This is a genomic window from Paenibacillus sp. FSL L8-0708, from assembly GCF_038009325.1.
Lineage (GTDB): Bacteria > Bacillota > Bacilli > Paenibacillales > Paenibacillaceae > Paenibacillus_AQ > Paenibacillus_AQ odorifer.
Genome location: NZ_JBBPBC010000001.1, coordinates 3,682,216 through 3,739,886 on the forward strand (window position 1 = coordinate 3,682,216; position 57,671 = coordinate 3,739,886).

General features: G+C 41.0%; 49 protein-coding genes and 1 pseudogene (2 of these 50 only partly in view). 37 read left to right on the top strand and 13 right to left on the bottom strand.

Annotated features, from left to right (window positions below; all coding sequences use genetic code 11):
- On the top strand, positions 1-560 hold the final stretch of the coding sequence (locus NYE58_RS17650) for a protoporphyrinogen oxidase (RefSeq protein ID WP_076276460.1). 835 nt of this gene lie to the left of the window's left edge; 560 of the gene's 1,395 nt are visible here — the last part of the coding sequence; its start codon lies beyond the left edge, outside the window; its stop codon occupies positions 558-560.
- A 187-nt stretch (positions 561-747) separates the two neighbouring features.
- Positions 748-1,014 carry a CD3324 family protein gene (locus NYE58_RS17655; RefSeq protein ID WP_038570858.1) on the top strand — a complete coding sequence of 89 codons (267 nt, stop codon included), beginning with the start codon at positions 748-750 and terminating at the stop codon, positions 1,012-1,014.
- 65 nt (positions 1,015-1,079) lie between these two features.
- Here the strand turns inward: NYE58_RS17655 and NYE58_RS17660 are convergent, their stop codons facing one another.
- Both NYE58_RS17660 and NYE58_RS17665 read right to left on the bottom strand, forming a co-directional pair.
- A complete protein-coding gene (locus tag NYE58_RS17660) occupies positions 1,080-1,226 on the bottom strand; it encodes a hypothetical protein (protein ID WP_172628817.1) in 147 nt (48 codons plus the stop codon).
- A gap of 47 nt (positions 1,227-1,273) precedes the next feature.
- Positions 1,274-2,077, bottom strand: coding sequence for a DUF2935 domain-containing protein (locus NYE58_RS17665; protein ID WP_341002499.1), 804 nt, complete (start codon positions 2,075-2,077; stop codon positions 1,274-1,276).
- A 325-nt stretch (positions 2,078-2,402) separates the two neighbouring features.
- Here NYE58_RS17665 and NYE58_RS17670 point away from each other — a divergent pair, with 325 nt between their 5' ends.
- On the top strand, positions 2,403-2,954 hold the full coding sequence (locus NYE58_RS17670; protein WP_076280377.1) for a GNAT family N-acetyltransferase: 552 nt from the start codon (positions 2,403-2,405) through the stop codon (positions 2,952-2,954).
- A gap of 190 nt (positions 2,955-3,144) precedes the next feature.
- Here the strand turns inward: NYE58_RS17670 and NYE58_RS17675 are convergent, their stop codons facing one another.
- Positions 3,145-3,786, bottom strand: a complete 642-nt coding sequence (locus tag NYE58_RS17675) for a cell wall hydrolase (protein ID WP_445671763.1) — start codon at positions 3,784-3,786, stop codon at positions 3,145-3,147.
- 175 nt (positions 3,787-3,961) lie between these two features.
- On the opposite strand from NYE58_RS17675, the gene NYE58_RS17680 reads away from it, so the two are divergent.
- Positions 3,962-4,513: a YdhK family protein gene (locus NYE58_RS17680; RefSeq protein ID WP_341002500.1), complete on the top strand. Its 552-nt coding sequence runs from the start codon at positions 3,962-3,964 to the stop codon at positions 4,511-4,513.
- Between the two features lie 91 nt (positions 4,514-4,604).
- On the opposite strand, the gene NYE58_RS17685 is transcribed toward NYE58_RS17680, so the two are convergent.
- Both NYE58_RS17685 and NYE58_RS17690 read right to left on the bottom strand, forming a co-directional pair.
- Positions 4,605-6,239 carry an MDR family MFS transporter gene (locus NYE58_RS17685; RefSeq protein WP_076276465.1) on the bottom strand — a complete coding sequence of 545 codons (1,635 nt, stop codon included), beginning with the start codon at positions 6,237-6,239 and terminating at the stop codon, positions 4,605-4,607.
- A 29-nt stretch (positions 6,240-6,268) separates the two neighbouring features.
- Positions 6,269-6,697 (bottom strand): MarR family winged helix-turn-helix transcriptional regulator, encoded by a 429-nt coding sequence (locus NYE58_RS17690; RefSeq protein WP_036678010.1) that lies wholly within the window; start codon positions 6,695-6,697, stop codon positions 6,269-6,271.
- A gap of 268 nt (positions 6,698-6,965) precedes the next feature.
- Here NYE58_RS17690 and NYE58_RS17695 point away from each other — a divergent pair, with 268 nt between their 5' ends.
- From NYE58_RS17695 to NYE58_RS17725, 7 genes and pseudogenes are all read left to right on the top strand, one after another.
- Positions 6,966-8,027, top strand: a complete 1,062-nt coding sequence (locus tag NYE58_RS17695; RefSeq protein ID WP_076190418.1) for an AAA family ATPase — start codon at positions 6,966-6,968, stop codon at positions 8,025-8,027.
- A 2-nt stretch (positions 8,028-8,029) separates the two neighbouring features.
- Entirely contained in the window at positions 8,030-9,829 is a 1,800-nt protein-coding gene (locus tag NYE58_RS17700) for a vWA domain-containing protein (protein WP_076276467.1), read from the top strand.
- A 36-nt stretch (positions 9,830-9,865) separates the two neighbouring features.
- Positions 9,866-10,328: pseudogene (locus tag NYE58_RS17705) on the top strand (NUDIX hydrolase).
- Positions 10,329-10,400: 72 nt separating this feature from the next.
- A complete protein-coding gene (locus NYE58_RS17710) occupies positions 10,401-11,471 on the top strand; it encodes a stalk domain-containing protein (RefSeq protein ID WP_076276468.1) in 1,071 nt (356 codons plus the stop codon).
- 171 nt (positions 11,472-11,642) lie between these two features.
- The gene (locus NYE58_RS17715) at positions 11,643-13,508 is read left to right on the top strand and encodes an acyltransferase family protein (protein ID WP_341002501.1); all 1,866 of its coding nucleotides are present in this window, start codon (positions 11,643-11,645) and stop codon (positions 13,506-13,508) included.
- A gap of 90 nt (positions 13,509-13,598) precedes the next feature.
- Positions 13,599-14,105 (top strand): RNA polymerase sigma factor, encoded by a 507-nt coding sequence (locus NYE58_RS17720; protein WP_076125785.1) that lies wholly within the window; start codon positions 13,599-13,601, stop codon positions 14,103-14,105.
- Between the two features lies 1 nt (position 14,106).
- The gene (locus NYE58_RS17725; RefSeq protein ID WP_341002502.1) at positions 14,107-14,994 is read left to right on the top strand and encodes an RsiV family protein; all 888 of its coding nucleotides are present in this window, start codon (positions 14,107-14,109) and stop codon (positions 14,992-14,994) included.
- Between the two features lie 848 nt (positions 14,995-15,842).
- On the opposite strand, the gene NYE58_RS17730 is transcribed toward NYE58_RS17725, so the two are convergent.
- Positions 15,843-16,427, bottom strand: coding sequence for an AAA family ATPase (locus tag NYE58_RS17730; protein ID WP_076190412.1), 585 nt, complete (start codon positions 16,425-16,427; stop codon positions 15,843-15,845).
- Between the two features lie 231 nt (positions 16,428-16,658).
- Here NYE58_RS17730 and NYE58_RS17735 point away from each other — a divergent pair, with 231 nt between their 5' ends.
- Complete coding sequence (locus NYE58_RS17735; protein ID WP_341002503.1) at positions 16,659-18,215, top strand: ABC-F family ATP-binding cassette domain-containing protein; 1,557 nt, start codon at positions 16,659-16,661, stop codon at positions 18,213-18,215.
- Between the two features lie 275 nt (positions 18,216-18,490).
- On the opposite strand, the gene NYE58_RS17740 is transcribed toward NYE58_RS17735, so the two are convergent.
- The gene (locus tag NYE58_RS17740) at positions 18,491-19,357 is read right to left on the bottom strand and encodes a helix-turn-helix domain-containing protein (protein ID WP_076217535.1); all 867 of its coding nucleotides are present in this window, start codon (positions 19,355-19,357) and stop codon (positions 18,491-18,493) included.
- A gap of 231 nt (positions 19,358-19,588) precedes the next feature.
- Entirely contained in the window at positions 19,589-21,256 is a 1,668-nt protein-coding gene (locus tag NYE58_RS17745) for a ribonuclease J (RefSeq protein ID WP_256715769.1), read from the bottom strand.
- A gap of 123 nt (positions 21,257-21,379) precedes the next feature.
- Here NYE58_RS17745 and NYE58_RS17750 point away from each other — a divergent pair, with 123 nt between their 5' ends.
- The 6 genes from NYE58_RS17750 (at position 21,380) to NYE58_RS17775 (ending at position 27,625) form a co-directional block, all read left to right on the top strand.
- Positions 21,380-21,856 carry a GNAT family N-acetyltransferase gene (locus NYE58_RS17750; protein WP_076184542.1) on the top strand — a complete coding sequence of 159 codons (477 nt, stop codon included), beginning with the start codon at positions 21,380-21,382 and terminating at the stop codon, positions 21,854-21,856.
- 117 nt (positions 21,857-21,973) lie between these two features.
- Complete coding sequence (locus NYE58_RS17755; protein ID WP_081387451.1) at positions 21,974-22,507, top strand: TetR/AcrR family transcriptional regulator; 534 nt, start codon at positions 21,974-21,976, stop codon at positions 22,505-22,507.
- Between the two features lie 13 nt (positions 22,508-22,520).
- Positions 22,521-22,847 (top strand): DMT family transporter, encoded by a 327-nt coding sequence (locus NYE58_RS17760; RefSeq protein WP_339248664.1) that lies wholly within the window; start codon positions 22,521-22,523, stop codon positions 22,845-22,847.
- Between the two features lie 17 nt (positions 22,848-22,864).
- The gene (locus tag NYE58_RS17765; protein ID WP_339248665.1) at positions 22,865-23,224 is read left to right on the top strand and encodes a DMT family transporter; all 360 of its coding nucleotides are present in this window, start codon (positions 22,865-22,867) and stop codon (positions 23,222-23,224) included.
- A gap of 290 nt (positions 23,225-23,514) precedes the next feature.
- The gene (locus NYE58_RS17770) at positions 23,515-26,991 is read left to right on the top strand and encodes a discoidin domain-containing protein (protein ID WP_341002506.1); all 3,477 of its coding nucleotides are present in this window, start codon (positions 23,515-23,517) and stop codon (positions 26,989-26,991) included.
- 292 nt (positions 26,992-27,283) lie between these two features.
- Positions 27,284-27,625 (top strand): DUF1801 domain-containing protein, encoded by a 342-nt coding sequence (locus NYE58_RS17775; RefSeq protein WP_076125767.1) that lies wholly within the window; start codon positions 27,284-27,286, stop codon positions 27,623-27,625.
- 80 nt (positions 27,626-27,705) lie between these two features.
- On the opposite strand, the gene NYE58_RS17780 is transcribed toward NYE58_RS17775, so the two are convergent.
- Positions 27,706-28,128: a MarR family winged helix-turn-helix transcriptional regulator gene (locus NYE58_RS17780; protein WP_179087001.1), complete on the bottom strand. Its 423-nt coding sequence runs from the start codon at positions 28,126-28,128 to the stop codon at positions 27,706-27,708.
- Between the two features lie 275 nt (positions 28,129-28,403).
- On the opposite strand from NYE58_RS17780, the gene NYE58_RS17785 reads away from it, so the two are divergent.
- Complete coding sequence (locus tag NYE58_RS17785) at positions 28,404-29,909, top strand: MDR family MFS transporter (protein ID WP_341002507.1); 1,506 nt, start codon at positions 28,404-28,406, stop codon at positions 29,907-29,909.
- A 96-nt stretch (positions 29,910-30,005) separates the two neighbouring features.
- Here the strand turns inward: NYE58_RS17785 and NYE58_RS17790 are convergent, their stop codons facing one another.
- Positions 30,006-31,091, bottom strand: a complete 1,086-nt coding sequence (locus NYE58_RS17790) for a helix-turn-helix transcriptional regulator (RefSeq protein ID WP_076276476.1) — start codon at positions 31,089-31,091, stop codon at positions 30,006-30,008.
- 128 nt (positions 31,092-31,219) lie between these two features.
- Between NYE58_RS17790 and NYE58_RS17795 the strand changes: the two genes are divergently transcribed.
- The 10 genes from NYE58_RS17795 (at position 31,220) to NYE58_RS17840 (ending at position 42,461) form a co-directional block, all read left to right on the top strand.
- Positions 31,220-32,299: a saccharopine dehydrogenase family protein gene (locus tag NYE58_RS17795; RefSeq protein ID WP_076276477.1), complete on the top strand. Its 1,080-nt coding sequence runs from the start codon at positions 31,220-31,222 to the stop codon at positions 32,297-32,299.
- A 35-nt stretch (positions 32,300-32,334) separates the two neighbouring features.
- Positions 32,335-32,901 carry an adenylyl-sulfate kinase gene (cysC, locus tag NYE58_RS17800; protein ID WP_076276478.1) on the top strand — a complete coding sequence of 189 codons (567 nt, stop codon included), beginning with the start codon at positions 32,335-32,337 and terminating at the stop codon, positions 32,899-32,901.
- A 166-nt stretch (positions 32,902-33,067) separates the two neighbouring features.
- Positions 33,068-33,838, top strand: coding sequence for a flavodoxin family protein (locus NYE58_RS17805; protein ID WP_341002509.1), 771 nt, complete (start codon positions 33,068-33,070; stop codon positions 33,836-33,838).
- Positions 33,839-33,914: 76 nt separating this feature from the next.
- Positions 33,915-36,299, top strand: a complete 2,385-nt coding sequence (locus tag NYE58_RS17810) for a polyprenyl synthetase family protein (protein ID WP_341002510.1) — start codon at positions 33,915-33,917, stop codon at positions 36,297-36,299.
- A gap of 166 nt (positions 36,300-36,465) precedes the next feature.
- Complete coding sequence (locus NYE58_RS17815) at positions 36,466-36,963, top strand: RNA polymerase sigma factor (RefSeq protein WP_076125874.1); 498 nt, start codon at positions 36,466-36,468, stop codon at positions 36,961-36,963.
- Between the two features lie 17 nt (positions 36,964-36,980).
- Positions 36,981-38,462: a DUF4179 domain-containing protein gene (locus NYE58_RS17820; RefSeq protein WP_341002511.1), complete on the top strand. Its 1,482-nt coding sequence runs from the start codon at positions 36,981-36,983 to the stop codon at positions 38,460-38,462.
- Between the two features lie 58 nt (positions 38,463-38,520).
- Positions 38,521-39,147, top strand: coding sequence for an HAD family hydrolase (locus NYE58_RS17825; protein ID WP_076303786.1), 627 nt, complete (start codon positions 38,521-38,523; stop codon positions 39,145-39,147).
- 223 nt (positions 39,148-39,370) lie between these two features.
- Positions 39,371-40,738, top strand: coding sequence for a Na+/H+ antiporter NhaC (gene nhaC, locus NYE58_RS17830; RefSeq protein WP_076276483.1), 1,368 nt, complete (start codon positions 39,371-39,373; stop codon positions 40,736-40,738).
- Between the two features lie 94 nt (positions 40,739-40,832).
- Positions 40,833-42,053 carry a GNAT family N-acetyltransferase gene (locus tag NYE58_RS17835; RefSeq protein ID WP_036677937.1) on the top strand — a complete coding sequence of 407 codons (1,221 nt, stop codon included), beginning with the start codon at positions 40,833-40,835 and terminating at the stop codon, positions 42,051-42,053.
- A gap of 84 nt (positions 42,054-42,137) precedes the next feature.
- On the top strand, positions 42,138-42,461 hold the full coding sequence (locus NYE58_RS17840; protein WP_341002512.1) for a hypothetical protein: 324 nt from the start codon (positions 42,138-42,140) through the stop codon (positions 42,459-42,461).
- Positions 42,462-42,505: 44 nt separating this feature from the next.
- On the opposite strand, the gene NYE58_RS17845 is transcribed toward NYE58_RS17840, so the two are convergent.
- Both NYE58_RS17845 and NYE58_RS17850 read right to left on the bottom strand, forming a co-directional pair.
- Positions 42,506-43,381 (bottom strand): deoxyribonuclease IV, encoded by an 876-nt coding sequence (locus NYE58_RS17845; protein WP_076303784.1) that lies wholly within the window; start codon positions 43,379-43,381, stop codon positions 42,506-42,508.
- Positions 43,382-43,581: 200 nt separating this feature from the next.
- Positions 43,582-44,613, bottom strand: coding sequence for a M23 family metallopeptidase (locus NYE58_RS17850; RefSeq protein ID WP_341002513.1), 1,032 nt, complete (start codon positions 44,611-44,613; stop codon positions 43,582-43,584).
- Positions 44,614-44,804: 191 nt separating this feature from the next.
- On the opposite strand from NYE58_RS17850, the gene NYE58_RS17855 reads away from it, so the two are divergent.
- The 8 genes from NYE58_RS17855 (at position 44,805) to NYE58_RS17890 (ending at position 55,995) form a co-directional block, all read left to right on the top strand.
- Positions 44,805-45,560 carry a response regulator transcription factor gene (locus NYE58_RS17855; RefSeq protein WP_341002515.1) on the top strand — a complete coding sequence of 252 codons (756 nt, stop codon included), beginning with the start codon at positions 44,805-44,807 and terminating at the stop codon, positions 45,558-45,560.
- The gene (locus NYE58_RS17860; protein ID WP_341002516.1) at positions 45,557-47,308 is read left to right on the top strand and encodes a sensor histidine kinase; all 1,752 of its coding nucleotides are present in this window, start codon (positions 45,557-45,559) and stop codon (positions 47,306-47,308) included. The genes NYE58_RS17855 and NYE58_RS17860 overlap by 4 nt, the downstream gene beginning before the upstream one ends.
- Positions 47,309-47,503: 195 nt before the next feature.
- A complete protein-coding gene (locus NYE58_RS17865) occupies positions 47,504-48,370 on the top strand; it encodes an SDR family oxidoreductase (RefSeq protein ID WP_076276488.1) in 867 nt (288 codons plus the stop codon).
- Positions 48,371-48,583: 213 nt separating this feature from the next.
- Positions 48,584-49,129 (top strand): CueP family metal-binding protein, encoded by a 546-nt coding sequence (locus tag NYE58_RS17870; RefSeq protein ID WP_076125722.1) that lies wholly within the window; start codon positions 48,584-48,586, stop codon positions 49,127-49,129.
- 413 nt (positions 49,130-49,542) lie between these two features.
- Positions 49,543-50,055: a DinB family protein gene (locus NYE58_RS17875; RefSeq protein ID WP_076125721.1), complete on the top strand. Its 513-nt coding sequence runs from the start codon at positions 49,543-49,545 to the stop codon at positions 50,053-50,055.
- A gap of 278 nt (positions 50,056-50,333) precedes the next feature.
- Positions 50,334-51,242, top strand: a complete 909-nt coding sequence (locus tag NYE58_RS17880; protein WP_076276489.1) for an NAD(P)/FAD-dependent oxidoreductase — start codon at positions 50,334-50,336, stop codon at positions 51,240-51,242.
- A gap of 301 nt (positions 51,243-51,543) precedes the next feature.
- Positions 51,544-53,025 (top strand): Lsa family ABC-F type ribosomal protection protein, encoded by a 1,482-nt coding sequence (locus NYE58_RS17885; protein ID WP_076276490.1) that lies wholly within the window; start codon positions 51,544-51,546, stop codon positions 53,023-53,025.
- Between the two features lie 180 nt (positions 53,026-53,205).
- Entirely contained in the window at positions 53,206-55,995 is a 2,790-nt protein-coding gene (locus NYE58_RS17890) for a glycoside hydrolase family 3 C-terminal domain-containing protein (protein WP_341002517.1), read from the top strand.
- A gap of 229 nt (positions 55,996-56,224) precedes the next feature.
- Here the strand turns inward: NYE58_RS17890 and NYE58_RS17895 are convergent, their stop codons facing one another.
- Positions 56,225-57,671: the 3' portion of an ABC transporter permease gene (locus tag NYE58_RS17895; protein WP_341002519.1), read on the bottom strand. The gene runs 1,142 nt beyond the window's last position; the window shows 1,447 of its 2,589 coding nt (coding positions 1,143-2,589); its start codon lies off the right edge, out of view; the stop codon is at positions 56,225-56,227.

Sequence of the window (57,671 nt, forward strand, 5' to 3'; positions counted from 1 at the left end):
CTACTGCACAAGCGCTACTTCAAGACGAAGAACTAAATGAAGATTTCAATCAGTTATATAATAGTTCTATGATTAGTGTATATTTAGGATTTGATATCCCCGACAGTCAGCTGCCTGCGAATGGCACAGGGTTCATCACTGCCAACAGCGATGATGTTCTATGTAATGCGTGTACGTGGACAAGTCGCAAGTGGGAGCATACGTCAGGACAACAGCGTCTGCTTGTCAGACTCTTTTATAAAAGCTCAAACCCTCATTATGATTCGTTGATCAAGCTATCTGAAGAGGAACTATTGAAGGTGGCTTTGAAAGATATACAGACCAGTCTCGGGATAACAGGACAGCCAGCTACCTACGATGTGACCAAATGGCATGATGTAATGCCAAACTACCATAAACTTCATCATCAAATTGTAGTATCCTTAGAGAAGAAGATGACAGACAGGTATCCTAATGTTATCCTTGCTGGATGCTCCTATTATGGTGTAGGCATTCCAGATTGTATTGCGAATGGAGAAAAAACAGCAGAGCGTATTTTGGAACAAGTAATTTCACATTAAAAAGGAGGGTGTACAATCGTGAGAAGATTAGCGATCAGCTCTATGCAAAGTCTAGACTTATAAACAACGGCGGTTGTTTGTATAGAGCGAAAAATTGATTTTACCGCTAGTGCAGTGTGCATGGGTTGTTTAAAGAATAGACTTTGCTACCTTCAAACTCATAAAAAGTTTAAGGAGCAGAGCGATTATGAAATATGTAAATGCAGATACGATTTTCCCAAAAGAATTATTAGAGGAAATTCAGAAATATATCAACGGGGGTATGGTTTATATCCCTAAGCCTGAAGAATCACATGTAAAATGGGGCGAAAAGTCAGGGAGCAGAAAATACTTAAGATCTAGAAACATCGAAATCTGTCTAAGGTTTGCTGTGGGTGCAACGGTTGACCAGCTTTCAGATGAATATTGCCTATCTAGGGATAGTATTAAGAAAATTGTTTATTCAAAAAAATAGCATCCAAAAAAACCACGTTAGAGGAAACTCTGACGTGGTTTTTGGAATTTAATAATAATTTAATCTTAAATACCATACTTTTTCCGATATTTATTGATCCCATCTACGAACTGTCCTTCATACTTCACGCCTTCATCCATCTTTTTATTTGCGGCATTAATAGCTGTACTAGAAACCTTTGTTTTGTATAGTGCTTCTTTCATCATTGTCATTGCTTCTAATTGCAACTTAATCGCTTTTAAATAGATTTCATGTAATGCTATACGATTTGTTTATTCATATTCAAAGAGGCTTCAAATGCATCAATTATATACAGGAATCGTTCTGCTTCTCGGAATACATGATCTGCAAGCAATGGATGGATGATGCTCTTTATTCGGCATTCCTCAATAAGATCACGTGCCGTTTTCTTAAAGTCACGGAGAGATTTAACTGAGACTTTATTCTCGTCAAGTTGCTGACTGAGCAGGGGTTTGGTTTGGGATTGAGGACGCATGGAGCTAAGATCAATAGCTTGATACAGCAAAACATCAAAGTCATGGCTGAAATTTCTTGCTTGTTCAACAAGTTGACGTTCAGAGGGGTCCAATAAATGACCAATGAATTTAGCATGGTCTGCCATTATACGTAGGAAGAATACATTTTCATTAATAATTGCGTCTGGTAAAGGATCTAACCTACCCTGATTCAGTTCTTCCAGTCGATTTCGAAAATAGTTGGCTTCCCTACTGACATGATCCACTAATAAGGGGAAGTTCGTTCCGCCTGGAAGCTTACATTGTAGAATTAGACCTAGTATTTTTCTTTTAAACGCCCAGATATGTGAAGCTGCACTATGAACTTCCTCATTAAACTTCCGTATTACAGCTGGATCAGAATCCACAGTAAATCCGAGTGATCTATTCTCTATGGCTTCGAATGTGACATAGAATTGGTTTGCTTCATTAATTAGTTGCGTGTCTTCACAACGAAACCCTAATTTAAGAAAAAAAGAGTGTTCTTTCATGATTCGTGACCAGAATCTTATTTCATCTAGAGATCTCGAAACAAAAGGATCCGGCATATCTGAGCGCACCTCCCATTTTTATACAATTATAATATGCGTGAGGTTTGTACTGTATCCGCGAAAGTTAAGACGAGTATATAGAAGTACAGTAGGTACGGTTAACTTAATTATCAAATATAAATGGTGACATTATATAAAAATTAATTCTAATCGAATATGGCATATAACTAGAGCGAGGTCGTAATTATACTAAAAAAGAAGTGACATTAGACAAGAACTTGTGGAGGTATGATGGAGATTAAGCTTGTTCCAGTAACCATAATATTTGAGTGATCTCCATAAATATATTCAGGAATTCGACAGAAGGTAGGGAGGGAACGACATGAATATCACAATCACCTTAACTGACAGTGCCTCGAAGTTTATTATTAACAACCTTTACCCACTATACTTACACGATCTATCAGAAATATGGGGGACGATTCCTAATCGATACGGGGTATTCGAGGAGGACGAGACACAGACACTACAGGAACAGAATAAAGTCTTCGACATTTGGTGGGAGAAAGCTGGCATTTTGTATCCTTATTTAATAAAAGAAAATGATATTCCAGTAGGGTTTGCATTAGTTGCTACACCACCATACACACCGTCTGTTTGTGAATTCTATTTGAATGAATTTTTTATTCTACGGCCCTACCGTGGTAAGGGGATCGCTGAATATGCGGCTAAAGAAGTCTTTAAGCTTCATTTGGGTAACTGGGAGCTGCAAACGAATCCCACGGATACAAATAGGAGAGCACAGCATTTTTGGAGGAAAACTTTAAAAGAATACACTGGGGATAGTTATTTAGAGGAATGCGGGAAGTCATATGATGATGAATTAAAGATGATTTTTACATTCAATAACCAATCAGAATTATCGAATCCATAAAAGGGGATTTCGAAGTTATGTTTAAGAATTCATTCCTAAAAGCAAAAGCTTATTAGTACAATTCACTGCAATATTTGGTGGCTTTAGTGCTTGGAATGGATTCTAACACAACCGAATAGGTTTAATAATAAAAGCCGATCTAACTATCGTAGTTAGATCGGCTTTTGTTGATCTTAGCTATTTGATGCGTTTAACTTGCAAATATATGTTTACCAATTTTTAAGTTTTGCAGACGTGACCAAATCCATGCACTAGTTGCTGTATCGGGATTGAAATAATAGATTGAATGGTTTGTGGGGTCCCAACCTCGAACAGCATCAAGAGCAGCTAAATAAGCTGTCTGATTTGGTGTAAGCCAATACTGGCCGTCAGATACGGCTGTGAAAGCTCCTTTTTGGAATACAACTTCATTAATATTGTCAGGAAATTGACTAGATTGTATACGATTCATGACTACTGCACCCACTGCAACTTGTCCAACATAAGGCTCACCGCGAGACTCACTGTAGATAACTTTAGCCAAAATATCCATTTCATTAATATTAAGTGTGTGTTTTTTTAAAATATTCCAAGTTTTTGTCCCCGAAATTCCATCAGCGCTTATGCCATAGGCCTTTTGAAATTTAGCAACCGCTGCTTTCGTTTGTGATCCGTATACCCCATCTAAGGGCTCAGTATAGAAATCAAGGGTTTTTAATCTATATTGTAGATCCCATACATCTCCTGAAGAACTTCCTATGGTTAATAGCGGAGCTGCATTAGCAGAACCGATCATAGTAGCCATGCTCACCAGACCCAAAAGAAGCAACAAAGTGAATATTTTGGTCTTCATTATAGTAGCCTCCTTTCAGAAAACATTATAAATATAGTTTAATCATTGAGACAACATTCATTTAATGGAAAATAAATTACTGTTTTACAAACTGTAAATCCTTAGTTCCGTTTGTGATTTTCTGAAATGGGTAAAATAATACTTATAGGCAGATAAAATTTCGGAGGTCTTTTATATGAAAAAGCAATTATTTCTACTAGTCGTCGCAGCTGCTTTCAGCTTAAGTGCTTGTAGTAATGACAATAGCTATGGCAATCAGATGTCTTCTAACGATACACAAATGGAACATAACTCACATTCAAGTTCAGGTGAAGTTCCAAAAGATCTGAGGGTAGCGGAGAATCCTACTTACAAAGTAGGAAGTGAAGCTGTGATCCAAACTGACCATATGGAAGGGATGAAGGGAGCCATTGCGACAATTGTGGGAGCTTATGAGACGACAGCATATAATGTTTCCTATAGACCTACTACAGGAGGTCAACCGGTCACAAATCATAAGTGGATTATTCATGAAGAAATAAAAGAAGCAGAGGATATATCCTATCAACCAGGCTCAGAGGTTATTATGGAAGCTGATCATATGAAAGATATGAAGGGTGCAACGGCTCAGATTAACTCAGCAGAAAAAACCACTGTCTATATGATTAATTACAAACCTACTACGGGTGGAGATGAAGTGAAAAATCATAAGTGGGTAACAGAAGATGAGCTTTCACCTGTAAAATAATAGATCAACACAAAAACTGCAACTTACTCAGTTACGCATGAGTACGTTGCAGTTTTTGTTGTTTTATAGTCAGCTTCAAAATAATTTGCGGTTAGGCTTTATCCACTGCAAGTTTTGAAGATTTCATGTTTGACAGGTCCTGTTCAGCTTCTTCAGGAACTGGCATTTGGTTAGAAGTACGAAGTGGAAGCTCCTTCAGGAAGAAGACAAGCACGAAAGCTACAACAAGCACAATGGTCCCGGTTAAGAACACGGATGACAATGTCTGTCCTAAAGCATCACGGATACCCTCAATCATTTGTAAGAAGACAGGCTGTACATCGGCTGGCAGACTAGCTTGAGTCTGTTCAAGCAATGGTTTGTTCATTAATGCCTGTGGATTAGCGAAGGAGAGCATTTGCTCAGCAAGTTTTGGATCTATCTGTGTGAAATCCGGTGCTGATGACGATTGCAGAGCTTCCTTCAAGTTTTTAGTAAGACTATTGGACATAACGGTACCCATGACTGCGATACCGATCGTACCGCCTAAATTACGGAATAATTGTGAGGAGGCCGTTACTACACCCAGTTCGGTGTGTGAAACCGCATTTTGAGTAGCTAGTGAGAATACTGGCATCCCCAATCCCAACCCAAGACCAAACACAATCATACTTAGGACAGCCATCGGTACATTATTCATAAATACCATAATTGTCATACCGGCAATCATAATGGGTATTCCAATTAATGCGTAACGTTTATACTTCCCTTTTTTCGCCATCTTTTGACCGGTAAGGGCACTGGCTACAACCATAACGATCGACATTGGCATAGTAACATACCCTGCATATGTCGCGGAGATCCCCAGAACACCTTGTACGAAGAAGGAAAGATAGATCATAGCTCCCATCATACCGAAGTTCATAATAAAACCAATAATATTAGATATGGTAACTACACTATTCTTAAATAGATGAAGCGGGAGAATTGGATTTTTAGCTTTGGATTCGACAAAAATAAAGAGAAGTGCCGAAACGACTGTTCCCGCCAACAGGCCGAGAATTTGCGAAGAACCCCAATCATATTCTGTACCTGCCCAGGTGAAGGCAAGCAGTAGAGGAACGATGGTAGTTGTCATTAACAAGGAACCTAAATAGTCGATGCTGGTTGACTCTCCGCGTTTGCCTTTAGGAAATAAGGTAAGAATCATCACGAAGGCCACTACACCAAGCGGTAGGAAGATCCAGAACAGCCAATGCCAATCCATATTGTCGATCAAAAAGCCTCCAAGCGTTGGTCCAAGCACACTGGAGAAACCGAATACGGCCATCATCAACCCCATCCATTTACCACGTTCACGCGGAGGGAATAAGTCACCTACGGCAGTAAATGCGGTGGATTGAATAATACCTGCACCTACCCCTTGAATCCCACGATAAATGATAAATTGATAAACATCGGAAGATGTTCCTGTCAGAAAAGCCCCAACCATAAATAATAGAATTCCTGCTAATAGAAAGGGTTTACGTCCGAACATATCAGATAACTTACCGACAAGAACGGTTGCTATTGTTGATGTTAATAAATAAATGTTAATAGTCCAAGTATAGTAATCCATGCCATCAAGAATTGCGATTATACGCGGCATAGCAGTACTTGTAATTGTCTGATTAATCGCTGCGAACAGCATTGCAGCCATAATAGCTATCATAATACTAAGTTTTCGTTTGCTGGATAAATGTTCCATTCGATTGTTTCCCCGCCACTTTTTAAATTTTATCTTTTGTCTAAATCAGAAATTATAACTGCGAAAATTCTTCTTAAATGCTCAATATCTTCATCGGGCAGTATCTTAAAGTAAGATTCCATAAGTTCTTGATGGCGTTCCTGCACCTCTTTAATCGTTGCTTCTCCTTTCTGCGTAATGGTGATGTGTACCACTCTTCGATCATCCTTGGCGCGTTCCTTATTTACGTAATCTTCAGCGATTAATTGGTCTGTTACGCCTGTAATTGCTGCTGAGGTAATACCAAGAGCTGCAGCAATCTGTGATACGTTTTGTGGACCGTTCTTAGATAAAGTCCTGAGGGTTTTGAACTGTGTAATATTTAGGGGGTAGTCTTGTTTGTTCCAATCTTGAGAGATTCCTTTTAAAAAGGATTTGAACATAGTAGAAATCTGAAGAAAATCTTCATTATTAGCCAAATCACGCCTCCTAAAGTTATGAAATAGGGCGGAATAAGTAATTCCGTTAAATTTTAGATAACAACTAAATGATTAACTACTTAATTATTAAAGCGTGAAACAATATATCATCCTTTTTTATATCTCGTCAAGAAAAGGTTTGTTTTTTCGAATGAAATAGAGTGGGTTGATAATATTGTTGTTGAAGTTCGTTCCTGAGCTAATGAATTATTTGTTATACTGTGTATAGTTATCGTTATTATCATTACATTAAAAAAGGAGCATTTATTTGAATCTAGCAACTCCTGTAACACCTATTCAACTTATGCAAGTACTTCTAAACGTTTCTGTGATTCGCCCTGTTTTTATCTGGGGGGCGCCTGGTATTGGGAAATCTTCGCTAGTAGAAGCTTTTGCTGATCAGGTGGGTCTTCCTTGTGTGTCTCTATTAGGTTCTCAATTAGCACCTGAAGACATCATTGGAGTCCCGCAAATCGTTAACGGTAAGAGCCAATTCTGTCCTCCAAAAATGATTGCTCGGGATGAACCTTATTGTTTGTTCCTGGACGAGCTTAATGCCTGTTCTCAAGAAGTGCAAAAAGCTTTTTATAGTCTCATCCACGAACGCCGCATAGGCGATTATCACCTACCTGAGGGCTCTATAGTAATAGGAGCTGGTAACCGTGCACAAGATAGTGCAATTGTTAAACCTATGTCCTCCGCGCTTATCAATCGGATGTTCCATATACAGTTAAATGTATCGTTTCAAAATTGGATCTCTTGGGCATATGAGCATAACATTCATCCTATGGTTATTGAATATCTGGAATTGCGTCCCGATCATTTGTGGAGTGCACCTCCAAAGACTGAAGAGCCTTTCTCCACGCCACGCTCTTGGCATATGCTTAGTGATGCACTACATGAGTTTGGCGATGATATAAATGCGGATACCGTGGGGATTTTAGCGAATGGTTCACTGACACCTGCTCACGCCACACAATTCAGGGCTTTTTATAAAAATCTAACTGGAAAATATGAACTTAATCAAATTATAGATGGTAAATCCTCATTTCCAACGGCTCCAGAAGATCGGGATCTCCTGTATTTCCTGGCGCAATCCTTGCGTGCCCAGATTATCAAAGAACTCCCTCCGATTAAAGATAACGTACGAGATGGACATCGCCAATTTGCACACACTGTTAAAAAGCTGATTAAAGACTTGTCCGTCATTAGCTTCGAAATTGCACAGCTAGTAGTTGCTAAGCAGGAACAAAGTGATAATATTCCAGATTGGTTAATGGTTGAAATTGTACGTGATTTACCACGTCTTGCAATAAAAGAGCGGGGGTAAATATGGCTAAAAAAACAACTCCAGATAATCCCGCTTTGAAAAATTTTAATGAAGCATGTTCGTTAATCGCGGATCATCCTATTTTTGCGCCGTTATCTGTTCGAGCTTCGATTATTCATAATGAAAATAGTCCCTATCCTGAAGACGGCTGGGCAATTGTCACTAATAACGGTTATATTTACACTCATCCTAAAAGGCGTGGCGAGGTTGCTGAATGGATATACGTTTTGGCACATTGTTTTCTTCATTTAGGTCTTGGACATTTAAAGATTAAAGAGAATCAAGTGGCGTGGAACGTTGCATGTGATGTGTACATAGCAAAGTTTTTAAATGACTTGAAGCTTGGAAAAGTACCCGCAGATATGGAGTCGCGAATTGATCTTACAATTAAAGATGAACAACAGCTTTACGAGCAGTTTATGATAAAAGGAATTCCGGACACCTCCAGATATTTTGGGACCGCGGGTGTTTCAAAACTGGATATGAATGTTAGAGAAACCACCAAAAGATACTGGGGAAAAGCACCGGATTGGGAAGCCTATTTTGCTTATGGGTTATCTAATGCTGTGACGAATGCAGTAAGTGTTGCTGGAGGCCATGCTAATACTATTAGTGACCCTACACTTTCATTAACCGCTCCACAACGTGCAAAACGATGGTTTATGGATAGATATCCTTTATTAGGTGCGCTTGCCGCCGGCTTTGAGATTATAGAAGATCCAGCGATATGTCGGCGATTTGATATTTCCATAGCTGCCATTGACGTTATTGAGCGCAAAATATTTATGAACCCTGCAGCCGGACTAAACGATGAGGAGTGTATTTTCGTGATGGCGCATGAGCTTCTGCACGCGGGGCTTCAGCATCACGAGCGATGTCTTGGCCGGGATCATTATCTTTGGAATGTGGCTTGTGACTACGTAATAAATCTATGGCTAGTAGAAATGAGTGTAGGGGAGTATCCGCGAATTGGACTCTTATTAGATCCTGAGCTTAAAGGTTTATCTGCTGAAACGATTTATGATCGTATGGTCGGAGATATCCGCACTTATAAGAAACTGGCAACCTTGAGAGGGAATGGACTTGGTGACATTTTAGATAACGGTTCATCAAGTTTTTGGGATGCGAGAGAAGGACAGACACTAGATGATTTCTGTAAAAATGCTATGCAACAAGGACTGATGTATCATGAAGAGCAAAGCCGCGGTCTTTTGCCATCAGGCCTAGTTGAAGAGATTAGAGCGCTAGGCCAGCCACCTATTAAATGGGATGTAGAGCTTGCTCGGTGGTTTGATCATTATTTTTCACCGCTTGAGAAGACCAGATCTTATTCACGAATTAGCAGACGTCAATCTTCTACACCTGATATCCCTCGACCACAGTGGGTTCATAGCGGTGCTGCAGATGATGGCCGTACTTTTGGAGTTATTTTAGATACCTCAGGCTCAATGGATAAAAAGCTTCTGGCCAAAGCATTAGGAGCCATTTCAAGTTATGCGCAGGCTCGTGATGTTCCTTTTGCACGGATTATCTTTTGTGATGCTTGTCCTTATGATGCAGGTTACATGCCCCCGGAGGCTATCTCGGATCGGGTACAAGTGAAGGGAAGAGGGGGAACGATCTTACAACCAGCTATTGATTTGATTCAACAAGCTGAGGATTTTCCGAAAAAAGGACCACTTCTAATTATTACAGATGGTTATTGTGACAAGCTGACCCTTAAAAGAGACCATGCTTATATTTTGCCCAAGGGAAATGACTTACCTTTCTCACCCAAAGGACCTGTATTCAGAATAAATTAAGGCTTAGAATAAATTTAGAGCGAGGTAACAATGGATATGAATCCCCCCAAACATATTCTTTCAGCAGCTACAGTTGTATTCAATGATCAAGAAGAAATCTTATTAATAAAAGGTCCACGTAGAGGCTGGGAGTTGCCAGGCGGACAGGTTGAAGAGGAGGAGTCCCTTATAGAAGCAGCAATCAGGGAAGCCAAAGAAGAATCGGGCATTGATATAGAGATAAATAAGTTCTGCGGAGTTTTTCAAAATGTTGATCGATCTATTTGTACTAACCTATTTCTAGGGAAAGCCATCGGCGGCGAACCTGCTACTAGTTCCGAGAGCTTAGAAGTTGGTTTTTTTTTCGATAGAACAAGCATTGGAAATGGTCACATGGAAAAACCTCAGACTGCGGCTGGAGTATTGTCTAAATGATGAGGTGCAGCCTTTTTACGTAGAGTTACGGGGTACAGAAGTTGAAGAAATTATATTTAAATTAGAAAACCAGCAAACTTTTTAGAGGTCCTCCTGCGTCCTAGCTAATGAGTGTCATCGGAAGGCACTTATAAATAGAGATGGAGGATGACGAGATATGAACAAAAGAACAAAAAATCTATTTAAAATGAGTGCAGTTGGATGTGTAGCCATTATGGGAGTGAGTGCAGCTTCTTTACCGGTTCATGCTATGGTTTCCACACAAGTAACAGCTAATGTTTCTGCGGCTTTACCGTCGAAGGCACCAGCCCTTGCTGGCATAAAAGTGCAAGAAAAAGTACTTAACACAACAAGTAAATACCTGATTGCAGATTTAAAAGTACCACAGCTAACAGGAATGCTGGATACTCATTATCAAGATGAACTGAACGATATTATCCTCTCTCATGCTGAAAAGGATCTGGCACAGTGGGAGGAAGACGCCGCAGAAATGGGCAAAAAAGCACAGGCTGATCAAATGGAATATCATCCTTATAATCTTTACATTACTTATGATCTGAAATCAGATGGAACAGGTTCTCCAGCAGGCGTTATCTCCTTGACTGTTACTACTGAAGGTTCTGAAGGTGGAACAAGCATGCCGCGGATCGATACTTATAATGTGAAAAATATAGCTGAGGCAGAACCTGTTGCACTAACGGATCTACTGGGCGCTAACTACAAAGAGAAGCTCGATGCAGACATTCTGGCAGCGATTAAAAAGGATTCAGATAAATATTTCTTAGAAGAGTACACAGGAACTTCAACTGAGCAGTCGTTCTATATCGATAAAGGTAACTTAGTAATCGTATTCCCTAAATACAGCATTGCGCCAGGTTATGTAGGTTCACCAGAGTTTCGGTTCAGCTTAAATCATAGTTCAACTGATACAACTAAGCTTGATTTGAAAAAAGTAGCTACTTTCACGAATAAGAAAGGCGTGCTCATGGTATCGCTTCGTGATGTGGCCAGTCAACTAAACTATGAATTGAAATGGAATCAGTCTACCAAAACCGCTGAGTTGATGAAAGGAGCACAGTGGACAAGTGTTACGCTTAACAAAGATTCATACTTCTTCGCAAAAATGACTCCTAAAGCTTTAGGTGCCGCACCTGTTCTGCAAGATAACAAAACCTATGTACCTGTTCAATTCGTATCAGAAATTCTTCAGGTTGAAGTTCAGAAATAACCATTTAGAAGTTTGTGAAAGTAGTTTGATTTATTAAAAACATCCCGCAGGGTAATTCTTGCGCGGGTGTTTTTTTACTTTTGATAACAGATTAGCCAGTTTAAAGAACTTTTTGAACTGCTCCTGCGTCCTGCCTATGAACAACAAATTAAGGGTAAGGACTGAAACAGAATGAATGACAACAAGCGTTATATGCCTGGTATTGATGGACTAAGAGCTTTTTCCGTACTCGCTGTCATAGCCTATCATTTGAATTTGAAATGGGCTGGGGGTGGACTGCTGGGAGTGGGAATCTTTTTTGTGATCTCGGGTTATCTCATCACAGACCAAATCATTAACCAATGGGAGCGTCATCGAAGATTGGACCTTCTGGACTTTTGGATACGTAGAGCACGGAGGTTGCTGCCGGCGACGATAGTCATGCTGATCGTTGTCACCATATGGCTCTTAATCATAGATCCCACGAGATTAAATGGGCTGACAGGAGATTTCATGTCATCACTATTTTACGTTAATAACTGGTGGTTAATATTTCATGATGTTTCGTACTTCGAAAGTTTTGGACCTCCTTCTCCGATCGGACATTTATGGTCACTTTCTATTGAAGAACAGTTTTATATTCTATGGCCGCTGCTGCTCGTATTAGGACTAACGATCATACCTCGTCGAGGTAAACTTATTGCCTGGATTCTGGCTTGTGCTGCTGTCTCAGCTTTAGCCATGGCTATGTTCTATGTACCGGGCACAGATCCAAGCAGGGTCTATTATGGAACAGATACTCGCATATTTGCACTTCTAATTGGAGCGGCGCTTGCTGTTGCATGGCCTAGTCAGAAACTTAAAAATACAGTCACAAAAAGATCTCGTTATATGTTTGATATCATTGGTGCTCTGGGACTGCTGGTATTAATGGTGCTAGTTTACCGGGTTAACGAGTTTGATGAATCACTATATCGGGGTGGATTTTTGATCATCTCTATCATTACTGCAGTAGTGATTGCCGTGCTTGCTCATCCTGCCAGCTCTCTTGGACGGAAAATGGGCTGTAAACCCTTGCGATGGATAGGTGTACGTTCATATAGCTTATACCTTTGGCATTATCCCGTAATAATTCTTACCAGCCCTAATGGGAATCCAGATGAGAGCGGCGTGCTTCGAATTATCCTTCAGTTAGCAGGAAGTTTTCTACTGGCAGCCTTATCATACAAATATGTGGAGGAGCCGCTCCGGCGGGGATCATTAAGAGATATTTGGAACCATAGGAGTGCAAAACAACGCCGCAGCTACCGCCCAGTCTTTCTTATGACCATGATCTTTTTGATTCTTATTCCGATTGCCTGCAATGGATATTTATCCAACGCTGAATCTGACACACTTCCAATCGAAGTTGCAGATAAGCAGAATGTACAGCAAGAGAGAACAGCGCAAGATCCAATAGATCACAATTCATTGGTACCACCTGTAGAAAAAAATACGACTGATGTTGAGAAGCAAAAACCTGACACTGAAGAGCAACAAGTTGAACCAGAAGGAAACATAGCGGTAACCGGGAAAAATCAAACCGGAAAGAATATTACGGCCATTGGCGATTCTGTCATTTTGGATGCAGCACCATTTTTGGTAGAAAGTCTCCCTGGTATTGTCATCGATGGAAAGGTCGGCAGACAGATGATGCAGGCACAGGAGGTAATTGATCAGCTTAGAGCACAAGGACGGTTAGGGGAGCGGATGATCATAGAGCTGGGAACGAATGGAGCTTTTAACTCCAAGCAATTACGTAAACTACTAAACTCGTTAAGCGATGCGGAGCAGATTATTTTGGTCAATACACGTGTGCCGAGAAAGTGGGAGCAGACTGTGAATTCCACCCTTTCAAAAGTTTCCAGTGAATTCAGGAATACGACCATAGTAGACTGGTACTCAGCTAGTGAAGGAAAAGACGACTACTTCTACAAAGATGGTATTCATTTGAAACGTGAGGGTGCCAAGTATTATGCATCAATTCTAATTAAAGCTTTGGAAAAAGAAAATAAATAATTTATTTGGAATCTCCAAACTTTTTTATACTCACCAAACGTCTTACTCCTGTTACAACACCAGATCACAAACAGAGAAGGATAATCGACCATGTTGAATAGGAAAACCGAGAAAATATTGACGCGATGTATCAAAGAAAACAAAGAAAATGTATACCGGCTTGCTTACAGTTATGTGAAAAACAAAGAGGATGCCCTCGACATTGTGCAGGATTCTATTTATAAAGCGATGACACGAATGGATTTGCTAAAGGATCACGATGCCGTGAAAAGCTGGTTTTACAGGATTGTCGTGAATACTTCCTTAGACTTTTTGCGCAGAAACAAGAAGGTTCAGACGATGGAGCCAGAGATAATAGAAACCTATAGTCCGGCTGTTGAGGATAGCTATACAGATATGGATTTGAAAAGAACACTGGAAGAGTTGCCGGCGAAATACCGAAGTGTGATCGTGCTTAGATATTTTGAGGATATGAAGATTAATGAAGTGGCTGAAGTTCTTAACGAGAACACCAATACAATAAAGACAAGGCTGTATCAGGCCCTTCAGTTATTGCGGGTGAAGCTGAATGATGAAGCCTTAAAGGAGATAAAGTAAGATGGACGAAAGAATACAAGAATTACATAAAGAGTATACCGATATTCCCATTCCGGATGAACTTGATTTGATTGTAAACCGTTCTATAAAGCAGTCACTTAAAGCCAATAGAAAAAAACACACGACAACTAAGTGGGTGGCTAGTGTTGGTGCGGCCGCAGTTATTTTTCTAGTAGCCATAAACACCAGTACAACCGTAGCTAGTGCATTATCTTCCATTCCAGGCGTAGATCGGATAATAAAAGTGCTGACTATTAAAGAATACGTTGTAGAAGAAGAGAACTACGATGCAAATATCAAGGTTCCAGCCGTTACGGATATGGAAAATAAAGAACTGGAGCTTGGATTGAACAGCAAATATTTAAGTGAGAATAAAGCACTATACGAAAAGTTCCAAGCGGAGATCGAAGCGTTGAAGGAACAAGGTGGGGGCCATTTGGGGCTGGATGTAGGTTATGAAGTGAAAACGGATAATGAGCGCATTTTCTCCATTGGCAGATATGTTGAGGAAACCGCTGGTTCATCTTCAATGGAAGTTACTTTTGATACGATAGACAAAGAGAACCAGATCCTTATTACATTGCCAATGCTATTTAAAGATGATCAATACATTGAACGCATCAGCGAAAATATTAAAGAACAGATGATTGCTCAAATGAAAGCAGACTCTGAGAAAGTTTACTGGATCCCTGAGTATGGCGATGATGTACCAACGGATCAGTTTACCTCCATTACGAAGAATCAGAGCTTTTATATCAACACCGAAGGTAAGCTTGTGATTGTGTTTAACAAATACGATGTCGCACCGGGTTATATGGGCTCCGTTGAATTTGTGATACCAACCGCGGTGCTTGCTGATGATTTGGTCAGTCAGAAGTATATTCAATAAAAGAATTGTGGGAATAACGTCATCTGCGGTCCGAAACTCTGCACAAAAGGTGATAAAAGCGGAAATAACGTCATCTGAGTCCGAAAGTTTAGCCAAGGCTTTTTGTCCAAACCTCAAACATCGTTTGCTCTCATTATTTGACGCGAACGCTGCTGCTATCGGACTCAGCTGACCCTAAGCGCAGCATTATCGCACTTTTGCAATCCTAACGGACCGCATCGTCGCTATTGGCACGAAAACCATCCCCCAAGCGCACTTTTCTAACGAATAGCTGCACTGGGGTCCGAAACTCTGCACAAAAGGGGATATAAGCGGAAATAAGGTCATCTGGGTCCGAAACCCTAACCAAAACTCTTCGTCAAAGCCTCAAACATCGTTTGATGTCATTATTTTACGGGGGACGCAGCAGCTAACGGACTCAGCTGACCCTAAACGCAGCATTATCGCACTTTTGCAATCCTAACGGACCGCATCGTCGCTATTGGCACGAAAAACACTCCCCAAGCAAACTTTTCTAACAAATAGCTGCACTGGGGTCCGAAACTCTGCACAAAAGGGGATAAATGTGGAAATAAGGTCATCTGAGACCGAAAGTTTAGGCAAGGCTCTTTGTCCAAACCTCAAACATCGTTTGCTCTCATTATTTGACGCGAACGCTGCTGCTATCGGACTCAGCTGACCCTAAACGCAGCATTATCGCACTTTTGCAATTCTATCGGACCGCATCGTCTCTATTGGCACGGAAAACACGCCCCAAGCGCACTTTTCTAACGAATAGCTGCACTGGAGTCCGAAACTCTGCACAAAAGGTGATAAATGTGGAAATAAGGTCATCTGGGTCCGAAAGTTTAGCCGTATATAAATTGTTCTACCGCCGCAACAGTAGCATTGATATCCGGGTTAGAATTGTCGATCAACGCAATATTTTCAGCCGGGAGCGGCCATTCTACCGTACGGTTGCCAAGAGAAGTGCGGAATTCATTCCAATGCTGGAACTTCCATTCATCTAGTGGTGATTGTCTGTCTTGAATTCGTTCAAGGTACAATTCCTCGTTGGCTAACCCTACCAAGACAACCTTGACCTCAACATCATGAAGGGAACGCCCGATCCGAGCTAACTCATGGCTGATCCAGTCAGGATTGGCCGCCTCTTTGGTAAAGGGACCAACTACAAAAGCATCGACGTCCAAGCCTATATTATCCAGCGCAGCATCCATAGTGATTCGATAACCTAAATCGCGGCATAACCTTTTGTACTCAGCTGAGTCTCTATCTGCCGGATCCAGTCCGTGTAAAGTCATTATCGCGTCAGCAGCAGGCCGTAGTAGAATATCCATATCGAAAAAAGGTATTTTGCGCCGCGAAGCAATCGCTTTAGCTAACGTTGTTTTGCCTGCTCCAGCTGGACCAAGAAAAAATACAAGTTTATTCATTTCTAATTCTCCTTAGTTCTCAAGTCAACTCCAATATGTATCTATGCATACTATCATATAAAAGATGACGAGCAATCGCCAGCGTAATCCCATTCTCGGCAAATGACGGTCCACAAAACTAGAATTGCTCGCGGATTAGCCCATAAAATGATAATTTTTTGCTTCTCCATTGAGTTTTTAGCTAATCCTGCTTATAATATAGCGAGAAAAATAAGAAAAAGGTGTCCATAAATGAGCATATTAAATGTTGAAGGATTAAGTCATGGCTTTGGAGATCGTGCGATCTTTAAGGATGTTTCATTCCGTCTCCTAAAAGGCGAGCATATCGGATTATTCGGCGCTAACGGCGAAGGAAAATCCACTTTTATGAATATTGTTACAGGCAAACTGCAACCTGATGAAGGTAAAGTCGAATGGTCCAAGCGGGTGCGTGTTGGCTACCTCGATCAGCATGCAGTGTTAACCAAAGGAATGACGATTCAAGATGTACTCAGAAGTGCTTTCCAGTACCTGTTCGATCTTGAGCAAGAGATGAACGATATGTATGGCAGAATGGGTGACGTTTCACCTGAAGAGCTGGAAAAGCTGCTTGAAGAAGTAGGTACCATCCAAGATACACTTACAAATCAAGACTTTTACATGATCGATGCGAAAGTACAAGAAACCGCGCGTGGACTAGGGATTACTGACATTGGATTGGATCGCGATGTAGCCGATCTTAGTGGTGGTCAACGTACCAAAATCTTGCTTGCTAAGCTATTGCTTGAAAAACCAGATATTTTGCTCCTCGATGAGCCTACTAACTATTTGGATGAGCAGCATATTGAATGGCTGAGACGTTACCTTCAAGAGTATGATAATGCTTTTATTCTGATCTCACATGATATGCCATTCTTGAATAGTGTTATCAACCTGATCTACCATATGGAAAATCAAAAGCTGACCCGATATGTGGGTGATTATGAGCAGTTCCAACAAGTCTACGAAATGAGAAAACAGCAGCTTGAATCTGCCTATAATCGCCAAAAGCAAGAAATAGCAGAGCTGAAGGATTTCGTAGCTCGTAACAAAGCCAGCGTGGCTACCCGTAACATGGCGATGTCCAGACAGAAGAAACTCGACAAGATGGAGATCATCGAGATTGCCAAGGAGAAACCGAAACCCCAGTTTAACTTTAAAGAAGGTAAAACTGCCGGCAAGATGATTTTCGAAGCAAAAGAATTGGTTATCGGCTACGACTCTCCATTGTCCAGACCGCTTAATTTGTTGATGGAGCGTGGACAGAAGATCGCGTTGGTTGGGGCAAACGGAATTGGTAAAACAACTTTACTGCGCAGCATTTTAGGTGAAATCTCTGCTTTGTCCGGTTCGGTAGAACGTGGATACCATCAGGAGATTGGCTATTTTGAGCAAGAGATGAAGGAAGGCAATTACAAGACTTGTATTGAGGAAATCTGGGATACATTCCCGTCTCTGTCACAATTCGAAGTACGTGCTGCTCTAGCTAAATGCGGATTAACCACGAAGCATATTGAGAGTAAGATTGCTGTACTAAGTGGTGGGGAAAAAGCTAAAGTTCGTCTATGTAAGCTGATTAATAGCGAAACTAATATTCTTGTATTAGATGAGCCGACGAACCACTTGGATATCGATGCCAAAGATGAACTGAAACGCGCTCTAAAAGCATACAAAGGAAGCATTATTATGATTTCTCACGAACCCGATTTTTATCAGGACATCGTAACCGATATCTGGAATTGCGAAGATTGGACAACGAAAGTATTCTAAGTATACGAGTTCAATTAACGAATCTTAAACAGGATACCTTACTTCGATACTCCGAAGGGTATCCTGTTTTTTATTCCGAGGCACTATCTGCATTAATTGTGGCGATTAAAATTGGCGTCTGAGTAGAAATCAAGATCATCATGTGGAGTGATTCCACTTTCAATGCAGATTTCCAGATAACAAATCCGTCAAAAATTGATGGCCGCCTTAATGATTTTCATAATTAACACAAAGAATAGATCACTCCTCAAAACTTTCCGTCCGATAAGAAGACTTTAGGCTTCAAACTTCAGATTCTGTGGTTCCGTCGGAAATTCTTCTGTCCGTGCACGGGAATCAGTGACGGGAACGTCCAGGCCTACTTCTTCAAATGTGCAGTCATCTAGCCAAATCTTTCCTGATCCCGATAGGAGAATACCAATGTTGATACAATCCGCCTCTGCCGGGATATCCAGCACACAAGCGTAAAAATTCCAGGAAGCAGTTCCTTTAATGCTTCTGTACTGCATGTTGTCAAAACCCAGCATATTCTGGAGCTTGTCATCAATACGCATCCATAAGCCGCACCAGTCGCTGACTTCTTCGGTCCGGATAAAGCCGGCAAACCGCATCCGCTTCCCGAGATAATTTTTTGCATCAAACTGCTGCATTAGAGTACCAAATTCGTTCTCTTCAGGTGGTTCAGTTTCTGCGCATTCCAGTGATACAGAGTTCCTTCCCTTATGGTAAATCTGCATATCTAATGATGCCTTATATTTGCTGGGGGATGTTCCGGTGATGAACCAACCTTTAATTTCGGACATGGTTAATTCCTCTCTTTCCTGAATCAATAGTTTTATCTGCGACCTGTATTGGGCTGGGGGGAGAGCATAAAGTCCTTTAAAAGCTCTTGTAAAAGCCTCTTGACTATCAAAACCATAAAGCAGTGCAATATCTAGAATGCGTTCTTCGGAATAGAGCAGCAGTTGGGCAGCAGAACTCAACCTACGGGAACGAATGTATTCAGCTAAACTTTTGCCGACATATTTCTGAAAGAGCCGGTGGAAATGATATTTGGAGAATCCAGCCTCTTTCGCAATTCTGTCCAGATTCAATTCTTCTTCCAAATGGTTCTCAATAAATTCAATACTATTGTGAATCATCTTGTAATACAGCCTGATCACCTCCCTGGTATTAATATACCTCACCTATTTAAAGGGATTTTGATAATTCTTGCTTAGTTGTACTTCAATATGTAGAGATTTGCATCTGAACCTAATACTATCAGCAGAAGATATAAAAGGAGAGTATAAAACTATAAAACACAAAAAAGGCGAATTCTTACTCATAATGGAGTAAGAATTCGCCAATATCTATTCGATTGCATTCCTACATTAAACCTCAATGATGATTGGAAGAATCATTGGCCGCCGTTTCGTTTTTTCGTATAGGAACTTACTTAATGATTCTTTGATGGTCTGCTTGATGATATTCCATTGGCCGAGATCCGTTTCGTTCATTTTTTTAAGGGTCGATGTTACATGCTGGTTGATCTCGTCCATTAAATTATCGGAGTTACGGACATAAACGAATCCCCTGGAAATAGTGTCTGGCTCGTTTAATAGACGTCCATCGGTTTGGCTCAGTGTAATCACTGTAATCAGAATGCCGTCTGCTGACAGCTGGCGACGATCGCGAAGCACAACATTTCCAATATCTCCGATCCCAAGGCCATCTACTAGAATTTGCCCAGCAGTCACTCGACCGGATTGGCGGACAACACCAGACGATGACTCAACGATGTCTCCATTTTTTAGAATAAAGATATTTTCCGGTTTGACGCCTACCGCCTCCGCTAACAAGCTGTGATGATGCAGCATACGGTATTCACCATGAATCGGAATAAAGTATTCAGGTTTCATTAGAGTCAGCATTAGCTTAAGCTCCTCTTGGCTGCCATGCCCGGAGACGTGAAGCTCACTGCGTGAACCATAGATGACTTTAGCACCCAGCATATATAAATTATCGACAATCCTTGAAACATTCCGTTCATTTCCCGGGATGGGATTGGCTGCGAGCAGCACCGTGTCCCCAGCCTGGATCTCCATCAATCGATGGCTTGAGTTCGCTAAGCGGGATAGTGCGGCCATGGGCTCTCCTTGACTGCCTGTACATAAAACAGTTACCTGTGCCGGAGGGAGCTTAGCAGCTTCTGCAGGTTCGATCAGCATATCGTCCGGAATGTTCAAATAACCGAGTTCTTGGGCCACTCTGACTACATTTACCATACTTCTGCCGAGTAAGGTCAATTTACGTTCAGTTAAATGAGAAGCATCAATGATCTGCTGTAGACGATGTACATTTGAGGCGAAGGTAGAAATAAAAATTCTACGGTCTGCTTTTAAAAAGGCTTCTTCTATGTGAGCGCCAACAAGCTTTTCAGAAGGGGTGAAGCCAGGACGCTCAGCATTAGTGCTTTCTGACAGCAAGATCTTTACACCGTTTTTCCCAATATCGGCCATTTTATGTATATCTGGATACTGCTTGTTGACAGGCGTCATGTCAAATTTGAAGTCTCCCGTATGAACTACGATACCTTCAGGTGTATCGAATACTACGCCAAGGCAATCTGGAATACTATGATTTGTATTAAAAAATGTTGTAGTAATGGCTCCCAGGGTTAACGTAGATTCTGAATTAATACAATGGAGTTTCGTTTGTCGTAAAATTCCATGTTCCCTAAGTTTATTTTCGATTAATCCTAAGGTTAAACGGGAAGCATATATTGGGATATTCAACTGTTTAAGCAGGTAAGGAATCCCGCCGATATGATCCTCATGTCCGTGAGTCACCACCAACGCTTGTACCTTATCAATATTATTTAATAAATACGAAACATCAGGAATAATTAGGTCAATCCCTAAGAGACTTTCATCTGGGAATTTAGAGCCGCAATCAATGACAACAATATCATCTGCGTATTGCAGGATATACATATTTTTACCAATTTCATGAACCCCACCTAATGCTGCAATCGAGAGTTGCTTAGCTGCCATTTTCATTGAAGCCCCTCCTAAATAAATTTCTCTATATTATGTTTGAATCCCATTATAATTATCCATTCTGAAGCTTGATACAATATAATAACTGAAGAAAGCTAATCGAAAGATAGGAGAACGTTACTCATGAATATCAGACTATTACAAATGAAAGATAATAGCTCCATTGAAAAGGTCATTAGGGACTGCCTAATTGAGTTTGGCGGGAATCGCTCGGGTCTAGCCTGGGAGGATGACAGCCTGCATCATTTATCAGATGATTATAATCATAGTGAGAATCGGGCTTATTGGGTTGTCGAAGAGGGAGGGGAAGTATTAGGGGGGTGTGGCATTGCTCCTTTCGGGAATGATGACAAGATATGTGAGTTACAAAAAATGTATTTATCTCAGTCGATTAGAGGTAACGGGATAGCCAAAGAACTTTTAAATACAGCGTTGGACTTTGCTAAGCTTCATTACAACCAATGTTATTTGGAGACACTTCAAAACATGCACGCAGCTAACCGTTTCTATATGAAAAATGGATTTGAGCTTTTGGATGAACCGCTTGCGGGGTCGGAGCATTTCGCTTGTGATGCTTGGTATATTAAAAATTTAATGTGAATTGCTTTAAAAATGTTGGAGGCCTGGATTACCAGGCTTTTTTTGATCTAAGGTAATGATTTTTTATTTGACAATAAAACCGTCCAGACGGTATAGTAAATAACAGAGGTGATTTTCGTGAACAGTAATTCAAAACGAAGTAGTATTTTATTAGCAGCTTCTATAGTAGTTAAAAATAATGGGGTGGAGAAGCTTACGCTTGAAGCCGTTGCCAAAGAAGCCGGGGTCAGTAAAGGTGGACTGCTGCACCATTTTCCGAATAAGGAAGCTTTAATAAAAAGTATGGTGGAAGAATTAACAAGTGATTTTTTCAGTAATGTTCAAGAAAGAGTATCGAACGCATCTAGAGAAACGGGGAAGTGGGGACGAGCGTTTGTTCAGGCGATAGACGACGATCTTAAGGAAGAGCAAGAGATTAGCACCGCGCTTTCGGCTGCTCTTTTTACGAATCCGGATATCCTTAAGAAATTTCAAGATCAATACTCAGTATGGCAAAACAATATAGAGAACGATGGAATAGATCCTGTACGTTCCACAATTGTCAGGCTGGCAGCGGACGGTTTATGGTATTCAGAAATGTTCGGGTTAGGAGCTTTAGATAAGGATTTACGAGATAAAGTAATTCAAGAATTAATAAACATGACGGAGTAAGGAGGGGCTATTGTTGAATTCATATCTGTTACTGGCAACAGCGATTATCTGCGAGGTATTTGGTAGCTCCATGCTTAAGGTTTCTAACGGGTTTAAAAAGATTTTACCTTCAATAGGAGTCGTACTCGGCATGGGTTCAGCCTTTTATTGTCTTTCTTTAGCGCTTTCAACGATTCCACTAGGGACGGCTTATGGTATTTGGTCGGGGGTAGGTACGGCTTTAACTGCGTTAATTGGAGTCATCATTTATAAAGAAAACTTCAATCTGAAAAAACTACTCGGCCTGATTCTTATCATTGGTGGAGTAGTCATTATGAAACTTTCTGGTGGATCTCATTAGAGCTTGGAGGAAATGTTATGAACAAGAATAAGGGTTTTTGGGTACTGGGAGTAGCTATTATAAGCGAAGTAATAGGTACAACTATGCTGAAAATGTCAGAAGGGTTCACACAAATATTGCCTACTATAGGTATTATTATTGGTTTTATTATCGCATTTTATAGTTTGTCCATAAGTCTCAAAGTTTTACCTTTAAGCCTAGCTTATGCGATTTGGGCAGGTGTAGGTACAGTTCTAACCGCAATCGTTGGTATCGTAATATGGGGGGATCCATTTAGTATGCTTACACTTGCAGGCATAGTATTAATAGTTGGAGGTGTGGTTTTATTAAACTCTCCAGATTCAGCTAATGAAAAAGAACTTAAAACGACAAGTTAATCTTCATAAAAAACTAGGGCCTGAGAAATCAGGCCTTTATTTGATGGACGTGATGTTAATAGATTCCATATTTAGGGTAGTTGCGCGATATTGGTATCACATATCTTTTCCGTAGAATTACATCTTATAGCTTGATCCGCTCTTTCTCTATAATGAGAGTGTCTCACATTGAAAGGAGGATCGGTTGTTATTTAATGTGCTCTGAGATGAATTTGATTGTAAACGCTATCATTTGAGCACTCCGATAAGGCGACACGTTAGTGAGTATCTACATTAAGAGGAGGATTATAATGCGCAACAAGTATGTCGTTTGGTCGCTTGTAGTAACCCTGTTGATTTCAAGTTTATACCTGGCAGCGGGTCCGTTCACATTTGTTAGTGCCTCTGGTGGTGCGAATTTGACGCTGGGCAAAACTGTGACGGCTAGTGGTCAATCACAAACGTATAGTCCAAACAATGTGAAAGACAGCAATCAAGAGACGTATTGGGAAAGCAGCAATAATGCATTTCCGCAATGGATCCAAGTAGATCTCGGTACAGAGACAAGTATTGACCAAATCGTATTGAAGCTGCCAACGGGCTGGGAGACGCGTACGCAAACACTCGCCGTTCAAGGCAGCACAAATGGATCTACATTCACTGACATTGTTGGTTCAGCTGATTATGTGTTCAATCCTTCAGCAGGAGGGAACACCGTTAAGATTGATTTTTCAGCAACCAGCACTCGTTATGTACGCCTGAATGTAACAGGCAATACGGGTTGGCCGGCAGCGCAAGTTTCTGAATTCGAAATTTATGGAGCTAGTACACCAACACCGACGCCAACAGCCACACCAACGCCAACAGTTACACCAACGCCAACAGCCACACCGACGCCTACAGTCACACCGACGCCAACAGCCACACCAACGCCAACAGTCACACCAACGCCAACGGCCACACCTGTTGCGGGCAGTAATATCGCGGTTGGCAAATCGATTACCGCATCCTCTAATACGCAATCATTTGTGGCAGCAAATGCTAATGACAACAGCACCAACACATACTGGGAAGGTGGCAGTAATCCTAGTTCATTGATACTTGACCTGGGGTCAAACTACAACGTTTCCTCCATCGTTCTAAAGTTAAATCCAGCCGCTGCATGGGGAGCACGTACCCAAACGATTCAAGTGCTCGGTCACAATCAGAACACAACGACATTTGGGAATCTGGTGTCAGCACAATCGTATTCGTTTAATCCAGCTTCAGGAAATACAGTAACCATTCCTGTTACCGCAACTGTCAAACATCTACAGCTTAATATTACTGCCAACTCGGGTGCTCCAGCTGGACAGATCGCCGAATTTGAAGTATACGGTACTCCAGCTCCGAATCCGGATTTGGTGATTACTGGCATGTCCTGGTCACCAACGAATCCGGTTGAGTCTAATGCGATTACGCTGAACGCAATCGTAAAGAATATCGGCAATGCCAGCTCTCCAGCTACTACTGTTAATTTCTATTTAAATAATGAGCTTGTAGGCTCAGCTCCGGTAGGTGTACTAGCAACTGGAGCATCGACAACAGCATCGATGACACTTACCGCAGGAGTTAAGCCTGCCGCAACGTATTCAGTTAGTGCCAAAGTTGATGAAGACAACCTAGTTATCGAACAAAATGAAGCGAATAACAGCTACACGAACCCAGCGTCACTTATTATCGCTCCAGTGTCCAGCTCTGACTTAGTGGGAACTGTTACATGGACACCAAGTAATCCTGTTGCTAATAACAATGTAGCGTTTAATGTAAATCTTAAGAATCAAGGAACCATTGCCTCTGCAAGTGGTTCACATGGTATAAGCGTTGTTCTTAAAAACTCTGCGGGGTCCACTATTCAAACCTATAATGGATCTTATAACGGTGCCTTAGCAGCGGGGGCAATAGTTAATGTTGCGATTCCAGGGACTTGGACAGCGATTAATGGTAACTACACAGTTACCACTACTGTTGAAGTGGATGCTAATGAGATAGCTGCCAAGCAAGCGAATAATGTAAGTGTTTCTAATCTCGTTGTCTATGCTGCGCGTGGTGCAAGCATGCCGTATAGCCGATATGATACCGAGGATGCTACACTCGGGGGTGGCGCGACATTGAAATCGGCGCCAACCTTTGATCAAGCATTAATCGCCTCTGAGGCTTCTGGTCAGCGTTATATAGCTCTTCCTTCGAATGGTTCGAACTTAGAGTGGACGGTCAGACAGGGTCAAGGCGGCGCAGGTGTAACTATGAGATTTACAATGCCTGACTCTGCAGATGGGATGGGATTGAATGGTTCACTGGATGTGTATGTGAATGGAGCGAAAGTAAAAACAGTTTCCTTAACCTCATACTACAGCTGGCAGTATTTCTCAGGTGATATGCCTGGCGATACACCTAGTGCTGGACGTCCACTATTCCGTTTTGATGAAGTTCACTGGAAGATGGATACACCCCTCCAACCTGGGGACAAGATTCGAATCCAGAAGAACAATGGAGATAGCTTGGAATATGGTGTGGATTTCCTTGAAATTGAATCTGTTCCAACAGCAATTGCCCGCCCAGCTAACTCCGTATCTGTAACAGATTACGGTGCTGTGGCAAACGATGGACAAGATGATCTGGCAGCTTTTAAAGCTACTGTAAATGCAGCCGTGGCAAGCGGTAAGTCTATTTATATTCCAGCAGGAACCTTTAATCTTAGCAGTATGTGGGAGATTGGTTCTGCTAGTAATATGATCAATAACCTCACTATTACTGGTGCTGGTCTCTGGCACACCAATATTCAGTTCACCAATCCTAATGCTGCGGGCGGTGGTATTTCACTCCGTATTTCAGGTAAGCTAGATTTCAGTAATGTATATATGAATTCTAATTTGCGCTCACGTTATGGACAAAATGCAATTTACAAAGGTTTTATGGATAACTTTGGAACCAACTCTATTATCCATGATGTCTGGGTAGAGCATTTTGAATGCGGAATGTGGGTAGGCGACTACGCTCATACACCTGCGATTTATGCTACCGGGCTGGTAGTTGAAAACAGTCGGATTCGGAACAATCTTGCAGACGGCATCAACTTCTCGCAAGGAACTAGCAATTCAATTGTACGCAATAGCAGTGTGCGAAATAATGGTGACGATGGTCTTGCAGTATGGACCAGTAACACAAATGGTGCACCTGCTGGTGTGAATAATACCTTCTCGTATAACACCATTGAGAATAACTGGCGTGCGGCAGCGATTGCTTTCTTTGGAGGAAGTGGTCATAAGGCTGATCATAACTATATCATTGATACAGTTGGTGGTTCCGGCATACGTATGAATACCGTTTTTCCAGGTTATCATTTCCAGAATAATACGGGTGTAGTTTTCTCAGACACAACCATTATTAACAGTGGTACGAGTAAAGATCTTTATGGGGGTGAACGTGGCGCAATTGATCTTGAAGCATCAAATGATGCTATCAAGAACGTTACATTTAATAACATAGACATCATTAATACCCAGCGTGATGCGATTCAATTTGGATATGGTGGTGGATTCGAGAACATCGTGTTCAACAACATCAATATTAACGGTACAGGACTTGATGGAATAACAACTTCACGGTTCTCAGGTCCACATAAAGGTGCAGCTATTTACACCTATACAGGCAATGGTGCTGCAACCTTTAATAACCTGACAACCTCCAACATTGCTTATCCGAATCTGAATTATATTCAGAGCGGTTTTAATCTAACGATTCATTAATTTTATGTACGAGGTTAAGGGAGAAGCTCTTAGGAGCTTTTCCCTCTTTTGCTTGTAACGAGCTGGATATCTCTAATTTTCCAGAAGGATAATGACTACATGAACAAGAAATTAATATAAGGGGAATTTAAACTATTAAATTTTTGAAATTCTTTTGCGGATGTGTTGATTTCATCATCTTATGTTCGTCATAGCAGATGCGTCGGATCTCAAAGGACCTCCTGATTTTGTTAAACAACTTACTGCGCTTATTCAGGCAAACCATTTAATTACTTAAAGGGAGAGATGAAAAATGAATCAGGAAGTAATCGATTTTATTGAAGCGCTAAAAGAATCATGGCAGGTGGAGTTGTCCACCTCACTACGTGAGGTTGTTCATCAGGCTATACCGGATGTGCAGGAACGTATTCAGTATAAGAAACCTCATTTTTTGAAAAATGGAAAATACGCTGCGGCCATCTCGACATCAAAAGACGCAGTCAGCTTTGTAATCTTTAATACAACCGAGCTAACGCTTCCAGAGGGAGTATTTGAGGGACCACCTGAAAGGAAAACCCTGAAGCTTCGAAAAGGAGACACATTTGATTCTGCACAATTGGTCTCTTTAGTTGCTCAAGCTTCAGCTTCTCTTTGATCCATACTTATATTAAAAGGACGATATCTCAAAGTCATTTGACTTCATGGGATATCGTCCTTTTTGATGATTATACAGTCTTAGTTACTCGTTGTAGTGCTGAGATAGTGAATCTGCTCTTCCAGGATGGTACTTGCTTTGCCTAAAAATGTTGTTATAAGCTCAAGCTCCTGCTCAGTTAAGGAAGACGCCAGTTTAACCATCTTAGTGTGCAAAGGAAGGTAGGCATTTCCAACCTCGTTATTCTCATATAAAGGAACAATGATCACCTTACGACGGTCATTGGGATCATGTTCTCTGCGAACAAAGCCGTTTTTTTCAAGTCGATCAATTAATGTGGTAATGCTGCCTGTAGTAAGTCCAGTTAATTTGGATAGCTCGCCGGCGGTGATAGGACCTTTTTCATGAAGGATATCTATAGATAGAAAATCGTTATTGTATAACCCTAGAGAAGTTGCTACTTTTTGCTGATACAAAACCGTTCGGCTGCCTAGGCCCCGCATGCGTAAAGTTAAGTCTTCCTGCTGAATTGTAACTTGATTGTGTCGATCTCTTGACAAAAGAGGACCCTCCTTTTAAAATGTTTATATCTTGATAGTCAAGATAATTAATAAACAAGATGCTTGATGAACACCTAATTAATTGTCTTGATTTTATCGAATTATTCACTAATTTGCAAAGGTATAAAATCACGTGGTTTGGAATGAAGCCTGTGCACAATCCTTTAACAATTAGAGTAGAACTAAACATTTGGGAAAAGTGGAGGAGAAAAAGGAGCATGGAAAAGAAAAATAAAGTTGGGGTTATTATAGTAGCTCTATTGTTGGCTACACTTATGGCATCAATGGATAATACTATACTTGCAACCGCAATGGGAACCATTGTAGGTGACCTTGGCGGCTTTGACAAATTGATGTGGGTTACGTCCGCTTATATGATAGCTGAGATGGCGGGTATGCCGATTTTCGGTAAATTATCGGATATGTATGGACGTAAGCGATTTTTTATTTTCGGTATTATTGTTTTTATGATTGGTTCAGCTTTATGTGGTACGGCAAATTCTATTGTTCAGCTTAGTATTTATCGGGCAATTCAGGGTATTGGTGGAGGGGCACTCGTTCCTATTGCATTCACGATTATGTTCGATGTAGTGGCCCCAGAAAAACGGGGGAAAATCGGTGGGTTATTCGGTGCTGCCTATGGTATTTCCAGTATTTTTGGTCCTCTTATTGGCGCTTATATAGCGGATTATATTCATTGGTCTTGGGTCTTTTATATCAATTTACCCATTGGTGTTATTGCATTCTTTATGATCGCTTTCTTCTACAAAGAATCTGTTGAGCATTCCAAAGAGAAAATTGATTATCTTGGGGCTTTTACACTTGTAGCTTCAATCCTTTGTCTCATGTTTGCGATTGAGCTCGGGGGTAAGAAATATGCTTGGGACTCGACAATGATTCTGGGATTGTTTATGGCTTTTGTTGTGTTTTTAATTGGTTTTATTGTTATCGAACGTCGTGCAGAAGAGCCAATCATTACCTTTGGCATGTTCAAGAATCGTCTCTATTCTACGAGTAATGTTATGGCGATATTTAGCGGAGCGGCATTTATTACAGCCTCGGTGTACATTCCAATTTATATTCAAGGGGTTCTTGGCGGGTCTGCGACAAATTCGGGGCTTGTTCTACTTCCGATGATGATTGGTTCTGTTATCACTGCTGCTGGCGGAGGATTCTTGCTCTCTAAATTTAATTATCGCACGATCATGATTTCTACGTTAGTACTCCTTGTTGCAGGTATGGCTCTACTTACCACACTAACACCAGACTCCTCCCGGTTTATGGTCACTATTTTTATGTTTCTGGTGGGTCTTGGCATAGGTTCATCATTTTCTGTTCTAAGCAATGCAGCGATTCATGGATTTACAGCAAGACAACGGGGTTCTGCAAGTTCGACACTTAGCTTCACACGGGAGCTGGGAATGACACTTGGCATTACGGTATTTGGTATTATTCAAAGTCACATTTTTTCGAATAAACTAGCTTCCATGTTCAGTAAGGGAGGCGCGGCACCAGAAGGTGTTAATCTAAGTGATCCAAGTACAATTTTGACTCCCGACACACGGGCCAAAATTCCCTCTGAGGTTCTTGATAAAATCACCGAAGGATTATCTTCTTCTCTTGTTCATACCTTTGCTTGGGCAATTATTCCATCAGTTATAGCTCTAATGGCAGCATTTGTGATGAGCAGGGAGAAGTTTGATCCTGCTTCTGAGCTGGAATAATTTACGGCATCGCATTAAGGAAATAAAAGATAAAATAAAAGCCCAAGTCCTTTGTTAATAAAGGCTTGGGCTTTTTTGATAAGAAGCTCGGCGATCCTATTTCTCTGAAATGCTATATCGAGAATGTAAATGCCAGATAAGCTCTCTACGGCTGCTGACACCTGCTTTAGCAAAAATGGATTTTAAATGATCCTGAACCGTGTAAGCAGAAATATGTAATTCAGCAGCCAATTCTTTAGTAGATAATCCGCGAATTACTCCTTCAAGTAAATGCTGTTCCCGTTTCGTCAGATCATACGCTTCTGCAATGATAGGAAGCATATCTGCTGGACGTGCAGGCTCGAATGAAATGGCAATTTGCGTCTGACCGTCGTATGCATGAAGCCGGCTAGCCCGGATCACCAGATAAGGTCCGTCTGACATCCGGATACAGGACTTAGCCATCCCCGAAGATTCAGAGGGACTATTGATTGCTTGTGTGCTCACCGCCCGAATTGGTCGTGGCAGGATATGGTGATCAATTTTTTCTAATGAACGAAGTTTCTCTAACCAGCGGTCTGCTGTAGGATTGGAGGAGAGGAGAACTAGTTGATCAGAAAGGACGGCAATTCCGGAACCGTAATCTTCTTCCAGCCAAGTCTGATTTCTCTCAGGCAACTCAAGACTGAAAGCCCGCATTCTTGCGGCAATCTCAGGAAGCATTAAGGCTATCCGTACACAATCTTCCTGTGAAAATACAGGCTGACCCGACTTTCTGTAAAGTGTCAGATATCCCCAACACGCATCTCCATGAACAAGTACAGCGCGTAATTCATCCTCAAATCCTGCCGGAGACAGTACTTTTTGATAGCGGGCACTCAAATCTGGCTGCCCTTCGGTTGCTTCATATATAGTAGCTACGTGCACTTTACTATGAACCATTTGCTCATAGGGATTAATATCGTCTTCACCGTATTCGATCTGGAACAAGTGATGATGAATGGATTCCACGTTATCTTCTGTCACCGCACCTGTCGAGAGTAGTGTCTGTGGATCAACATGGGTACAGCAGGCAGCATCAAAGGGTACAGCCTCGCGTAAAATCGACAGTAATGAAGTACGGTAGCTATGTGAAGATTCAGAAACAGTACCTAACCTTATGATTTGTTGTTTAATATGATTAAGTTGTCTTATGGTTTTCATAGGTCAGCCCTCTAGTCATGGAGTATAAAAACAGGTATCCCACATTTATGGGATAGTGAATGTAAACCATATCCGTATAATTGAGAATGGTTCTTAATTATTTCTATTATATAGGATGCGGTGATAAAATGCAGAGAAAAGAAGATATTGTAGTCGTCGGTGGATATGGCCATGTAGGGCGTACCATTTGTGAAATCTTAGAGAAAAAATATCCTGGAAAAGTATATGCTGCAGGGCGAAGCCTTGTAAAAGCAAAGCAATTCAGTCAAGCAACTGATGGGAAAATTAAGCCGATGCAGTTGGATATTAATAAACCTTTACCTACTGATAAGTTAGAACGAGTGAAATTAATCATTATGTGCTTAGATCAAACGGATACGGATTTTATAAGAGCTGTGTTTCGAAGCGGTATTCATTATGTGGATGTATCTGCGAACGGTTTGTTTTTGAATGAAATTGAGAAATACAAGAGGGAGGCTGAAGACAATGGGTCAAGTGCTGTCTTAAGTGTAGGACTTGCTCCCGGCATCACTAATCTCCTGGCCCTTGAAGCAGAGCGGCAGATGGATCAGATTGAGGAGATAGAAATTGCGATCATGCTCGGATTAGGTGATTCTCATGGCAAAGCGGCGCTAGAATGGACAGTTGACAGTTTAGCAGCTAAGTTCGAAGTGAAGCAGGATAATCGCCAGGTTGAGGTGGAGAGCTTTACAGACAGAAGGTTGTATCATTTTGGTGATGAGATGGGTAACCGATATGCTTACCGTTTTCCATTCTCAGATCAACAGACACTTAGCAGAACACTAAAATCATCGTCTATCTCTACACGATTTTGTCTTGATTCAGCTGTAGTTACTAAAATACTGGCAATAACGAAAAGAACTGGAGCCGTTCGCTTACTGCAAATAGGCTGGCTGAAGAATTCAATTGTTCGTGCTATGGGGCGGCTGCATTTGGGGGATGATGGGTTCGCTATTAAGGTTGAGGCACATGGAAGAAATTCAGAAGGTAAATTACATCATGCGGATTTTTTATTACAAGGAAAGAATCAATCTATCATTACGGCAAAAGTAACAGCGGCAGTAGCAAAACATCTATATGATTCACCACCCACAGGTGGAGTTTACCATATTGAGCAGATGACTGATATAGCGTATATACAGAAGGAATTAGGATCAGCCATTTCTCTCAAGACTGCGGTAAACTAGTATAATATTAATCATATAGAAAGGGGCGTCTTAGAATGAATAGAAAAGATTTGGAGCTGTTGAACGGTCATAAAGCGGGCGTGTTTTGGTTCACAGGATTATCAGGTTCAGGAAAAAGTACACTAGCACAACAAGCTGAAAAAGAATTGTTTAAGCAAGGCATCCGATGTGCTGTAATCGACGGCGACCAGCTAAGGAAAGGTTTGAATATTGATTTAGGCTTTTCAGAAGAGGATCGTAAAGAAAACATGCGTCGCGCAGCCGAAGTAGCATCTATGTTTTTGGAACTAGGCTTTATAGTGCTTGTCCCGATGATTTCACCTTCTTCAGCTGCTAGAGAAGCGATTAGATATCGTTTTCAGTCTGGCGAGTTTGCAGAGGTTTATGTGCAATGTTCATTAGAAACCTGCGAACAACGTGATCCTAAAGGGCTATATAAGAAAGCTAGAAAAGGTGAAATTCGTGAGTTTACAGGTATTGATGCTATTTATGAAGCCCCTGAACATGCCGAATTGACAGTTAACACAGAGATTTACGATATGGAGAGCAGTGTGAATCTGCTAGTTGATTTTGTTACACATAATTACGCTAAAAAGATATAGAGGGAAGTTAACAGAAGCCTGGTCAAATCGGGCTTCTTTTTTTTGCATTCTCAAATGGAATTATATCGCATAAAAGGGATCAAGGTGCTACAATATGAATGAATAAAATAATATTCATTCACATTGATGGGTCTTATTCAAAATATGCATATATGGAGGGGTTCAAATGAAAAAAGTTACTGCATTTATTGGGAATCAACAAAAGCATGCGACCTTTGAAGCGGTTTGTGAATTTGGCAATAATTTAAAAGCATATGGTGATATTGAATTTGAGTATGTCTTTTTAAAAGATTATCGGCTTGAATATTGCCGGGGCTGCAAGATATGTTTCAATAAAGGTGAGGAATATTGTCCACTAAAGGATGATCGCGATGTATTGATGGAGAAAATGATCCATTCTGACGGAATTATTTTCGCCACGCCTAATTATGCATTTCATGTATCGGCACCGATGAAGAACCTCTTGGACCGGCTTGCTTTTGTATTTCATAGACCTCGATTCTTCGGGAAAACCTTCACGGCTATTGTCAATCAGGGGATCTTTGGAGGCAGCAAAATTGTGAAATACCTTAGTAATATGGGCGAGAATTTCGGATTTCAAGTTACAAAAGGCTGTGTCTTGACTACTTTGGAGCCAAGAACAGAAGTTGCGCAGAAAAAAATGACGAGAGAAATAAAGAAAGCCTCCGAAAGATTCTATAAGGACCTTATGTCGCCCAAGACTCCAGTTCCTTCTTTTCTCAGATTAATGCTGTTTCGAATGTCACGTACAAGTATAAAAACAATGCTTGATGATCATTCCAGGGATTATCGTTATTACAAAGAACAAGGCTGGTTTGAGTCGGGTTATTATTATCCTGTTTCATTGGGGCCTATAAAAAGGACAGCGGGTCTGATCTTTGACTTTATTGGGAAACGTATGGCGAAGAATTCGTAACCATAAAGACACTTCTCCGTATAAGATATGAACATGACCGACAATTAACCAAAAGAGAAGTTGAGGTAATCCACCTATGAATGTGAATGTAAGCGATCATGCCGATTCAGCCTATTCGCTAGCCGAGCAGAGGGCGGCTCAGTATTTTATTTCACTGCAATTGCAGTTCAAAGAACAAACTTATGTACCTACTCTCACTGAAGATATTCAATTATGGAAAAAACATCATATTCATCGCCGCTCATGGTTGTCATTTTTCTCTAGAGGGAAAAGGAAACCTGATTCGCAGGATTATCATAGGTATATAGGCTGGCTGAATCTTAACGGTAAATTGGATGATTATTTAGATCGCAGCGTGTCCTATTTATATATGAGGGATCTGGGCAAAGCCTTGGATTCTACTGATACACAAAACAGGATTCAGCGAATGGTTGCTGACATTAGATCTCAATTGATCCCAGACGATTCAACAACGATAAGAGATCAATCGGAATTTATGAGCTTGGCAGGAGTATATCGCTGGGCGCAGAAAGAAGGCGTCGAGACCGCCACCATCTGGGTGATCGACAAGCTAAAGAACGTATCAACCCATATTCCGCAGGAAATGAATGCCGAACAAGCGCAGCGTAAGTTAATTAAGATCATTATCGGGGTCATTCTGCATGTAATGGAGGAAATGGGGGAGATTACCCCACCTTTGGAACGTTCTAAGAAGCTTAGTGAAGCCATTAGACTTGGTTATTCTTATGGGCTGACTTACCCTTATATTGATGATCTTCTCGATTCCAGTGTCTTAACGGTTCAAGAAAAAGAGCAATTTTCCCTCATGATACGCGACGCTATCCTTACTAGAACTGTGCCAGACCTTGGAGAATGGTCCGGAGAGAACATGGAATTCATTCGATACGTACATTCGGAGCTTAGTGAAGCTTTCGAATATATTAAAAGCTATCAACGTCCAGAAATGCAGAACATATTCTTCGAGCAATCCTTTGTGTTTTTTCAATCTCAGGAGCTGGACCGTGTTAAGGAACTTTCCAATGCTAAATACACCAATGAAGAGCTTTATATCCCCATTATCTTAAAATCCTCTTCTTCCCGTTTAATTGTCCGATCCGTTATTAGTGCACCTACAGATGATGGATTTGATCAACGCACTTTTTATTATGGTCTTTACAATCAACTGGCTGATGATTTTGCAGATATGTTTGACGATATGAAAGAGGGAGCGGTAACGCCGTATACCTATTTTCTGAAATACCGTGATCAACGTTCAGATTTGATAAACCCTTTTGAATTATACTGGACCGTCATCTCTCATCTAATCCATTCCGTATATCACTCCGATGCCAAAACCCGTGAAGTGATTCTAGATCGAGCAATTAACGGTTTGAAGCGTTGTAAAGAACGTGTGGGTACTGAAAAGTATAAAGAGATTATGGAGATCTTTGCTTCGGGTCAACCCGAATTTAATCGTCTCGTGCAGCAAATGGTGTTGAAAGCTGATGATGTGGATTTTTTTGACAAACTACTAAGAGATCAAATGCTTACGAATTTAAAAAACAACAAGCAGGAAAAGGTGGATTTTCACAATACGATTCAAAAGGTTCGTGGTGAAATCAACAATCAATTGCCGATTAATAAACCTGTTGGGACACCAGCTATGAAAGAAATGTTAATTGATGCAGCCAATTATAGTTTAGAGGGTGATGGCAAGCGAATACGACCTATCCTCACTTGGGTTATGGGGGTGAACGAATACGGATTAGACAGCGCGGCAATTGTGCCGCTTTTGAGGTCTTTGGAATATATGCATACTGCATCCTTAATTTTCGATGATCTGCCCTCTCAGGATAATGCCCCCACTCGAAGAGGCCGTTCAACTCTACATGAGGTGTATAATAGCGCAACGGCGGAATTGACAGGACTCTTTCTAATTCAGAAGTCGATTGAGGAACAGGCATCCCTTTCTACATTCGATGCTAAATCCGTAATTGCTTTAATGCAATATTCAGCTCAAAAGGCGGAAGATACCTGCATGGGGCAAGCGATGGATTTGAATTCTAAAGGGAAAGCATTGACGCTAGAGCAATTAAATATGATTTGTTTCTATAAGACGGGCATTGCGTTCGAAGCTTCACTAGTTATGCCAGCGATTCTCGCACAGGTTAAGGAGACAGAAATTGAAGCTTTGAAGAAATTTGCTTATCATGCGGGGATTGCTTTTCAGATTAAAGATGATTTACTCGACTTGGAAGGGGATTTACAATTACTGGGTAAGCCCACAGGGCAGGATGTTGAGAATAACAATGCAACGTTTGTCTCCATTCTGGGTTCAGAAGGTGCTAGAAAAGAGATGTGGGAGCACTATTGTCTTGCCATGGAGGCGCTAAAAGAGATCCCCCGCAATATCAATTTTTTAAAACATCTATTGAATTATATGGTTAATCGTGATCGATAAATATGAGAATGGAGTGTTGGCATCTTTGCCAGCACTTTTTTATGAAAAAAATCAATCGTTTTTACGTTCAACTCCGTCTTACTTATAAGAACATCAGAACGATGACTTTATCCTAATACCGACACTGACAAAAAAAGAGGGGGTGTGGTGAGTGGTGGATAGGACGATGGACGAGGTCAGAATGGTTGATTTTGCCCGAATGGATGAGGAAGTTTTCTTTAAACGCCTGTATGTGGAGCATCGGAAAATGTACACCGTCGCTTATAGTTATCTACGGACAGAAGCGGACGCGTTAGAAGTTGTACAAGAGGCTTCATGTCGAGCCTGGATGAAACGTAAGAAGCTTAAAGATGAACAGTCATTTACACCTTGGTTGATTCGAATTACGATCAATTGCTGTATGGATGAACTACGACGAAAAAAACGAGTGATTCCTACGGAGAAGCTGGCAGAGGTTGCAACTCAGGAAATGAAAAGTAACGACCGGATTGATCTGGAACGTGCTCTGAACCGATTAAAGCCCAAATATCGGCATGTGGTACTTCTTAAATATTACAATGACATGACTACAATCGAAATCGCAAAAGTGCTAAAAAAACCTGAAGGTACAATCAAAACCTGGTTACGCGAGGGACTTAAACAGCTTCGTAATGTGCTGAAGTGATATGGGAGGTGAACGGAGTGACAGATAAAGAAGATCGTATTTTGCAGAAAAATGTTGATGAAATGAATCAGAATACTGAAACTTTACAGGAAATGAAAATTTATAACGCGATGCGAAAGGGAATTATGGAAGGAAAAAAACGTGAGAAACGCCGCGTTTATACCGCAGGTTTGGGAGTGATCGCAGCTGCAGCCGCAGCCCTTTTATTTACATACTCTTCAATCGGGTTACCGGCCAAGGAAGTGGCTGAACCTTCAGTTCAAACCGCCAGCCCTAAAAATACAGATGATTTTGCAGCTTATCGTTCATTTTCAAGGTTAGAACCAGCGCTTGCTAGTGCTCTGGAACAGAATCTCGTGATGCCGGTGGGTCAGAGCGCGGAAAACAAGGGGTACCGAGTGGATGTAACTGGTGCAGTAACAGATGGAAGAAAGGTGTATATTCTATACAGTGTTCAGAACAATACAGACAAAGAAGTTATACATGCGAATTTTGCGCTTCAATATGAAGGCATACAGGAGTCGAATCTACATAAAGGTGCTGCACTAAGTATGCTTGCCAGCGATAACCGAATTCAACCAGGCCAGTCTAAGGATTTTATATACACTGCTAGTCTTTCACCAACGGTTAAATATCCAAAGGAAGTAAACTATAATGTCATTCTCACTGAAACTTCAGATAAGGCGCTACAATCCAGTAGTAATAAGTACCGGACTAATCTGGATGTTGCTTTCGAACTTAATCCTGATATGCTCAAAGCACAGGAAAGAATTCTAAAAACGGATAAAACGCTGACAGTTGACGGGCAAAAGATTAAAGTGAATCTAGTGCAATATACACCGCTTAGTACCTATGTAGATTTGGAGTATGATCCGAACAATGATAAACAAATTTTCCAATTGATTAATCCAGTTCTGATTAGTACAAATGGGGGAGCTACCGAAAAATTATTTTACCCCGACATCATCAACTCTGACAATTCTGAAGTCTATTCGGACAACACCAAGTTTACACTGGTGTTCAGGAACAGCCAGAGCAGTCTAAACCGTCAGCCAGACACCGTTTCATTAAAAACCTTTGGTATCTCGGCAGTGGAAAAGAATAAAATGAAAATTGTTGTCGATCTCAATAAGCAGCAAATCATTGAAGCACCGGGAAGTGGCCTTGAGCTTGTTGTTCCAACGCAAGAGAATTATGCAGATGAAGGAGAGATCTTGTTGCGGCATACAATTACTGATGCCGAATATTTAAAATACTACACTAGACTTGCTGAGACTTTTACTGATGCGGAAGGACATGTGCATAAAAGAGCAATCAAAACAACTTCGGCAGGAAACTTCGGTGGCTACATGACTTCAAAGGAGGGTACAGCCGTGGATGAAATGCGTTATACTTTTGGAAAGGGAGCGAAAGATTATCCTCAACCCCTAACGATTACGCTAGAGAAATATATTAATCCGATTATGGATACGCAAGCCGTAGAGTTATTTTCTAAGTAATAGATTAAGCTTAACGATTAATAATCTTGTATTTGTTGTAATCCTATAGGAGGTAGTTATGCGTAAATATAACACTGTAATCTTTGATGTGGATGGAACCTTAATTGATACAGAAATCGCTGTTCTGAGTTCTCTGCAAAAGATGTTAAAGGTGGATCATAACAGAGAGTATGAATTGTCAGAGCTCTATTTTGTGTTAGGTATTCCCGGTTCAGCTTCATTACCACAACTTGGGATCGAAGATATTCATGAGGGCAATGAGAGATGGAATGTTTTCATGAAAGATTTCTATGATACTATTAACATCTTTGACGGAATTGTAGATGTAATGAGTTCATTACAGTCAAAAGAGATCGTTCAAGGAATTGTGACTTCCAAGACAAGAGATGAGCTAAATGACGATTTCGTTCCATTTGGCTTAACTAAATATTTATCATATACCGTTATCGCAGAAGATACAGCAAAGCATAAGCCACATCCAGACCCCTTGCTAGAATTTATTAGAGTATCAAAAGCAAACCCTGAATCATCTATTTACATAGGGGACACGATCTATGATTATGAATGTGCAAGAGATGCTGGTGTCGATTTTGGATTAGCTTTATGGGGATGCAAGCAGCATGAGCATATTCCCGCGAAATATAAATTTGAAACTCCGCAGGATATTTTAAAGCTGCAATTGTAAAGTGAATAGGGTGAATATATAGCAGAGCGGCATTTTGCCCTCTGTTTTTTTAATGGAAAAACCTTCATTGTATGTTCTTAACATTGACTCTTCTCTATCTTATCGTTAATATTACCTCTGTGCTTCATTGCCCAAAAGCCTAAAAGCTTAAAAGCTTAAAAGTAAGGAAGCACCGCAATCTCCGAATTTTATCCCAATCACAATGTTAAGGAGCACTATCGTTATGGACCGTCAGCTTAGTTTTTCAAAAAGTATGATTATCATCGCTTTTATTTTCGCACTTCTTTTTGTATCTATTTTCCTATTAAAAGCAGAACCTCATATCCCTCTTCTCGCAACCACAGTTGGCACAGCAGTCTTATTGGGTTTATTTGGCGTGTCATGGAAAGATATTGAGGCAGCTATCATTAAAGGCATCCAAACAGCTATAATGCCCATTCTTATCCTCATGTTGATCGGAATATTGATCGCTGTATGGATGATGAGTGGTACGGTGCCTACACTTTTATTTTATGGTATGGATTATATTAATCCGAACTACTTTGCAGTAAGCGCGTTATATGTCACAATTGTCGTCTCTATGTTTACTGGAAGCTCATTCACCACCGTTAGCACGATCGGCGTAGCTTTGATGGGTATTGCTTTGACGACAGGGATTTCTCCCACACTTGCTGCTGGAGCGATCATTTGCGGAGCTTGTTTTGGTGATAAAATGTCACCCTTATCCGATACGACGAATTTTGCACCTGCAGTGGTAGGTATATCCTTGTTCACACATATTCGTAATATGATGTACACAACGATTCCAGCGCTTATTATAACTACTGTCTTTTTCTTGTTCGCACCAAAAGCCGATGCGATTGATTTATCGTCGATTCAGGGGATTAAGATTGCTCTACAAGATGGATTTCATATCCACTGGTTGACTTTGATCTCACCACTTGCCGTTATTATTTGCTCAATCAAACGAATCCCAATCCTTCCTACACTGATGGTTGGCATTGTTACTGGTCTTCTGGTGACCGCTATTATTCAGCAGCAGGCAGAAATCGGTGTCTGGTTCAGTGTGATGCAGAATGGATACGAAAGTACTATTGCCAATGAAACCGTTGCTTCTATCGTTAACCGAGGTGGAATGCAATCAATGATGAGTTCCGTTTCACTTATCTTGATTGCTTTATCATTAGGCGGACTAATACAACATTGTGGTGTCATAGAGGCTTTTTTTCGCAAAATCATTCAACCCCTCAAACGTAAAAGCAGTATCGTGCTTATGAGCGGCGCATCATCCATTGCGGTTAATGGGATGACTGGTGAACAGTATCTTTCTATTTTGTTGCCTGGTCAAATGTTCAAAGATGAATATAATCGCCGAGGCATTCCAGCAAAGACACTATCCCGTACGTTAGAGGATTGTGGAACCCTTGTTAATCCTTTAATTCCTTGGGGAGTTAGCGGTGCTTTTTTCGCTGCTACACTAGGTGTGCCGGTAATTGAATATATACCTTATGCCACCCTTTTGTGGTTAAGCCCATTCATCACGTTTGCGTATGCTTTGATCCCGAAGCTGCAAAAGAACTCGTTAGGCTAACCTTCTCTGAAAGAATGTATTTATTGAACGGATATAAAGAATAATAAGAGTGATTTCTGATTTATATCTGGGGAATTCAGCGGGGGTATTGATAGTGAGTCGCAATAAGTTGCAGGATAGAATCAGGTTAGCAAATGTCGAGACTAAACATGCAGAGCAATTTAATAATTTATTACGTTATGTATTTCAAGTGACGAATCGTGATTTACAAATCTTTGGTTGGGAAAATCGTGAAATCACCCAAGCGAAGCTGCCAGTTCTAAAGTATGCTGATGTGGTCGGTTGGTTTGATGGTGATAAATTGATTTCACAGTTAGCAGTATACCCATTTCAAGTAAATATTTTTGGGCGAATTTATGAGATGGGTGGCCTGACGGGTGTTGGAACCTATCCCGAATATGCTAATTTAGGTTTAATGAATAAGCTGATGTTGCATGCATTAACTAAAATGCGGGGCCGCAAGCAATCAATTTCTTATCTATTTCCGTATTCTATTCCGTATTATAGGCGGAAAGGCTGGGAGATCATTACCGATAAAATCTCATTTGAAGTTCCGGATACCCAGCTGCCGAAAACTAAAAAAGTTCCTGGGAACGTGGAGCGGGTAACTATTGAACATCCAGATATCAAGGAGATATATGATCAGTTCTCCATGCAGCATCATGGAGCTATGCTTCGAAATAAGTTGGCTTGGGAAGAATATTTACGCTGGGATCTGGATGAAATGACAGTGGGCATCTACTATAACAATGATGATTTGCCCACGGGGTATTTGTTGTATTGGGTTGCTGAGGAGATCTTTTACATCAAAGAAATGGTATATATTAACGAAGAAGCTCGCGTGGGATTATGGAACTTTATAAGTGCACATTTTTCGATGATTACTCTTGTCAAAGGGGATATTTATAAAGGGGAGCCGCTTTCCTTCGTTTTAGATGATGGTGACATCAAGGAAACCATTGCTCCTTATTTTATGGCCCGGATAGTGGATGTGCAATTATTTATCGAACAGTATCCGTTTAAAAAACAGGATAAAGAGGGTTGCCTTATCTTCACCTTGAGTGATCCGATGCTGGAATGGAACCGGGGTACATTTACGCTTAATGTGGATAAAGATGGAACAGGTGTTTTGCACGCAGGAGGGACTAACCCTTCCTTGTTGATTGACATTCCTACTTTAACCACGATGTTAATGGGTTATAAGCGACCTACCTATTTGGCTAGGATCGGTCGGATCCAGGCAGATGAAGCTACAGTTCAATTCCTGGAAGGGTTAATCAGGCCAGAACATCCTTATTTCTCTGATTATTTTTAAAAAGCATACTCTAATGAGTGTGCTTTTTTCTTCTTTTATAGTAGAATTGATTCTCGGCAACACTAAATGATATGGGGTGTAAGAATGGCGATTAATTTCACCAAACCAATGATCCAAAGGTTAGAACAAGAAATCATAGAGGTAGAGAGCAAGCTCAAAAACGTGAAGAACAAAAAGGAAAAATCCAAATTCAAAATTAATCAATTAGAACAGGATATGAAATTTAGCAAGTCTCACACAGATTTGAGCAGTAAAATGACGCGAATCAAAAAGCTTAACGATGAAATTAAAAACATCAATCGCCTGCAAGCTGATCTTTCCAAAGAATTAACAGCAAAGAAAAACTCGTTAAAAAAACTCCAGGTAAATGGAACCGCACCTACTACAATTGATTCCACAAAAGGATAGTCGATCATGGCTGCACAGATGAAAAACCGCGTAATTGGCGGTTTTTATTTTTTTACCAGCTCATCTGTTTCTCCCCTTAACAAGGAAATCTCATGCTTATAGGGTGCGTTTACATATTTCTTTTCACCGATGGAGGGAGTCTCTAGGAGTTTGGGAATGGTTGATAGTTGAGGATGGTGGACCACATATCTTAGCGCCTGAAGGCCGATATATCCGTGCCCTATATTTTCGTGCCTGTCTTTATGTGAGCCCATAATATTCTTTGAATCATTGACGTGAATGACTTTTAGGCGCTCTATTCCGATCAATCGATCAAATTTATCCAATATGCCATCAAAATCTTCTTTCACGTTATAACCGGCATCATGGATATGGCAAGTATCCAAACAAATTGATAGGCGCTCATTATGGGTCACTCCATCAATAATAGCTGCAAGTTCTTCAAAAGAGACTCCACATTCACTACCTTTTCCAGCCATAGTTTCTAATGAAACCTGAACATTTCGTTTATCTGTTAGCACTTCGTTTAAGCCTTCCACGATCCGAGAGATTCCAGCTTGAGAGCCAGCACCAACATGGGAGCCAGGATGTAGGACGATTTGGGTTGAACCCAAAGCTTCTGTTCTTATGATTTCTGATTGAAGAAACTCTATACTATGCTCAAAGACCTGTGCCGAAAGTGTATTTCCTAAGTTAACGATAAATGGAGCGTGTACAATAATATTAGAAATACCGTTATCTCTCATATGAGCATGTCCCGCTTCAATATTCAAAGCTTCAATGGGTTTGCGGCGTGTATTTTGTGGGGCTCCGGTATAAAAAAGGAAGGTGGTCGCTCCATAAGAGGCTGCCTCTTCACTAGCTCGAAGGAGCATTTTTGTTCCGGTCATAGACACATGAGAGCCTAGCAGTAAAGACATCGGGGTTGACACTTCCTTTCCTTTGAAAAGAGAGCCATATTTAGTCACTATATATCCTATATGTCTATTATTATTTGTGAATTACCCGGATTATATGTATTGGTATTACAAGAAAGTAGGATGTTTTTTAGGGAAGATCAAGGTTGTCTCATCTGATTTATTATTTATGAGAGACAACCTTAGCGACCCGGAATTTAGCGCTAATTAGCGGCGGAAATAGTCTCACCTTGAATTGGTTTTAAATTTTGCTCCCATTTAACTCTGATTGCCCGGGAAGTGAATAGATCAGCTCCATCTGAGATTTGGAAGTGTAGATGGGCCTCGCTCGTATTACCAGAATTACCTGTTAAGCCAATAACTTCACCTTTTTCGACTTTATCCCCCGGTTTTACAGTAACTGACCCTTGTTTGAGATGCGCCAAATGACTATATTCCCCGCCATGATCAATGACAATGATATTTCCGGTAGCTTGATTCGGATTCATGACCCCAACTGGCTCATTGTCTTTAATGTCATTCACAACCGATACAACGGTGCCGTCCGCTGGAGCGAGAATGTTTTTGCCAAAGGCATAATAGCTTTCATTTTTTAGTGGATCTCCTGTATAGGAATAGTTATCTTTGGTTTGTATAAAATCGTAAGCGTACCGCTGGATTTCTAACTCATAATGATAATTCACAAGCACATTTTCACCACCCCAAAATACATACCAATCTCCCTCAAACGGCAGTGCGTATTCATGTTTGCTTAGTACATTGTCGGTTTCAGGAGAAGGGGTAAGCTCTTGAACTTGAATTAATGTAATCGTCCCATCCGGATCAAACATCCCGACAAGCCCCTTATTGCCAGCATCACTAACCCATGTGCGTCGATCAAATCCATTAAGCTGCATGGTCGATGCCTTTTCCAATGTATGGATACCCTTAGTGAATTCTTTTCCTGTCTCTGTTAATTCTGCTTCACTTATTTCATCTTTTAAAGGCTGATTAAAGCGGGCATACAACTCCTTGTATTTCCCGTCCAGTAGAATCTTTGATAGTTCATCTGGAGCAAATCCGCTCAGAATGGCAGCTGTGGCCGGGCTTGTTGTCTGCTCCGCCTTTTCAGTAGTCGGCACATCTGCATTCTCTCCTCCACAGGCAGCCATTAATAAAGACAGTGACCCTACAGCCAAGGCAGTTCTTGTATTCAAAATAACTTTATGAATGATTTTTTTAGGTTTTTTGTTCATATATATCGCCTCCCAGTATTACGATTGTAGCAGTCTATCCTTAGCTCTTCTGAAATTCTATATTAACACTTACATAATTTACTAGCTATTTAATGAATACGAATTAAGCTTCCGTTAAGATTAGTAAGATTGCTAGCCAAAAAAATCATGCTATGATGTTAAAAACGTCTATTGTGAAAGGGAAAATTTATATGAATGAGGCTTCAATTTTATTGGTTGATGATGAGGTATCACTTTTAGACATTATGGAGACAGTGCTGCGTAAGGAAGGCTACGCCAATATAGATACAGTGCAAACAGGTGAAGAAGCAGTAAGTGCCTGTGAATCCAAAAAATATGATTTAATTGTGCTGGATGTAATGCTGCCCGGACGAAGTGGTATCGAAATCTGCCCTTTTATCCGGCAGACGACGGATGCCCCTATTCTTTTTCTGACTGCGCGAACGTCTGATTTCGATAAATTAACGGGCTTTGCTATAGGAGGAGATGATTATATCACCAAGCCCTTTAACCCGCTTGAAGTGGTGGCTCGTATAAGAGCACAGCTGCGGAGATATTTTGCTTCTGCTAACCAACAGGCTACTGGCAAGAGTGTAGAAATAGTCCCCAATAAATCTGCAAATGTATATGATTACGGAAGGTTTAAGCTAGATGAGACAGCGGGAGAACTCCTGGTAGAGGGTCAGTCTGTTGCTTGTCCGGCACTTGTATTTCAACTGCTGGTCTTCTTATGCAAACATCCCAATCAGATTTTCAGCAAAAGTGAGTTATATGAGAAAGTATGGGGCGATGAAGCACTGAGCGATGATAATACGGTCATGGTTCATATTCATCGAATTAGAGAACGTATCGAAGCAGACCCGTCCGATCCAAAATTTATTATTAACGTTAGGGGTCTTGGTTATAAGCTGGTGAAGGTAGACCGCCAGGAGTTGTCCATGCCATGAATATCAAACGTCGGTTAACGTTAAGGTTCGTTCTACAGCTAGCAATTACGGGAATGGTTGTTCTCGCTATTGCTGCAGTAACTTTTACTTGGATGCTGTTGCGTTTTCTCGATATCAGTATTACGCGTGATTTTGCTAATGTTGGCTTAGAGCAACTGGTTGAATCCTCCAAAATTGATGAGAAGGGCATTCAATTTTCCCCGAGCTTGCTGGAGCAAGTGAAGAAGAATAAGGGCTGGCTGCAAAACATCGATGAAAATGGAAAAGTTGAAAGTGCCTACAACACTCCAAAAGATGTCCCAATTCAATATGGACCGGGTGAAGTAGTCGCCTATTGGACAGGGACTCAGCCTTTTCCGTATACTCTGGCTGTATGGATTCAAGAGAAAAATGGGAGACAATTCACGCTTCTTTATGGCGCGCCAAATATACTAGATCCTCTGTTAAAAAAAATGAGCGAAGGTACATTTGATGCAGTAGATGGAGATCTGGTTCTGCCTGATTCGATTGAAAGAGAAATTAAATCATCACAGGCTTTTGTTCAACTCATTGATTCATCGGGTACGGAGCTGCTCTCCTATAATAGGCCAAAGATGATTCCCACCAAGTACTCAGTGCCAGAGCTAGCACTACGCACTCTCTACAGTGAACGTTACGGCTATCATGTCCGATCTTCTTTTGATAAACAAACGGGCCAAACATGGATCGTTGGACAACCGAACGTAAAGGGTGCAGATACAGGACAAAAGGTATGGGTACCTGAAGAGGTTAAAATTGTCATTAAAGGCTCATTAGCAATGCTCGCGGCTTTATTGCTTGCATTTATATTGCTATCTTTATGGCAAGCTCATAGGTTTGGAGCGCCAATGCTGCATATGCTTGTATGGCTCGATTCTATTGGAAATGCCATATATACAGAGCCTTTGGACCGTAAAGGAAATCGTCGTAGTCGAACACACGTAGGTAAATGGAGGCGGAGATACCGGGTTTTTTCTGATGTAATGGTCTCCATAGAGAAATTATCTGCTAATTTGCAGAGAGATCAGGCGTTGCGGCAACAAACAGAGAATTTGAGGGAAGAATGGATCGCAGGTGTTACACATGATTTAAAAACTCCTTTATCTTCTATAACTGGTTATGCTCATTTACTGGCGGAGCCTTCGTATGATTGGTCGAAAGAGGAAGTTCGCAAGTTTACAAGGACGATGCTGGATAAATCAGCCCATATGGACATGCTGATCAGTGATCTTGCCATGACCTATCGGCTAAAAACAGGGATCAAGCCACCAGAGCTGATGGAAGTGGAATTGAACTCTTGGTTACATCAAACCCTTGATCAAGCTGCTGAAAATCCCGAATACGGGAAGCAGCGAATTATATTTGTGCCGGCACCAAACGAAGTGAGGGCCCGATTGTATACTCCATGGCTAGAGCGGGTTGTGAACAATTTGACTGCGAATGCTTTACTTCATAACCCCTCGGATACGATTTTAACGGTTTCGCTTACTATGAATGATTTGGACAGTGGATTTACTATTCAATTTTCCGATGATGGCGATGGAATGGATGAAGTCACACTTAACCGATTATTTGAACGTTATTATCGAGGAACGGACACCGTATCTAGCTCCAACGGATCCGGCCTTGGCATGGCGATCTCCAAGGGATTAATCGAATGTATGGAGGGCAGAATTGCTGTTGAGAGTAGCCCTGGACAAGGGACCATTATTAAGTTGAGTTGGAGCTAATCATAGAACCAGCGTTTTTCCTAACGGAAATGACGGTGGTTTTTTTGTTCTGAATATAATTTTTTAATTCTCCTGTTTATTATCCAGCCAGAGTTGGGATCATAAATAAGTTGACATCCAAACTGATTGTAACTACAATAGTTACAGGTAGTGGTTAAAATGAATTTATCATCCTAATTTGAGGAGGAAGTAAAAATGAAAATAGCAATAACAGGAGCAACAGGTCAATTCGGATCATTGGTGATAGAAGCTTTACTTAAAACTGTACCCGCAAGTGATCTTGTAGTTAGTGTGCGGAACCCAGAAAAAGCAAGTGATCTTCAGGCACGTGGAGTGGAAGTCCGTCATGGTGATTTTGATCAACCTGAGACGCTGGAATCAGCATTTGCCAGTGTGGATCGATTATTAATTGTATCTGCAGATGGTGATAATGAAACCCGGATTCGCCAACATAAAGCAGCTGTTGCTGCTGCGGAAAAAGCAGGCGTCGGCTTCGTTGCCTACACAAGTGTAGGACAAGCAGACAAGAGTGAACTATTTCTTGCTGAAGTTCACCGCATCACCGAAGAAGCTATTCGCGCAACAGGCATTCCTTACAGCTTCCTCCGTAATAACTGGTATTTGGAGAATGAGATCGGCTCCATTCAAGGTGCTCTAGCAGGTGCCCCATGGGTGACTTCAGCAGGGAATGGTAAAGTTGGCTGGGCTACACGCGGAGATTATGCAGAAGCTGCAGCAAATGTTCTGACAGGTGACGGACATGAGAACACAGTGTATGAATTGTCTGGCAACCCTTTAACACAAGAGGAATTGACTGAGATCATAGGCAGTGTAATCGGTAAAGAAATCAAAGTAATCCAGGTTGACGACGAGGCTTATGCCAAGACCATGTCGGAGGTGGGTGTCCCAGAAGCTGCGCTTCCAATAGTTGTAGCTATACAACGTGGGATTCGTGAAGGTTGGCTTAATATTGAAAGTAGCGATTTAGAGAAACTGCTGGAACGTTCAGCTACTCCTCTTGCGGATGTCATTCGTGTTATGGTCGGTAATTTACAAGCATAATAATATAAAAGATAAAAGGCTTCCTCGAGGTTGAAAAACCAGTGAGGAGACCTTTTTTTTGTGTTGATAGAGGATGAATCAAATACATAACTTTTCACTATTTTGCCTTGTTCATAATTGTGTTAGTTTAGTCTAACTAGTTATACTAAAAGAAATGGAAGATACTTTGAGTGAGTATATAATCTGGCGAATAAGCGAAGGAGATGATTACAAATGAAAAGAAATATCTTAGTGGTATCGGGAGCGGCGGTTGTTGCATTAGGTGCGTATTTGTTATTGGGAGGTATCGATAAGGATACGCCTTCAGCACAAGATACAACCGACATTAAGCAATTAGTGCAAGAATATAGTTCAAGCAGTCTGGAAAACCTGTCCGCGTCTATCACTTCTGAGCAACTTATTGTAACCGATAGTAACAATAAAGAGAAAACTTACGACTTGCCTAAAGATGAGTTTTTTGTTTCTATAGCTCCATATGTGGAGAATACGCATCCTTGCGCAACACATAGCTTGACTGGCTGCCAAGGGGAATTAACGGATGATGAGTTTAAAGTATATATCGAAGACAGCGAAGGCAATGTGATTGTGGATCAAGAAATGAAATCGCTATCTAACGGATTTATTGATCTTTGGTTACCCCGGGACAAAAAATATAACGTAACCATTGAGCAGGATGGAAAAGCAGCAAAATCTGAGCTTTCCACTTTTAAGAGTGATAATACATGTGTTACCACTATGCAATTGGCAGAAAGTATCTAAAAAGTTGTAGGGAGAAGACTTGGAAAGCGAATGCTCAGCAGGATGTTTCTTAAGCGATGTCGAAGTCGTTATTCATAATCCAATTAGATCTTCCTTCTGATGTATTCTGTATTGGACTTTCGCCAAATGTCCATCGTATCGGACTCCATTGCAGCTATTTTAGATTTTCGCTGCATTTTTCAAGCTTATCGGACTGCATAGCTCTTATTGGCTTGTAATGGCACAGAATTGGAGTGTATTTAGGGAAATAACTGCATCTGGGTCCGATAACCTCGTGAAATGCTATAAATCTACGAAATAAGTGCACCTCGGTCCGATCTAGCGGAGAGTTAGAAAGTGTTTGGGAAAAGAAATCAAAAGTATCACACGAATGATCAAAAGAAATTGCTTTACAGAAGAGAGGAGAGAGATGAATGGTTAAAGAGCTGATCATTGGGGATGTTTTGCAAGAGCTGGCTGGTACACGTCGGATACTGGAGAAGCTGCCTCAAGAGAATATGACATGGAAACCACACTCTAAGTCAATGAGCCTGGGTGGGCTGGCCACACACCTCGTTAACCTTCTGAGCTGGCAATCTGCAATTCTACTTTACTCGGAGTTTGATTTGGCATCTGTGGCATATCGACGAGAAGCACTGGAGAGTCCCGACGCGGTTCTACAAGAGTTCGACCTGAAAGCTCGTGAGATTGAGGAATTAATTACTGCAAGCAATGTGGAGATGCTCGGCGCGGAGTGGACCTTGCGGAACGGGGAGCAGATCATCCGTCGTCAGACACGGGCAGCTGCGCTTCGTACCATCGGATTGAATCATATGGTTCACCACCGGGCGCAGCTTGGAGTTTATCTGCGGCTGCTTGACGTGCCGGTACCTGGTCTTTACGGACCCTCGGCTGATGATTTAGAATTAGCAAACGGTGAAGGTTGATAAGTGAGGAAGCCCTGCACTGCCAAGTAAGTTCAACATATAGCTCTTACCTGATATATTGGAGTATTAAGTTACCTCCAAACATACGGTAATGGGCTTATTTACTTTTTTCTAGTATTACACTAAATAAAACTCACGGAGGATCGGAAAGTTTGGGTTGACACTTTAGCTAATTTGGAGATATTATAGATTCATTAAGTCTATGATGTGGCAAATATTTTTTGGTTTAATAATAGACAAAAAGAGTCTTTAATATCTGCATATAGGAGATGATTCATATGATTTACGATTGCATTATTGTTGGTGGTGGACCCGCAGGCTTGAACGCAGCCCTTGTTCTTGGTAGGGCAAGAAGAAAAGTAGCTTTAATTGATAATAATCAGCCAAGGAATGCTGTTACCCATGCATCACATGGTTTTATTACAAGAGACGGGGTTACACCAGCCGAGTTTCGTCGCATTGCGTATGAGGAGGTACTACGTTATCCGTCTGTTGAGCATATCCAGACTGAGATTATTTCGATTAACAAAATTGATTCTGGATTTGCGGTACATGATTCGTTTGGTCGTCACATTGAAGCTCGCAGATTGATTTTGGCGACTGGGTTAAAAGAGGTCCTTCCTGAGATAGAGGGCTTACGACCATTATACGGAAAAAGTCTGTTTAATTGCCCGTATTGTGACGGCTGGGAACTACGAGATCAACCCCTTGTCGTTGTTTGCGAAAATCCACATGTTTTTCATATGGCTAAAATGCTGCTCAATTGGAGTAAAGATTTGGTTATCTGCACGAACGGCAAGACATCCCTTTCAGATGAACAGAAAAAAAGTCTTGAGGCTAAGGGAGTTGTAGTCAATGAACAAACAGTTTCCTCTTTTATGGGTCATGACGGGCAACTTCAGGCGGTTCGCTTTGCAGATGGTACTGAGATCTTAAGAACGGGAGGGTTTATTTCTCCGAATTTGATCCAAACGGCATCAATCGTAGATCATTTGACTGTAGAGCGGAATGATTCTGGTGGGTTTAGCACGGATGGGTCGGGGAGAACCTCGATTCCAGGATTATATTCGGCTGGAGATGTTTCTTATTTTATGCCTTCTCAGTTAGTGTTTGCCGCGGCTGACGGGAGTCGGACAGCTATGAGTGTAAATATGGATCTTACAGAAGAAGAATTTGAACTTTTTTAACGAATTATGGGTAGGAAGTTGAAAATAATAAGTATGCATGATAACATAATTACAAATTAATGATCGGAGTTGAAAAGTATAGTGTAGTAATTATTCTTGCGTCCCATGATGAATAAAACAACAACAATGGTTTATTTCGTTTGTTTTATTCTTTGTATGCAAGAAAGTTACTACTTCTTTTCACTCGAAAATATATCCATATCTAACTCCATTTGGGGCTGGATTTGCTGTATTTATTTGAGTCACAAGAAAGTAACTTTCTTGTGGCTTTTATTTTGTTAAAATACAGGAGGATTATTTTATGTCATTAATAAATGTCACAAATCTAACCTTTGCCTATGAAGGCAGCTACGATAACATATTTGAGAACGTAAACTTTCAAATCGATACCGATTGGAAATTAGGTTTCACAGGGAGAAATGGTCGAGGAAAGACTACATTTCTTAGCTTATTGCTTGGAAAGCATGAATACAGCGGTAATATTTCTGCTCATGTCAGCTTTGAATATTTCCCCTTTCAGGTGAATAACAAGGAGCTTAACACCATAGATGTGATCAGCGAGATTTTTCCGGATTATATTCATTGGAAGTTAATGCGAGAGCTTTCTTTGCTAAAGGTTCCTGAGAATGTGTTATATCGTCCCTTTGATTCATTGTCTAACGGAGAGCAAACGAAAGTGCTGTTAGCCACATTATTCATTAAGGAAAATAGCTTCCTGTTGATTGATGAACCTACAAATCATTTGGATATGACGGCAAGAAAGCTTGTCAGTGATTACATCAATACGAAAAGTGGATATATTCTGGTCTCTCACGACAGATCCTTTCTTGATAATTGTGTGGACCACATCTTGTCAATCAACAAAACCAATATAGAGATTCAAAAGGGCAATTTTTCTAGCTGGTGGGAGAATAAAGTCAGACAAGATAACTTTGAGATAGCGGAAGACGAAAAACTTAGAAGAGATATCAAACGCTTGTCAGCCTCATCTAAACGAACAGGTAACTGGTCACATGAGGTGGAAAAAACTAAAAATGGAACTAGAAATTCTGGATCTAAGTTAGATAAAGGTTATGTTGGGCACAAGGCAGCTAAAATGATGAAACGCTCTAAAGCCATCGAGCAAAGACAGCAATCTGCTATCAACGAAAAGTCTAAGCTTCTTAAAAACATCGAAAATTCTGAGAACTTAGAGATTACGCAGCTTGCTTATCATAAACGTCATCTTGCGGAGCTGGACAATGTTTCGGTTTTTTACGGAGAGAAAAGGGTGTGTTCAGAAGTAAGCTTTACCATTGAGCAGGGGGAGAGAATTGCACTCTCGGGTAAAAATGGTTCCGGAAAATCAAGTATCATCAAATTGATCTGCGGTGAGGATATAGATTATACCGGCACCTTCACTAAGGATAGCCAGCTTATCATTTCCTACGTATCACAAGACACTTCAGATCTACGGGGCGATTTAACAGATTATGCTAGAGAGAATGGGATAGATGAAAGTCTTTTTAAATCTATTCTGCGAAAGCTTGATTTCTCCAGAATTCAATTTGATAAGGATATATCCACTTACAGTGGCGGCCAAAAGAAAAAAGTCCTGATCGCCAAAAGTCTTAGTGAAAAAGCTCATTTGTATATTTGGGATGAACCGCTTAATTTTATTGATGTTATTTCACGTATGCAAATTGAGGAGCTATTGCTTGAATATACACCAACACTCGTTTTTGTGGAGCATGATCGCGAATTTTGCCATAATGTTGCCACGAAGATCATTGAACTTAGCTGATATTTTTAACATCGATTGAAAATTTCCAACTCTAACAGACCAATATTATTATATTAATAAAGATAATTATTATATATATTACAGTTATCCAATGTACTATAATGGTATAGTTAAACTTTATGATATGTAATTGATGCCTAAAGAAACAACCTATAGAATTGAACAACAGGAGGAAACAAGTTGAGTACACAGAGTGTGGGAATTCCATTAGAAGGTTTTGCAGAATTTAGCCGGACGGTAGCAGCAGAAGGTGCGGTACTGTTGAAGAATGATCATCAGGTGCTTCCGCTTGCTGAAAGTGATAATGTTGCTGTTTTTGGCAGAACTCAAGTGAATTATTATCGCAGTGGTACTGGTTCGGGCGGTAGTGTTCATGTTACTTATACGACCAACCTGCTGGGCGGTCTTCGCAGTAAAAAGAACCTTACGGTCAACGAAGATTTGGCAGCAGTATATGAGAAGTGGATTGAGCAAAATCCGTTTGATAATGGTGGCGGCGTTTGGGCTGCAGAGCCATGGAACCAGAAGGAAATGCTTTTATCCGACGAATTGGTAGCTGAGGCTAGAAGTAAATCGAACAAAGCAATCATTGTAATCGGACGTACAGCAGGAGAAGATCAGGATAATGTCGATGGTTCAGGAAGCTACCAACTAACAGCTGATGAAAAAGCGATGCTGAAGCAGGTAACTACATATTTTGAGCAAACGATTGTTGTACTGAACGTCTCTAATATTATTGATATGAGCTGGCTGAACGATGAAAGCTATAAAAATCCGATTTCGTCTGTCATCTACTCTTGGCAGGGGGGAATGGAAGGTGGTAATGCAATTGCGGACGTGCTGGCTGGAGAAGTAACTCCAAGCGGAAAATTAACAGACACGATCGCATATTCCATCAACGATTACCCGTCAACACACAACTACGGTAATGAATTTACAAACCTTTATCAGGAAGATATCTATGTTGGTTATCGTTATTTCGAGACATTTTGCCCAGAAAAGGTTCAATATGAATTTGGTTATGGAATATCGTATACCACGTTTAAGCTCGAGTTAGAAGAAGCTAAACTTATTTACAAAGCTGGCGAACTTAATGTTGAAGTCGGCGTAACCGTAACTAATACAGGAACTACCTTTGCAGGAAAAGAGGTTGTTCAGGTCTATTATGAAGCTCCACAAGGAAAATTGGGACAGCCTGCTAAAGCTTTGGCAGCCTTCGCAAAAACAGAAGTCCTTCAGCCAGGCGAAGCACAACGTCTTACCGTGAGTTTCCCTGTTCATTCAATGGCTTCCTATGATGATGCTGGTGTGTCAGGGCATGCTTCCGCTTATGTGCTAGAAGAAGGCACGTACCGCATATTTGTGGGAACGAGTGTTAAAAAAGTGGAGGAAGTCAAGGTTGAAGGGAATAGCGGCTATGTCGTGGAAACTCTTCAAGTTGTGGAACAGTTACAAGAAGCTCTTGCACCCACGCAAAGCTTTACAAGAATGCAACCTGGTGTTCAAAAATCAGACGGTTCATATGAACTTGTTTATGCAGAGGTTCCAACACGCAAGATTTCGTTAGCAGAACGGATCGAGAGCAATCTACCAACAACGATCTCCCAGACAGGCAATCAAGGGCATAAATTAAGAGATGTATTTGAACAAAAAGTTAGTATGGAAGCTTTTATTGCCCAGCTTAGTGACGATGATTTGGCTGCCATTGTACGGGGTGAAGGTATGAGCAGCCCATTGGTTACACCGGGTACAGCTTCTGCATTTGGAGGAGTAAGTGATAGTCTATATAACTTAGGAATCCCTGTTGCATGTACGGCAGATGGTCCTTCAGGAATTCGTATGGATAGTGGAGCAAAAGCGACTCAGGTTGCGATCGGAACGCTTCTTGCAGCTACTTGGAATGCCGCATTAGTCGAAGAGCTGTATGTGTTAGAAGGACAAGAGTTGGTACGAAACAACATAGACACCTTGCTTGGACCAGGTCTAAATATTCGTCGCAGCCCGCTTAATGGCCGCAACTTTGAGTATTTTTCTGAAGATCCTTTGATCTCTGGGGTGTTTGCCGCTGCATGTACACGTGGGATTATGAAAGGTGGCTCTAATGCCACGCTGAAGCATTTTGCCTGCAATAATCAGGAGAAACATCGCAGTAAAGTGGACGCTGTTGTGTCGGAACGTGCGCTTCGCGAGATTTATTTGAAAGGTTTTGAAATTGCAGTGAAGCAGGGTGGAGCGAATTCAATTATGACCTCCTATAACCCTGTTAATGGACATTGGGCCGCTTCAAATTACGATTTGAACACTACAATTCTCCGCGGAGAATGGGGCTTCAAAGGTATTGTCATGACAGACTGGTGGGCCATCATGAATGATGTCGTTAATGGTGGAGCTGCAGACCGGAAATTTACAAATTGGATGGTCCGTGCACAAAATGACCTGTACATGGTTGTAGCTAACTATGGCGCCGAAATTAATGGATGGAATGACAACACCATTGAATCCTTGGAAAATGGATCTTTGACTAGAGGAGAGCTGCAACGTTCTGCAATGAATATTTGTGAGTTCATCATACATGCTCCAGTATTCTCGAGAAAACAGCAAATTGTTGAAACGGTTGAGTCCTTTAAGGCTAATCCTTCACTTACTGCAGAACAAGTACAATCCTTATCTCAAAATCCACAGGTTAAGCCAGCCGTTGAAGGATCGACTTTCTTTGAAGTTGGCCAAGCTGGACAATATCGGATCCTCGTGCATATCATGTCAACAGAGCCTGAGCTGGCTCAAAGTGCATGCAATGTTAATTTGAATGATCAATTGATGACAACCATTCAAACCAACGGGACAGAAGGTCAATGGATTAGACAAAAGCTTGTGAAAGTAGAACTCGAAGCAGGTCTTTATGAAATGAAACTGGAATTCATTAAACCAGGTTTACAGATCGACTGGATCGAATTTAATAAAGTTGACTAAGTAGCTCTAAATATAAGTTGAAGGAAAAATCCTGCGCTAATGCAAATCCTCCAATAAGGATGTTTACGATAAACATAATTGTTTAGGCACACAGCCGAACGATTACTGTTGAATTGTAAATAATCTATATTGGAGGATTTACTTTTTGGTGAAGTTTAAATTTGAATACATAGAAAGCCGTATGTCCACAATTTTGCAGTAAAACCTGATCTTAATATCGGTATTAAAATCAAGCCAAATCATCCCGAAGCGCGTCAATGATATTTTCTTTTTTTATCTTGCTAATGGCATACAACATTGTAATAAACACGATAAAGATTACGCCAAACACGCTAATTGCCATACTGCCCCACGGGAATACAAAATTAAAGTTATCTATCCTTTCTACGGCCACTAACCCTTCATAAATCAGCCACGAGATGATTCCCGCTATTGGAATTCCGAACAGCAACGTCCTCATCCCATAAAAGAAACACTCAAAACTCATCATCTTATTGAAATCGCGGTCGGACATCCCCAACGAGCGGAGCATGGCAAGTTCCCGCCTGCGCAGTCTGATATTTGTGGAAATAGTATTGAATACATTTGCAACCGCAATCAGGGAAATCATAATAACAAAAACATAGGTGAACACATCAATAACAAATATTAAACTGCGGTATTGTTCAACTATTGTATGGACATTGTAAAGGGTATAAGCAGACATCATTCCCGTGTCCTGAATGATCGCTTCCATTTCAGCCACCGATTGCGAGGGATTATTTGAAAGAAAGGCCAGGCCCATTTCCGCATGGGTATCCGGGCTTTTAAAGTTCTCTTTGAGTGAATAGGGAGCTACCACCATAAAAACGTATGGCCGCTGCTCTAAAGATTGCCTTGGAGGCGGATCCACCGGGTACGTATCGACAAACGTAATGTTTATGCTTTGCCCCTGTTCCATCATTTGCTTGTCATTTGTTTGGGGGGCGACACTAAATGTCATGGAATGATTTGCAAACATATTAAACACTTCGCTTGGCCTTTCATTATTATCAATCCGCTTTTTGGCAACGGCAATCATCTTCGCGTCCTGCCCGGTATATTCATCTGCAGACAAACCCAGTTCTTTGATAAAACTCAGATATTTGCTGTCCTCAATAAACTGGATGTCCATGGGTAGTTGAACCGTTTCGTCCGGCGTAGTATACCCCGCGTATTCCCGGTAACGGTTTGAAAAATCGCTTTCCTTAATTACGGATGTATACACATAAACGGTTTGGTACGAGCTTTCATAAACCCCGTCAGAGGTTTTAAGTTTGTTGTAAAGCGGGATCATTTCGCTGTCGTCCGTCACCTGAGTGGTAAAAAGAATGTCATAGTCCATGTCCATTATCAACTGTTCTGAAAGTCGTTTTAGAGTTGTTCCAAAAGCACTTCCCGATACAAACAGCACGACGCTTAAAGTGAGCGATAACACAATGCTGCGATAACGTTTTTTGTTTCTTTTAAAGTTTTTTAACGCAAGTGTACCCTCCAAACCGTAAATACGCTGTGCAAATTTTGATGTTTTTACCGCTTTCGATTCGGTTTTGACCTCGTTGGTCTGACGAATATTCTCCATCACGGGAGTATTTGCAGCTTTTCTGGCCGGGATATAGGCTGAAATCAAAATGGTAACTAAACTGACTGCTGTAGCT

Bases quoted from the DNA above. Each gene is read 5' to 3' on its own strand.
- nhaC (WP_076276483.1), top strand. From the start codon at position 39,371: ATGGACCGTCAGCTTAGTTTTTCAAAAAGTATGATTATCATCGCTTTT.
- NYE58_RS17750 (WP_076184542.1), top strand. From the start codon at position 21,380: ATGAATATCAGACTATTACAAATGAAAGATAATAGCTCCATTGAAAAG.
- NYE58_RS17860 (WP_341002516.1), top strand. From the start codon at position 45,557: ATGAATATCAAACGTCGGTTAACGTTAAGGTTCGTTCTACAGCTAGCA.
- NYE58_RS17855 (WP_341002515.1), top strand. From the start codon at position 44,805: ATGAATGAGGCTTCAATTTTATTGGTTGATGATGAGGTATCACTTTTA.
- NYE58_RS17655 (WP_038570858.1), top strand. From the start codon at position 748: ATGAAATATGTAAATGCAGATACGATTTTCCCAAAAGAATTATTAGAG.
- NYE58_RS17710 (WP_076276468.1), top strand. From the start codon at position 10,401: ATGAACAAAAGAACAAAAAATCTATTTAAAATGAGTGCAGTTGGATGT.
- NYE58_RS17770 (WP_341002506.1), top strand. From the start codon at position 23,515: ATGCGCAACAAGTATGTCGTTTGGTCGCTTGTAGTAACCCTGTTGATT.
- NYE58_RS17845 (WP_076303784.1), bottom strand. From the start codon at position 43,381: ATGTCTTTACTGCTAGGCTCTCATGTGTCTATGACCGGAACAAAAATG.
- NYE58_RS17745 (WP_256715769.1), bottom strand. From the start codon at position 21,256: ATGAAAATGGCAGCTAAGCAACTCTCGATTGCAGCATTAGGTGGGGTT.
- NYE58_RS17685 (WP_076276465.1), bottom strand. From the start codon at position 6,239: ATGGAACATTTATCCAGCAAACGAAAACTTAGTATTATGATAGCTATT.
- NYE58_RS17840 (WP_341002512.1), top strand. From the start codon at position 42,138: ATGGCGATTAATTTCACCAAACCAATGATCCAAAGGTTAGAACAAGAA.
- NYE58_RS17720 (WP_076125785.1), top strand. From the start codon at position 13,599: ATGTTGAATAGGAAAACCGAGAAAATATTGACGCGATGTATCAAAGAA.
- NYE58_RS17735 (WP_341002503.1), top strand. From the start codon at position 16,659: ATGAGCATATTAAATGTTGAAGGATTAAGTCATGGCTTTGGAGATCGT.
- NYE58_RS17700 (WP_076276467.1), top strand. From the start codon at position 8,030: ATGGCTAAAAAAACAACTCCAGATAATCCCGCTTTGAAAAATTTTAAT.
- NYE58_RS17810 (WP_341002510.1), top strand. From the start codon at position 33,915: ATGAATGTGAATGTAAGCGATCATGCCGATTCAGCCTATTCGCTAGCC.
- NYE58_RS17805 (WP_341002509.1), top strand. From the start codon at position 33,068: ATGAAAAAAGTTACTGCATTTATTGGGAATCAACAAAAGCATGCGACC.
- NYE58_RS17730 (WP_076190412.1), bottom strand. From the start codon at position 16,427: ATGAATAAACTTGTATTTTTTCTTGGTCCAGCTGGAGCAGGCAAAACA.
- NYE58_RS17715 (WP_341002501.1), top strand. From the start codon at position 11,643: ATGAATGACAACAAGCGTTATATGCCTGGTATTGATGGACTAAGAGCT.
- NYE58_RS17850 (WP_341002513.1), bottom strand. From the start codon at position 44,613: ATGAACAAAAAACCTAAAAAAATCATTCATAAAGTTATTTTGAATACA.
- NYE58_RS17665 (WP_341002499.1), bottom strand. From the start codon at position 2,077: ATGCCGGATCCTTTTGTTTCGAGATCTCTAGATGAAATAAGATTCTGG.
- NYE58_RS17740 (WP_076217535.1), bottom strand. From the start codon at position 19,357: ATGATTCACAATAGTATTGAATTTATTGAGAACCATTTGGAAGAAGAA.
- NYE58_RS17680 (WP_341002500.1), top strand. From the start codon at position 3,962: ATGAAAAAGCAATTATTTCTACTAGTCGTCGCAGCTGCTTTCAGCTTA.
- cysC (WP_076276478.1), top strand. From the start codon at position 32,335: ATGAATAGAAAAGATTTGGAGCTGTTGAACGGTCATAAAGCGGGCGTG.
- NYE58_RS17885 (WP_076276490.1), top strand. From the start codon at position 51,544: ATGTCATTAATAAATGTCACAAATCTAACCTTTGCCTATGAAGGCAGC.
- NYE58_RS17795 (WP_076276477.1), top strand. From the start codon at position 31,220: ATGCAGAGAAAAGAAGATATTGTAGTCGTCGGTGGATATGGCCATGTA.
- NYE58_RS17670 (WP_076280377.1), top strand. From the start codon at position 2,403: ATGAATATCACAATCACCTTAACTGACAGTGCCTCGAAGTTTATTATT.
- NYE58_RS17675 (WP_445671763.1), bottom strand. From the start codon at position 3,786: ATGAAGACCAAAATATTCACTTTGTTGCTTCTTTTGGGTCTGGTGAGC.
- NYE58_RS17815 (WP_076125874.1), top strand. From the start codon at position 36,466: ATGGACGAGGTCAGAATGGTTGATTTTGCCCGAATGGATGAGGAAGTT.
- NYE58_RS17725 (WP_341002502.1), top strand. From the start codon at position 14,107: ATGGACGAAAGAATACAAGAATTACATAAAGAGTATACCGATATTCCC.
- NYE58_RS17875 (WP_076125721.1), top strand. From the start codon at position 49,543: ATGGTTAAAGAGCTGATCATTGGGGATGTTTTGCAAGAGCTGGCTGGT.
- NYE58_RS17870 (WP_076125722.1), top strand. From the start codon at position 48,584: ATGAAAAGAAATATCTTAGTGGTATCGGGAGCGGCGGTTGTTGCATTA.
- NYE58_RS17825 (WP_076303786.1), top strand. From the start codon at position 38,521: ATGCGTAAATATAACACTGTAATCTTTGATGTGGATGGAACCTTAATT.
- NYE58_RS17790 (WP_076276476.1), bottom strand. From the start codon at position 31,091: ATGAAAACCATAAGACAACTTAATCATATTAAACAACAAATCATAAGG.
- NYE58_RS17660 (WP_172628817.1), bottom strand. From the start codon at position 1,226: ATGACAATGATGAAAGAAGCACTATACAAAACAAAGGTTTCTAGTACA.
- NYE58_RS17780 (WP_179087001.1), bottom strand. From the start codon at position 28,128: ATGCGGGGCCTAGGCAGCCGAACGGTTTTGTATCAGCAAAAAGTAGCA.
- NYE58_RS17880 (WP_076276489.1), top strand. From the start codon at position 50,334: ATGATTTACGATTGCATTATTGTTGGTGGTGGACCCGCAGGCTTGAAC.
- NYE58_RS17865 (WP_076276488.1), top strand. From the start codon at position 47,504: ATGAAAATAGCAATAACAGGAGCAACAGGTCAATTCGGATCATTGGTG.
- NYE58_RS17775 (WP_076125767.1), top strand. From the start codon at position 27,284: ATGAATCAGGAAGTAATCGATTTTATTGAAGCGCTAAAAGAATCATGG.
- NYE58_RS17765 (WP_339248665.1), top strand. From the start codon at position 22,865: ATGAACAAGAATAAGGGTTTTTGGGTACTGGGAGTAGCTATTATAAGC.
- NYE58_RS17785 (WP_341002507.1), top strand. From the start codon at position 28,404: ATGGAAAAGAAAAATAAAGTTGGGGTTATTATAGTAGCTCTATTGTTG.